At 62.4% G+C, this 57,671-nt stretch carries 18 protein-coding genes and 2 riboswitches (1 of these 20 running past the window's edge); of the genes, 12 read left to right on the top strand and 6 right to left on the bottom strand.

Annotated elements, in window-relative coordinates; translation table 11 throughout:
- Positions 1-3,499, bottom strand: partial view of a DUF6543 domain-containing protein gene (locus K0H48_RS02760; protein ID WP_219266314.1) — the 5' portion only. It extends 1,340 nt beyond the left edge of the window; only the first 3,499 of its 4,839 coding nucleotides appear in the window; its start codon is at positions 3,497-3,499; its stop codon lies off the left edge, out of view.
- A 180-nt stretch (positions 3,500-3,679) separates the two neighbouring features.
- On the opposite strand from K0H48_RS02760, the gene K0H48_RS02755 reads away from it, so the two are divergent.
- Entirely contained in the window at positions 3,680-11,002 is a 7,323-nt protein-coding gene (locus tag K0H48_RS02755) for an NEL-type E3 ubiquitin ligase domain-containing protein (RefSeq protein ID WP_219266313.1), read from the top strand.
- A 44-nt stretch (positions 11,003-11,046) separates the two neighbouring features.
- Here K0H48_RS02755 and metH read toward each other — a convergent pair whose 3' ends face one another.
- On the bottom strand, positions 11,047-14,757 hold the full coding sequence (gene metH / locus K0H48_RS02750; protein WP_219266312.1) for a methionine synthase: 3,711 nt from the start codon (positions 14,755-14,757) through the stop codon (positions 11,047-11,049).
- A gap of 164 nt (positions 14,758-14,921) precedes the next feature.
- On the opposite strand from metH, the gene K0H48_RS02745 reads away from it, so the two are divergent.
- Positions 14,922-17,213, top strand: a complete 2,292-nt coding sequence (locus K0H48_RS02745) for a fatty acid cis/trans isomerase (RefSeq protein ID WP_219266311.1) — start codon at positions 14,922-14,924, stop codon at positions 17,211-17,213.
- A gap of 466 nt (positions 17,214-17,679) precedes the next feature.
- Complete coding sequence (gene nfuA / locus K0H48_RS02740; protein WP_017136914.1) at positions 17,680-18,264, top strand: Fe-S biogenesis protein NfuA; 585 nt, start codon at positions 17,680-17,682, stop codon at positions 18,262-18,264.
- Positions 18,265-18,470: 206 nt separating this feature from the next.
- On the opposite strand, the gene cobM is transcribed toward nfuA, so the two are convergent.
- The 4 genes from cobM to K0H48_RS02720 all read right to left on the bottom strand — a co-directional run bounded on the left by cobM (position 18,471) and on the right by K0H48_RS02720 (position 20,577).
- Complete coding sequence (cobM, locus tag K0H48_RS02735; protein WP_219266310.1) at positions 18,471-19,217, bottom strand: precorrin-4 C(11)-methyltransferase; 747 nt, start codon at positions 19,215-19,217, stop codon at positions 18,471-18,473.
- Positions 19,218-19,286: 69 nt separating this feature from the next.
- Positions 19,287-19,679 carry a cobalamin biosynthesis protein gene (locus K0H48_RS02730; protein WP_219266360.1) on the bottom strand — a complete coding sequence of 131 codons (393 nt, stop codon included), beginning with the start codon at positions 19,677-19,679 and terminating at the stop codon, positions 19,287-19,289.
- Positions 19,676-20,377, bottom strand: a complete 702-nt coding sequence (locus tag K0H48_RS02725; RefSeq protein WP_219266309.1) for a CbtA family protein — start codon at positions 20,375-20,377, stop codon at positions 19,676-19,678. The genes K0H48_RS02730 and K0H48_RS02725 overlap by 4 nt, the downstream gene beginning before the upstream one ends.
- Before the next feature lie 11 nt (positions 20,378-20,388).
- A complete protein-coding gene (locus K0H48_RS02720) occupies positions 20,389-20,577 on the bottom strand; it encodes a CbtB-domain containing protein (RefSeq protein ID WP_138815786.1) in 189 nt (62 codons plus the stop codon).
- Positions 20,578-20,672: 95 nt separating this feature from the next.
- Positions 20,673-20,891, bottom strand: a riboswitch (cobalamin riboswitch).
- 230 nt (positions 20,892-21,121) lie between these two features.
- On the opposite strand from K0H48_RS02720, the gene K0H48_RS02715 reads away from it, so the two are divergent.
- The 9 genes from K0H48_RS02715 to K0H48_RS02675 all read left to right on the top strand — a co-directional run bounded on the left by K0H48_RS02715 (position 21,122) and on the right by K0H48_RS02675 (position 57,569).
- Positions 21,122-22,546 (top strand): M10 family metallopeptidase C-terminal domain-containing protein, encoded by a 1,425-nt coding sequence (locus tag K0H48_RS02715; RefSeq protein ID WP_219266308.1) that lies wholly within the window; start codon positions 21,122-21,124, stop codon positions 22,544-22,546.
- 108 nt (positions 22,547-22,654) lie between these two features.
- Positions 22,655-22,855, top strand: a riboswitch (cobalamin riboswitch).
- Between the two features lie 91 nt (positions 22,856-22,946).
- Positions 22,947-24,014, top strand: a complete 1,068-nt coding sequence (gene cobW / locus K0H48_RS02710) for a cobalamin biosynthesis protein CobW (RefSeq protein WP_257626819.1) — start codon at positions 22,947-22,949, stop codon at positions 24,012-24,014.
- Between the two features lie 3 nt (positions 24,015-24,017).
- Positions 24,018-27,779: a cobaltochelatase subunit CobN gene (gene cobN, locus K0H48_RS02705; RefSeq protein ID WP_219266307.1), complete on the top strand. Its 3,762-nt coding sequence runs from the start codon at positions 24,018-24,020 to the stop codon at positions 27,777-27,779.
- A gap of 154 nt (positions 27,780-27,933) precedes the next feature.
- The gene (locus K0H48_RS02700; RefSeq protein ID WP_219266306.1) at positions 27,934-28,932 is read left to right on the top strand and encodes an ATP-binding protein; all 999 of its coding nucleotides are present in this window, start codon (positions 27,934-27,936) and stop codon (positions 28,930-28,932) included.
- A 53-nt stretch (positions 28,933-28,985) separates the two neighbouring features.
- On the top strand, positions 28,986-29,588 hold the full coding sequence (locus K0H48_RS02695) for a VWA domain-containing protein (RefSeq protein WP_219266358.1): 603 nt from the start codon (positions 28,986-28,988) through the stop codon (positions 29,586-29,588).
- A 215-nt stretch (positions 29,589-29,803) separates the two neighbouring features.
- Complete coding sequence (locus K0H48_RS02690; RefSeq protein WP_219266305.1) at positions 29,804-42,709, top strand: non-ribosomal peptide synthetase; 12,906 nt, start codon at positions 29,804-29,806, stop codon at positions 42,707-42,709.
- The gene (locus K0H48_RS02685; RefSeq protein ID WP_219266304.1) at positions 42,706-54,030 is read left to right on the top strand and encodes a non-ribosomal peptide synthetase; all 11,325 of its coding nucleotides are present in this window, start codon (positions 42,706-42,708) and stop codon (positions 54,028-54,030) included. The genes K0H48_RS02690 and K0H48_RS02685 overlap by 4 nt, the downstream gene beginning before the upstream one ends.
- A gap of 425 nt (positions 54,031-54,455) precedes the next feature.
- On the top strand, positions 54,456-55,607 hold the full coding sequence (gene macA, locus K0H48_RS02680) for a macrolide transporter subunit MacA (RefSeq protein WP_219266303.1): 1,152 nt from the start codon (positions 54,456-54,458) through the stop codon (positions 55,605-55,607).
- Between the two features lie 3 nt (positions 55,608-55,610).
- Entirely contained in the window at positions 55,611-57,569 is a 1,959-nt protein-coding gene (locus K0H48_RS02675) for a MacB family efflux pump subunit (protein WP_138815794.1), read from the top strand.
- Positions 57,570-57,671: the final 102 nt, after the last annotated feature.

The raw sequence follows: 57,671 nt of genomic DNA, 5'->3' as shown, positions 1-57,671 counted from the left end.
TTTCCCTCAATGTCTCACCGGCTTGTTCCAGAGTGGCTTCAGTCTTTTCTGCGATTGTGAATAAGTCTTTGAGCAGTTCCAGTCGCTGCGTGGCAGCGCTGATGAGCTCATCGTAGGCGTCCGTGATGTTCTCAGGCAGTTCTCTGCCGGCACGGAGCTGCAACTCAGAATGTCTTTCACCGCGCCCGCTTTCAAGGGTGTTCGAGATTTTTCTATGCAAACTTGAATAGGTGAATAACAAGTGATTGTAAAAATTCGTTGTTGCGATACCGCGTACTTCCTCGTATTGAACTTGTGTCCTGTCCAAGCGCATCAATTCTTTGGCCGCGTTCAGGGATTTTTCCTGTATGGACGTATACGTTTGCGTGTTTCTCTGATAGTTGTCGACTGCGATGTTCCAGGCGTTTGTGGCGCGCAATGCCGAGCGTTGCCGTTGTTCATGACGTTCGGCCATTCTGGTGCGCACTGCGGGAAGTAATGCAGGGTTGGCGAGCAGTTCCCAGTCCGATCTCACGGTTTTCCTGTGGTCTTCCATTTGCTTCTTGGCGTCGTCGGCTGCATCTTTAAACTGTTGCCACAAGGGCGCCAATGCGTTCCCTTCGACACTGAGTATTTCTAATTCCGAGGCCAGCGCCTCCACTTGTTTCTTGCGGTCTGTGGCCCATTTAGTCCTCTGTTCGTTAGGCATCCCCCCCTCCAGCCGGGCACGCCGGTCCAGCCGCCACCCCCCCTGGCCATCGCTGGCCAGCTTGAAGCCGGGATGCGGGGGATGGTCCGGATGCACCAGATAGACCTCGTTGGAAACCGGTACCACGCTGACCTGAAACAACAACCCGGCGATGCTGGCGTGCCTCTTGCCGTCAACCCAGTACAGCCCTTTGAACACACCGTCTGGTATACGGGCCGGTAGCGGGGTGGGCCAGGGCACACTCACTTGACGCAATGCGTTGAGCAGCCGGGTGCCGGCCTGGGGGCTGGGAATCGAGTGGCTGAAGTCCAGGGCCGTGTGGCCGGTGGCGGGTGGCTCACCGGGCAACGCCACGGCGCCGAGATGCACCTGTGGCGTCGCTTGCGCAGGTGCCCGTCCCGCCAGGTGGCGCCAGGCTTCCAGTTGCAGGGCATGCTCCTGCGCGGAGGGCTCCGACAACGGCTGTGGCGACCGCTCGGCAGGCGCGGCGGCGTGCAGCAGCACCATGGCGGTATTGAGCAACAGATCGATCAGGGCCAGCTCACGGGTGGTGGGGTCATTGCTGTCCAGGCCGGCCAAATCCTGCTCCAGGCTGCTGACCAGCACCATGAACCAGCCCGCCAGCATGGCCGGGCCCTGCACCAGCGGTAACAGCAGGGTATTGAACAGCAGCCACGCGCCTTCCATCACGATGGCCCAGCGGCTTTCATGGTTGGACACCGACTCGCGGTCCGCCAGGTCGACCAGCGCCCGTGCCGTGCTGCCGAACAGATGATTGAGCAGTTGACCGTTGACTTGCGATTGCAGCCATTCGCCCGCGCCTTCATCGACGGCGATCGTCGCAGGTGCTGGCTCTTCAGGGCGGTTGAATTCATCCCCCGGCAGGAAGCGAACAATGTGCGGTTCCTTGATACCGCCATGGTCATAGATGGGGCGAGCCTTGTCGCTCAGCCACGCCAGTACACTGTCTTGCAGCGCGCCGGGTGCAGCCAGTGCGTCGAGCAAGGCCTGGCGGGTCGGGTATTCATGCAGGGCGTCGGCATACAGCGGCTGGTACAGCAGGTGTGGGCCGACACTCGTATCACGCGGCTCGATAATGAACGCGTTGTTGACTTCATCCGGCGCAGCCCCTGTTTTGCGGCACAGGGCCAATGGGCGCAGGACAATCTCCTGTTCGTCGACGATCCTGTCCGAGGGCATTTCACCCATCAATGCCTTCACATAGCGATAACCGGTGACGGTAACGCCATGCTGCCCGCGGATCTTGTATTCGAGCGCCTGCATCGGCAACTTGACCTTGAGTTCGCGGGTAAACAGGGTTTCCCGGCGGCGTGCGTCAACGGTGTCGGACAACAAGGTGTCTTTGATTTTTTGTGGATACGTGGTGCCGATGTCGACGCGCTGGATCAGCCCGCTACTGCCCAGCAGGTAGTCTTCGTTGAGCCAGCTTGGAAGGGGCGTTGCATTTTTGGAGAACAGCGTGAGTGTGCCTTTAGGCTTGCCGGCGAGGTTCTTCAGGGCCAGTTCCGTCAGTGACATGCGCACATGCTCGATAATACCGGCGCCGCCTGGGTAGCCGGCAGCCACGGCAAAGTCCAGCACCACTTCGTCAGGGTCGCAGTCGCCATGATCGGCTTGCATCTGCGTGCGTAGCGCGGTGCGGCTGAAACCGTAGATGTTTTCAATGCCCTCATTGAACGCACGGCCCTGGTTGTGTTGCAGCACCTGCGCCATGTCCTGCACGTGGCGATGGTAGGCAAAGCGGTCGGCGGCGCTGGCCTGGGCGAGCCATGGCGGCAGTTGTTCACTGACCTTCTGCAAGGTCGCTGCAGCGGCTGTCGGCACCTGGGTAAACAGCAGCGCCGGATCGGTGAGTTTTTCCAGGCGCCGCCCAAGGCTTACTTCCTCCTGGCCCTGAAACTTCAACGTCGCCAGGTCTTCCAGCTGTTGATTGAGGATCAGTCCGGCCTGTTGCTCGAACACATTGCCGCCCGGCTCGTTGCGCCGCCACGTAAGGCTGTCGAACTGGAAACGAGCCTGCATCCTCGCTCCCCAGGCAACACCGAAATCATCCAGGCCGCCAAACGCCTGGATATCCCCGGCCACGCTGTACAGCAGCACCTGCTTGTCGCGTACCAGCAGCAGGTCCGGCGTGAGCAAACTGACGGTCTCGGCGGCGTTGGTGAAGGTGCTCTCTATGAAGTAAACATAAGTGGCGGGCTTGGACTGTGGCAGGCGCTCGGCTTGCACCGGCCAGGTCGCGACGACCCTGAGCATGTCCCGCTGAGTCGGGTTCAAGCTGGATTGGCTGGCGGCCATCGCGGTCATCCGGCCGTTGAGAAACTCGCCCAGCCACTGCCAGCGACTGCTGCCATGGCTGTCGGTTTCGCTCCAGTAGTCGGCCAATGCCGTCTGGAAATACAGGTAAATCGATTCGGGCAGGGCATCGATGATCTTTGCGATTTCCAGCATGTCTATAAGCGGCGCGGTATCCGGCTTGAGGACCGTGGGGATCTGTTGAGTCAGGTAGTACGGCAGTTCGCGTTTGGGGCGCAGGTCGAGTAACTGCGGGTTGAGCACATGGGCGATGGCGACCTCCATCAATGACCGGTAGGTGTACACCCCGTCCGGGTGCGGGATGGCGAGCTTGACGGCCGACAAGTCCAACGTGAGCGATGGGTAGCGCTCCAGGATACGGCTGCGCAAGGCATTGAACACCACGGAGTACAAGGCCGGGCGCGTAGCGAAATGCGTATGGATGGCCTGGGCGGGTAACTGGCTCAGGGCGGTGGGGGAGCTCGGGGTGGGCATGATGAAATCCTTTTGCCTGTTTGATGGGAAGCGACAGGAAATCGAATGTGGTGACCGCGCAGGCGGTACTCGAATACCGCTGCCGGTGCCCCGCACCGACCGCGCACGAGGGCATATATGCACCGCCTGGCGCGGCCAGCGCCGTGATGTGCTGTCAGTCCATTTCAAAGGAGTGACACGATGGACGATTTATCCCAGCCTTCCTCGCCGGCCGTGCCGGCAAACGACGCACCCAAACCGATAAAAAAGCTCATCGCCACCCAAAGCCTGCACGGCGACTTCCTGGAGCGCAGCAGCCCGCAGTGGCTGGTCGACACGACGCCGGTGCGCAAGCAGGCGCTCAAGGACGCCGGCACGGTCATGCCGGCGTGGTTCGCGAACGCTACACCTGAACAGCGCAACGAGGTGACCGGGCGTTTCCTCGCCAACCTCATCACCCAGACCCAACTGGACAACACGATGGCCGCCTTCCAGGACATCGATGACTTCGCCCGACCCTTGTTGCGCAAAGCCCTGAAGGATCAGTACCGACTGGACCTCGATGTCGATAAAAACCTGTTGTGCCTGCGCCGCCCACTGGCGGCGGGGACTGGCGAAGTCGAGCCGGGGGACTTCGAATTTTTGAAACTGTCCCTGCTGGAAGCCGCCTTGCACAACTTCGAGGCCTACGAGTGCAAGGAGGGCGCGTACCACAAGACCTCCGGGTTTATGCAAGCCACCGGCACCTCGGGCACCTACCACTCGGTGGCGATCAACCTGAAGGTCAGTCAGTTTTTGACGCTCTGTCGTGACCTCGATATCGGTGCCAAATACCAGGCCTATCTGCAAGGGTTTTTCTACCCCGAGGACGCCAGCGCCCAAGCCACCCTGCGCGAGCAGTTCATCGCCAATCAGAAGGCCGCTGTGAGGGCCGCCGCCGAGCAGGCACTGTTGAGCGGCGATATCGAAGCGGCCGATCACCGCATGCTGCTGGCGGTGATCGACGGTGAAATTCATCCGTGGATGGGCGATAAGCAGGTGTGGTTCAGGACCCTGGGCCTGATGCATATGCGGATGACCGGCTGCATGGTGTTCTCGATCTGCAAAAAATACAGTTACCCTGACGAGGTGATCGTCTATGTGCCCCAGGACCCGGAGCACCCACTCAAACGCTACCGCTGGCGGCAAATGGAGGCCGAGTTCAAGCGCCTGCTCACCGCCCGCGACCCGGCCAGGCCGAATGACCCGGCGCCGACGCCGTACCAGCAGTTCTTCAGTCGCTTCGTGCCCTACGACAAGCGGCCCTATTACTTCAGCCAGTTCACCCGGAAGGCCGCCGACTCACCCTCAGACTCACCCTCCGACATCGGGCGCTCGCCCTGGAAGAAACTGGTGGATTTCTTCAACACGCCGATCTTCAACGCAGGCATCAAGGAAGTGCCGCCCGAGGCGCCTGCCAGGCTTGAGCCCAACCCCGACCCTATCCTTTACCTCTCGACGCGCACACGGCGCGGCAAAGCGATCTGGGCGGAGAACATCGACCCGTGGAAGTACTTCTACGAACAACACCGCGAGCAGGTGATCGCCGATGCCCGCGCCCATGCCGTGCCGACCGCGGATGTGGATGCCAAGGCGCGTGACGCCAAGTTGGCGCACCTGCTGGAGAGCGGCATGCCGGGCTTGAACATGATGTTGATGTTTGTGCCGGTGCTGGGTGAGGCGATGATGGTGGTGATGGCCGGGCAATTACTCTACGAAACCCTGGAAGGCGTGATCGAATGGAGCGAGGGCGACCGCCAGGCCGCCAAGGCCCACTTGATTGATGTGGCCGAGAACCTGGCGCAGATCGCCGTGATGGCCGGCGTGATGGCCGGCGTCAGCCGTTGGCAAGCGGCCAAGGCGGAGCCGGTGATTGAAGCGTTGGGTGAGGTTAAGCGGCCCGATGGCCAGGTGCGTTTGTGGAAGCCGAGCCTGAGCCGCTATGAGAGCCCGGTGGTCCTGCCGCGCGACCTGCATCCCAATGCCCTGGGTCAGTACGTGCAAGATGGCAGAACCTATATCCGCCAGGGCAGCCAGGTCTACGAGCAATACTTAGATGCGCAGGCGAACACATGGCGGATCAAGCATCCGACTGACACCGAGGCTTACCAGCCGCTGCTTGAACACAACGGTCACGGCGCCTGGCGGCATACCCTGGAGCGCCCGCTGGAGTGGGACCGTCTGATGCTGTTGCGGCGTATGGGGCACGACGTTGAGGCCTTTTCCGATACCGAGCTGCTCAAGGTCGCGGATGTCAGCGGGGTCAGCGACAACACGCTGCGCAAGATGCACATGGATCACACGGCTGCGCCGCCTGAACTGGCCGATGCGATACGCCTGTTCAAGGCGGATGCGGATGCGGCACGGGTGATCGAGCAACTGGAGGGCACCCGTACGATTGATGACCTGTATTTGTATGCGCTGCCCTTGATCGTGGAAATGCCGAGATGGCCTGCAGGACGTGTACTTGAAGTGTTCGATGGGGTCGTGCTGACCGGCAAGTCGGTTAAATATGGTATTGAACGGTCGGTCAACGGTGTCGCGGCGAAGCCGGCGATCCAGGTGAGCCGATACGACGTGCTGGGCGGTGAAGTGCCCGCGCGTATTCTGGCGGCTCTGGATGAAGCAGAAATCACTCAGCTGCTTGGCGCTGAGGCTGCGAGGGTCAATGAGAACAGGGTGCTGGAATTCAACAAGCAGTTGGCCGATTACGCCCGTCGCCGAAAACCGGCGATTTTCGACAGCATCTACACGGGCACCGAAGCAGTGAATGAGCGTGCCCAACTGTTGAAAAGTGCGTGTCCAGGCCTCAGCGATGCAGCGGCGCTGACCGTGCTCAAACATGCCCGTGCCGATGACCTTCAACGGCTGGAGACGACTCGTCGTGTGCCTTTGAATCTGCTCGAAGAAGCGCGTTGGTATGCGCGAGGCGGGCGTTTGACCCGCGCTTATGCAGGGCTGCGCAGTGAGTCGATGGCCTCGGCGGACAGTCGGCGCCTGGCCCTGCATGCGTTGGCCGCACTGCCGGGCTGGCCCGAGACGCTGCGTCTTGAAGTGCGTGATGGCAGCCCCGGCGGTGCACTGCTCGACAGCATCGGCGCAGAAGCGGCGAATGAGAAAAAGTATCTGGTCAAGCGCGGGCCCAGCTACCAGGCGTTCAATGAGCGGGGTGAGGAACTCAACAGCGTGCCGCCTTACGGTGACAACTTTTTTGCCTCGCTGATGCATGCCATGCCTGACGATGCCCGTCAGGCACTGGGGGTGCCGCACGTCAGTCAGCACGCGATGCTGCAACGCAAAATCATCGAGCTGGCCGACGCACATCGAGCCCAGGCAGCCGGTTGGCTGGCGCCGCCAGCGCGCAGGTTCAAGCCGCCAGCTCGGATAAACGAAACACTCATGGGCTATTACGCCAGCGGCCGAGGGCACAGCGCTGCGCCGGCACTCATCAGCCTTGTGCGGGACGTCTACCCGGCCTTGGAAACCGGCCCACAGGTCCAAGAGTTCCTGCTCAGGCACTACCGTGCAGGAAAAAGTGACAGAGATATCAAAAACCTGTTGCAGGCGCGTCTTCAAGAAGTTACGCACCTGAACACGACCCTCGATAAATGGGTCAGCGATTCATCATCGGCCAACGTTGAGTACAACACCCAGGTCGCGCAGGCACTCAAACGCAGTTGGAGGCGTTCTGTGCTGGTTGGGGTAGAACAGGATGCCGATGTGTTGTCGTTGGACCTGCATGACCCGTTGCCGCCACTGACCGCAGATTTTTCACATGTGCGTGATCTGACGGTGACAGGGAAGGCTCTGAATGACGCTAATGCCGATGAATTTCTGCAGCTTTTTCCCAATGTTGAACAGTTATGGATCTATTCCTCCGTTATCCCGCCCGCAGCGCCAGCCGTGCATCTGACGTTGGCGAACGTGCCCCAGGCGCTGAGTCAGATGAAACGGCTCCGGCAGCTATCGATCAGCATGAATGCTCCTCGATTGGCAGAGCAATTCCCGTCGAGGCTGGCGGAGTTGACCACCCTTGAAGCGCTTGAGGTTACTTACTACGGGCAGCATGGTGGCGTCTTTGATACGTTGGACCTGAAGCCTCTTGAGCAGTTGAAAACGTTGAAAATCGTGGCGCCCAACGTTTCGTTCAAATGGCCGGCCTATGTGAATGCGCTTGCCTCGCTTGAGCGACTGGACCTGGTACATACGTCAATCAATAAAATCCCCGATGAGCTGTATTCCGGCCATGAGCAGCTATGGAGCGGGTTGTCGCTGAATTGGTCAACATTCAGCTATGCAGCGTTCAAGCCTGCCTTCGAGTACGTCAGCAATTACTCCGGGCCTTTCGGGCCGCATTTGGCGGATGTGGACGAGATGTTCAAGGACTATGCCAAAGGAGCATTGAGGCCGCTGGTGGGAGAGATTGCGAGTTGGGTGTTGACTGATGCCATCAGGGCCCAATCCCAAACCCCGCAGGCAAGCCTTGCCGCCGTTGAGTCATTGCGTGTCGAATACGCTGCGATCTTCGACCAGTTCTATCAACCGGCCGCCCTGGTAGGCGCGGCAGGCCGGCCTTTGAGGGGGAACTGGGCGACGATGGCCAACGAGAATGTAGTGCAGACCCTTGAGAGAAGCTGGAAAGAAGCGGTGTTCCAACGCTATGGTCATGGCGACGATGCAGAGCCGCCGACGCTCATGCTCTCGAGGTTTAGCTTGAGGGAAACGCAACGATTCACCGAGTTACCCGAATTGCCGGCCGGCAGTTTTTCCCATGTGAAAATACTGTTGCTGAGTCGGTTGGAGGATGTGCCTGCTGCTCAAGTCCGTGGTTTTCTCCAGGCGTTCAGTGGCGTAGAAGAGTTGGAACTGTTTGGTGGGCTGACCGAAATACCTTTTGCAGGTGGGGAGCTGCCCCCGTTGACGAAGCTCGATTTATCCAACAATCGCATCGTTGTGACACCCGAGGTACAGGCTCAACTTGATCAGTTGAACACCCTGCAAGTTCTGAAGCTGAAGGGTAATCGACTGCGCGTACTGGACGTCAGTGCATTTACTCACCTGAGGGAGCTGAATTTGCAGGGCTCCCAACTGCAAGAATGGCCAACGGGAGCCGAGAGGCTGGCACACTTGAGCTACCTGGATATGCGTAACAACCTTTTGACGACACTGCCGGCCACTGTGCTCAACCACCCGGATATGTTGATGCGTACAGAGCTTGGAGGTAACCCGCTGAGCCTTGAGGGGGATGCGGCACTGCAAGACGCACGGCGCCGGATCGAGCGGGTCAGAGGGTTGCCTGAGGGGGTATTGAGTCGGTTTCCTCCACCGGAGACTGAGTTCAGAACTGACGTGGGCACGATCAAGACGGCTGCCTGGGTCGCAACGTATTTGCTGGCGCTGGTTGAACGTACCGAAGGTCTCGCAGGCCCCATGGGCTTTGCTGCGCGCGTGCGACGTCTAGACCTGACAATGACCGAAGAACAGGCCGAGGCCAGAATAGAGCAATTGCGTAACGTCGGACTGGATGATCAGGCGATAGAAACACAGCTCGGCCAATGGTACGAAGCCGATGATGCGCTGACGCGAGAACTCAATGGCTGGATCTTTACCCAGAGCGGGCAGGACCCTGTCCATGCGCGAGTTTCCCCGCAAGCGCGCGGGCAGGCCGCCGGGTACATTCGCTCATCGTGGCGCCAGGGCGTGGTGGCAGCCCGCACGGACGTTGGGGTTGACACGCTGAGGTTCCAACGTCTGGATATAGGTGATCTGCCTGCGCTTACGCTGGAGTTTCCCCATGTTCGCACCCTGGAACTGTCAGGCATCGGGATCTCCGCACAGGGCAGCAATGGGTTCCTGACGGCCTTCAGCCAAGTGCATCATTTGATACTCAATGGTAATTACCTGAGGGCGCTGCCAGAGGCCCTTCAGCATATGGCGCAGCTTGAGCGGCTGGACCTGACTGGCAATCTGATCGACGATGCGGCCTCCCTGTCTGCGCAACTGGGCGGCGGCGAGCGTCTGCGCGTACTGGACCTGAGCAATAATAGCCTGCAGTTTTTTGACGTCCGCCCTTTCAGTCGCCTGGAGACACTGAACCTCAGCCACAACCGGATTTCGCATTGGCCGGACGGCGCCCTGGAGGCGCGGCAGTTGAAGACGCTGAACCTTCGTCACAATCGCTTGAGCCGTTTCCCGAATGAGCTGCTCGATGGAGAACATGATGACATCCTTGCTGCTACGGACCTGCGTGATAATTTCACGCTGGGTTTCGGCTATTACCTGAAAATAGACGATTACATGCTTGCACACGGGCATGCGCAGGTCATGGGGTTTTCGCGCGGCTATCTGAATCAACTTATGGATCGTGGACAGGGTGCGAGCTTTGGTGCTGGTCGGGATCCGGACACTGATTCCAGCTCCGACTCCCTTCACGACTCCGACTCCGATTCCGACTTTGATCCCGGTGCTAACCCCGTTCCAGGCGACGTCAATTCTGACAGCGACGGCGATCTGGAGGTCATTGGTGATTCAGCGCAGTATGTCGCACAAGCAGCGCTGCAGCCTTGGTTGAGCGCGGCCAGCCCGGAGCAGGCAGCGCAACGCAGAACGCTGTGGAATCAGTTGGCGCAAACCGAAGGGCACGCAGGCTTTTTCCATCTGCTTACGCGATTGCGCGATACCTCTGAATACGCGCTGCGCCCTGCAGCCCTTACGGAGCGGCTATGGGACGTGATCGCGGCAGCCACGGAAAACGCCGATCTGCGCGCCCAAATCTTTGCGGACGCTGAAACCCATCAGACGTGTATCGACGGGCGCATTCTAGTGTTCAGCGAGATGAGTGTGCGGGCTTACCAATACCGTGCTTTGCAGGACGTTCCCTTGGGCGATGCCGACCTCAGAGGCCAGGCATTGCTGAACCTGTCGCGGCAGTTGTTTCGACTTGAAAGGACCGAACAATTGGCAGAGGCCGCTGCGGCGACAGGTGCCACGATAACGGACAGGGCCGAGGTACGTTTGCAATATCGAATCGGTTTGACTGCCGGTTGGCCCGACGGGCTGGAGTTGCCAGGGCAGCCCTCTACCATGTTCTTTTTTCGGCCGATAGCGGGAGAGCAATTGGTGCAGTCGCGGGCGCAAATCCTGGCCGCGGAAAACTCCGACGCGTTTATCGAATACCTGGTTGACCAAGGCCACTGGGTTGAATACTTGAAAGAGCGCTACAGCGAACCGCTCGCAGCCCTCGAGACTGAACTCGACCGGCAATACGACGCGCTGGAAACGGCACACATCCATCGCTCGGACCCCGAGAGTTACCGGGTGTACAACGAGGCGATCGGGCAGTTCGAGGTCGAAAAGCTGACGGCCCGCAAACAGAAACTGATGGAGGTATGCCGAGCGGAGATTCAGCGCTTGGCAAACGCCCTGCCAGAGGGCGTGGTGCAACGTCCGTCTTCGCCTCAACCCGGCCCGTCATCAGCGCCGTAAGCTGACCACGCCCGCGCATCGAACGCTATGCCAGCTGATTGACCTCAGTTGTCATACCCAAGGTTTGGCGCCAGCCAGCGCTCGGTCACGCTGAGGTCCTGGCCTTTGCGTGCGGTGTAGCTGGCGACCTGGTCCTTGTCGACCTTGCCCACGGCAAAGTACTGCGCCTGTGGGTGGGCGAAATACCAACCGCTGACTGCGGCGGCCGGGAACATCGCGTAGTGCTCGGTGAGGAACACACCGCTGCGCCCGGCCTGCATTTCGCGGGCCTCGGGGTCCAGCAGTTGGAACAGCTGGGCTTTCTCGGTGTGGTCCGGGCACGCCGGGTAGCCGGGGGCCGGGCGGATGCCGCTGTACTGCTCTTTGATCAGGGCCTCGTTGTCCAGCTGTTCGTCCTGGGCGTAACCCCAATGCTCTTTACGCACTTGCTGGTGCAACCATTCGGCGCAGGCTTCGGCCAGGCGGTCGGCGAGGGCCTTGACCATGATCGAGTTGTAGTCGTCACCGGCGTCCTGATACGCCTTGGCGACTGCTTCGGCGCCGATGCCGGCGGTGGTGATAAAACCACCGATGTAGTCGGTCACGCCGCTGTCTTTAGGTGCTACGAAGTCGGCCAGGGAGAAGTTCGGTTTGCCGTCGGTCTTGATGATTTGCTGGCGCAGGTGGTGCAGCTTGGCAATTGGCTGGCCGTCGTCACCGTAGACTTCCAGGTCATCGTCCTGCACCTGGTTGGTCGGCCAGAAACCAAACACGGCGCGGGCGCTGATGAGTTTTTCGTCGATCAGCCTGTTGAGCATTTCCTGGGCGTCGGCGTACAGCGCAGTAGCGGCTTCACCGACCACTTCGTCGTCGAGGATGCGCGGGAACTTGCCGGCCAGGTCCCAAGAGATAAAGAACGGCGTCCAGTCGATGTATTCGGCCAGCACCTTGAGGTCGATATTGTCCAGCACCCTGGAACCGGTAAACGTCGGCTTGACCGGCGCATAGCTGCTCCAGTCGAACTGCGGCTTCTTGGCGATGGCGGCCGGGTAACTCAGGCGCTCGGTGCGCGCACTGCGGTTGGCGGTGCGCTCACGCACATCGATGTATTCCAGGCGGGTTTTTTCGACAAAACCCGCTTTCAGCTCTTTAGACAGCAACTGCGTGGCCACACCCACGGCACGCGAGGCGTCGGTGACGTAGATCACCGCGTCGTTGCTGTACTTGGGCTCGATCTTCACCGCCGTGTGCGCTTTGGAAGTGGTCGCGCCGCCGATCATCAAGGGCAGGTGGAAGTCCTGGCGCTGCATCTCACGGGCCACATGCACCATTTCATCCAGGGACGGCGTGATCAGACCGGACAAGCCAATGATGTCGCACTTCTGCTCCTTGGCCACCTGCAGGATCTTCTCCGCCGGCACCATCACGCCCAGGTCGACAATGTCATAGCCGTTGCAACCGAGTACCACGCCGACAATGTTCTTGCCGATGTCATGCACGTCGCCTTTGACCGTGGCCATCAGGATCTTGCCTTTGGCTTCCGGTTTATCGCCTTTTTCCAGCTCGATAAACGGAATCAAGTGCGCCACGGCCTGCTTCATCACGCGGGCGGACTTTACCACCTGGGGCAGGAACATCTTACCGGCGCCGAACAGGTCGCCGACGATGTTCATGCCGGACATCAACGGGCCTTCGATCACTTCGATCGGGCGCGCGAACGACTGGCGCGATTCTTCGGTGTCTTCGACGATATGCGTGGTGATGCCTTTGACCAGCGCGTGCTCCAGACGCTTGTTGACGTCCCAGCCGCGCCATTCCTCGGTCTCGGCTTCTTTGACACTGCCGTCGCCCTTGTACTTGTCGGCAATCGCCAGCAGGGCGTCGGTGCCTTCCGGCGTGCGGTTAAGCACCACGTCTTCCACCGCGTCGCGCAGCTCGGCCGGGATCTGGTCGTAGATCTCCAGCTGGCCGGCGTTGACGATGCCCATGGTCAGGCCGTTGCGGATCGCATACAGCAGGAACACCGAGTGGATCGCCTCACGCACCGGGTTGTTGCCGCGGAACGAGAACGACACGTTGGACACGCCACCGGAGGTCAGCGCATACGGCAGCTCGTCGCGGATATAAGCACAGGCGTTGATGAAATCGACGGCGTAGTTGTTGTGCTCCTCGATACCGGTGGCGACCGCGAAGATGTTCGGGTCGAAAATGATGTCTTCCGGCGGGAAGCCAACTTCATTCACCAGGATGTCGTAGGAGCGTTTGCAGATCTCTTTTTTACGCGCTTCGGTGTCGGCCTGGCCGGCTTCGTCGAAGGCCATCACCACCACCGCCGCGCCGTAACGCTTGCACAGCTTGGCGTGGTGAATGAACTGCTCGACGCCTTCCTTCATGCTGATGGAGTTGACGATGCCCTTGCCCTGGATGCACTTGAGGCCGGCTTCGATCACTTCCCACTTGGAGGAGTCGATCATGATCGGCACACGGGAGATGTCCGGTTCGCCGGCAATCAGATTGAGGAAGGTCACCATGGCCTTCTTCGAATCGAGCATGCCCTCGTCCATGTTGATGTCGATCACCTGCGCGCCGGCTTCCACCTGCTGCAGGGCGACTTCGAGGGCTTCGGTGTAGTTGTCTTCACGGATCAGCCGGGCGAACTTGGCGGAACCGGTGATATTGGTACGCTCGCCGACGTTGACGAACAACGAGCTGCGATCAATGGTGAACGGCTCGAGGCCCGACAAGCGGCAGGCCTTGGGAATGTCAGGGATAACACGTGGCGCATAACCGGCCACGGCCTTGGCGATGGCCTCAATGTGGCCTGGCGTGGTGCCGCAGCAACCGCCGACAATGTTGAGGAAACCGCTCTGGGCGAACTCTTCGATGACCTTGGCGGTTTCCGATGGCAGTTCGTCGTACTCGCCGAATTCGTTGGGCAGGCCGGCGTTCGGGTGCGCCGACACATGGGTGTTGGCCTTGTTCGACAGCTCTTCCAGATAGGGGCGCAGTTCGCTGGCGCCCAAGGCGCAGTTGAGGCCGACCGAAATCGGCTTGGCATGCGCCACCGAGTTCCAGAACGCCTCGGTGGTCTGGCCTGACAGGGTACGGCCGGAGGCGTCGGTGATGGTGCCGGAGATCATGATCGGCAGTTCGACGTTCAATTCTTCAAACACACCTTGTACGGCGAAGATCGCGGCCTTGGCGTTGAGCGTGTCGAAGATGGTCTCGATCAGGATCAGGTCGGCGCCGCCTTCGATCAGGCCTTTGGTGGCCTCGGTGTAGTTTTCCACCAGTTCATCGAAGGTCACGTTGCGGTAGCCGGGGTTGTTCACGTCCGGCGACAGCGAGCAGGTGCGGCTGGTCGGGCCAAGCACGCCGGCAACAAAACGCGGCTTGGCCGGGTTCTCGGCTGTTTTGGCATCGGCGACCTTGCGCGCCAGGCGGGCGCCTTCTACGTTCAGTTCATAGGCCAGTTCTTCCATGCCGTAATCGGCCATGGAGATGCGTGTGGCGTTGAAGGTGTTGGTTTCCAGAATATCGGCGCCGGCATCCAGGTAAGCCTTTTCGATACCGCCAATTACGTCCGGGCGGGTGAGTACCAGCAGGTCGTTGTTGCCCTTGACGTCACTCGGCCAGTCAGCAAAGCGTTTGCCGCGATAATCCTGCTCTTCGAGCTTGTAGCTCTGGATCATCGTGCCCATACCGCCATCGAGGATCAGGATACGGTCCTTGAGGGCTTGATGAAGGGCTTGCAGACGAACGCTACGGTCGGACATGGGGCTACTCTGGTCAGGCATTTCGGAGGGCGTGAATCATAGCAAACCTGTGCCGATTTAGAGCATGTACTGGTTTTGCATGAATATCGTTCATGTTGGTGCAGGTCGTGGCCCGGTAGACTTGCCGGCACTTATAGCGCACGCATTGAATCGGGACCGGATACATGTCACTTCGTCTACTCACCAGCGCCGTCCTGGCACTGGTCGCCTGCGTTGCACAGGCCAACGGACCCGCCCCGGCGATTTCCTATACCCGCGACATTCAACCGATTTTCACCGAAAAGTGCGTGGCCTGCCATGCCTGCTACGACTCTGCGTGCCAGTTGAACCTGGGCAGCGCCGAAGGCGCGGCCCGTGGCGCGAGCAAAACCCCGGTGTATGACGGCGAGCGCAGCCAGGCCACGCCGACCACGCGTTTGTTCTACGACGCCTTCGGCAAGCAGGCCTGGCAGCAAAAAGGCTTCTATTCGGTGCTCGACGCCCAAGGCAGCCAGGCCGCATTGATGGCGCGCATGCTGGAACTGGGGCATAACGCGCCGCTGCAACCGAATGCCAAGCTGCCCGACGAGATCGTGTTGGGCCTCAACCGCCAGAACATGTGCGCTATGCCCGGCGAGTTTAATGCTTACGCTGGCAGCCATCCCAAGGAAGGCATGCCGCTGGCGGTCACCGGTTTGACTGACCAGCAATACCAGACTCTACAGCGCTGGCTCGCCTCCGGTGCGCCGATTGATGAGCAAGGCCTGGCACCGAGTGCCAAGGAAGCCTTGCAAGTGCAGCAGTGGGAAAACTTGTTCAACCAGCCCGGCGCCCGCGAAAGCCTGGTGGCGCGCTGGCTGTATGAACATTTGTTCCTGGCACACATTTACTTCGAAAACGGCGAACCGGGGCATTTCTTCCAGTGGGTGCGTTCGCGCACGCCAAGTGGCCAGCCCATCGACCTGATCGCCACCCGTCGCCCCAACGATGACCCAGGCACCCAGGTGTATTACCGCCTGTGGCCGGTGCAGGGCGTGATCGTGCATAAAACCCACATCACTTATCCGTTCAGCGCGGCGAAAATGGCGCGGATCAAAGACCTTTTCTACTCCGGCGGCTGGCAGGTCAGCGCCTTGCCGGGCTACGGCCCTGGTCGCCGCGCCAACCCGTTCGAGACCTTCGAAGCCATTCCGGCCAAGGCCCGCTACCAGTTCATGCTGGATAACGCCGAATACTTCGTGCGCACCTTTATTCGCGGGCCGGTGTGCCGTGGGCAGATTGCTACGGATGTGATTCGCGACAACTTCTGGACTTTGTTCCAGGACCCGGACCACGACCTGTACATCACCGATGCACGTTATCGCGGCCAGGCCACACCGTTGCTGGCGATGCCAGGGCAGAACGATGACGTGGGCAGCGTGCTGGGCCTGTGGCTGGCGTATCGCGACAAGCGCAACCAATACGAAGCGTTGCGCCGTGACAGTTATGCGGATCTGCCGCCGCCGAGTTGGTCGACCTTGTGGGCGGGGAATGACAATGCCTTGCTCTCGATTTTCCGGCATTTCGACAGTGCTTCGGTGACCAAGGGCCTGATCGGCGAGGTGCCGCAGACGATGTGGCTGTTTGACTATCCGCTGCTGGAGCGCACTTATTACCAGTTGGCGGTGAATTTCGATGTGTTCGGCAATGTGTCGCATCAGGCGCAGACGCGGTTGTATTTCGACTTGATCCGTAATGGCGCTGAGCAGAATTTCCTGCGTTTGATGCCGGCTAATACCCGCGATGACTTTATGGATGATTGGTATCAGAACAGCGGCAAGCTCAAGTTGTGGCTGGACTATGAAGCCATTGATGATGACAAGCCGAGCGGGCTGAACCTGGATGAAAAACACCCGAAACGTGATTTTGCCAACCAGTTGCTGACGCGTTACGGCGCTTTGAACGCCAGCCCGGATCCGATCAACCGCTGTATCGGCGCTTATTGCTCGCGCGATGGGATTGATCCGGCGTTGCAGGATGCGGAGCAGGTGTTGAGCCGGCTGACGTCACGCCCGGCGGCGGGGCTCAAGGTGATTGACCAGTTGCCTGAGGCGACCATGCTGCGTATCGAGACCGCCAGCGGCAAGCGCGTGGTTTACAGCATGCTGCGTAACCGGGCGCACAGTAATGTGGCGTTCCTGCTGGGTGAGGCTTATCGCTATCAGCCGGGTTTGGATACCGTGACTATTTATCCGGGAGTGCTTAGCAGCTATCCGAATTTCATCTTCAATATCCCTGCGCAGGAAGTGCCCGAGTTTGTGGCGGCGATGGAGAAAGCCAGGGATGCCAAGCGGTTTGAGAAGATAGTTGATCGGTGGGGTGTGCGGCGTAGTCATCCGTTGTTCTGGCAGTATTTCCATGATTTGTCGCAGTACATTCGTGAGACTACGCCGGTGGAAGAGGGTGTGCTGGATATGAATCGGTATGAGAATTTGTGAGGGGGGTTGGTGGGGGTACATATCCGTTGCTGCGGTAACGGCGGCTTAGGGTTCCGCTCTTACAGCGGGTCACTTTTGCAAGGCGGTGTGCCCTCACTCCGGCCATCGTTGTTGACGGGGCGCCTCAGATCAAGATCAAGATCTACAGCACGGCGGCCTGAAAGCCGACCTGAGTGGTTGAAGCAAGAGCCAGATCAAGTGCAAAGCAAAAGCCTATGTACCTGATGTGACGCGGTCTAAATGTGGGAGCGGGCTTGCTCGCGAATGCGGTGGGTCAGTGACAGATGAATTGACTGGCCCACCGCATTCGCGAGCAAGCCCGCTCCCACCTTTGACCGAGTATGGCTCTGCTGTTGCTGTTGCCCTTACATCCTTCAAACAAAAAACTATCCCGACAAAAACACTAGGACTTTGTACCTGCGTAACAATTTGGCGTAAACTCCGAGCAAGCCTGTGAGGAGTTTCCATGACTGCCATAACCATTACCGACGCCGCCCACGATTACCTGGCTGACCTGCTGTCCAAGCAGAACACCCCAGGCATCGGTATCCGCGTCTTTATCACCCAGCCCGGCACTCAATACGCCGAGACTTGCATCGCCTACTGCAAGCCTGGGGAAGAGAAACCTGAAGACACCGCCCTGGGGCTTAAAAGCTTCACCGCGTACATCGACAACTTCAGCGAAGCCTTCCTCGATGACGCCGTGGTCGACTACGCCACCGACCGCATGGGCGGCCAGTTGACCATCAAGGCGCCCAACGCCAAGGTGCCGAACGTCAACGCCGACAGCCCGGTCAACGAGCGCATCAACTATTACCTGCAAACCGAGATCAACCCGGGGCTGGCCAGTCACGGCGGTCAGGTCAGCTTGATCGACGTGGTTGAAGACGGCATCGCCGTCCTCAAGTTCGGTGGCGGCTGCCAAGGCTGCGGCCAGGCGGACGTGACCTTGCGTGAAGGCATCGAGCGCACCTTGCTCGAGCGTATCCCGGAGCTCAAGGGCGTGCGTGACGTGACCGACCATACGCAGAAAGAAAACGCCTACTACTGAGTAAGGTGTTCACTGCGAAGAAAAAACGGCGTCCCGTGAGCGCCGTTTTTTATGCTTAAAATTCAATGTTTTACGCGGTATACCTAACAAAGCAGATCAACTGTGGGAGCGGGCTTGCTCGCGAATGCGGTGGGTCAGTCAGCATAACTGTAACTGACCCACCGCATTCGCGAGCAAGCCCGCTCCCACCGTTTGACCGCGTTTCTTCAGGGGCGATATAGGTGCGCATGCCCCGCCCGATATAGCGACGACTCGCTGAAACCGTCACTGGCCAACACCCGGCCCACCACAATCAACGCCGTGCGCCGAAACCCTTTGGCCGCCACTTTCGCGGCAATATCCGCCAGCGTGCCCACCACCCAATCCTGATCCGGCCACGTCGCGCGGTGCACCACGGCAATCGGGCAGTCCGCCCCATAATGCGGCAGTAGTTCGGCGACGATCTTCTGCAGATGGTTGACCCCCAAGTGAATCGCCATCGTCGTGCCATGTTGCGCCAAACTGTCGAATGCCTCACCCGCCGGCATGCTGGTTTTATCGGCATAACGGGTCAGGATCACACTTTGGGCGATGTCCGGCAGCGTCAACTCCGTCTCCAGCAACGCTGCGCAAGCCGACACCGCCGTCACACCCGGGATGATCTGGAACGGTATGCCCAACTCACGCAAATAACGGATCTGCTCGCCAATCGCGCCATACAGGCTCGGGTCGCCGGAGTGTACGCGGGCCACATCCTGGCCGTTGGCGTGGGCTGTCTTGATCAACTCAATGATCTGTTCCAGGTGTAATTCGGCGCTGTTGACCACCTGTTCGGCCTGATGACCTTGCAATACCGCCGCCGGCACCAGGGAACCGGCATAGATGATTACCGGGCAACTGCGGATCAGCCGCTGGCCCTTGACGGTGATCAATTCCGGGTCGCCGGGGCCTGCGCCGATAAAGTAGACGGTCATGGGAGTTCCTGTTGAAAAGCGGGCGAGCATGAAAGTTGCTCATGATCGAGGAGGGCAATTATCGGGATTTTAGTCGGCGCACGCCAATGCAAAGGTGGCCTGGGCGGTTTTTTTGCGCGTGATCATCAGGCGGGCAGGGCGTTGGGATAGCTGTTCAGCCAGGGCCAGGGCGGCGCTTTCGGCGATGCCGTAGCAACCGGTATGTGCAAAAGCGACGGCTGACTTGTGGCTCAAGCGCTCCTCATAACCGGCCAATTGTTCTGCACTGAAACACTGCAAGGGCAGTTCCAGCAGTCGGGCCAAGGCCAGCAAACCGGGTTCAGCCTGTTTGTGCTCAATGCTCGCCAACGCGGTGATGCGTTGGCGTTCAATGCCGGCGTCGGCGAGGGCTGCGTCAAACAGGCCGAGCAGGGTGTGAACATCACAGCCGCGCTGGCAACCCAGGCCGACCACCAGCGTCATGCCGAGTATTGGCCGTCGCGGTTGCGGCGAAACAGCCACGCGCTGATCCAGCCCAAGGCCAGCCAGAAGGCGACGTTGGTCAGTTGCGAGGCGATCTTGAACTGCGCTTCCAGGGCTTCGGGTGCCAGCATCGAATGCACTTGTGGTTGCGGCGCACCGATCACGTGGGGCACGGCCAGGATCGCCACGCCCAGTATTTTGAGCAGCCAGCTACGACCAAACACCAGCAGAGCGATACCCGCAGCGGTGGAGGCTGCGGTGCCGATCCACCAGATCTGCCGTTGCGCCAGGTCGGCAGCTGCGGTGCCCGGCAATTCCGGCGGCAGGCCCAGAGTGGGTGCCAGTACAAACGTCGCGTAACCGGCCAGGCCCCACAACAACCCTTGAGCCGTGCGGGTCGGCGCACGCAAGGTGTAGAGGCCGGCCAGCATCAGCGCGAAACCCACCGCTACCACCAGGTTGCCCCCGGTGGTCGACAGCACACGCTGCCAGCCATTTTCCGGCTCCCAGGCTTGGGCGTCGTGGGTGTGGGCTGCGGCCCCGGCGGCGTGTTCGTGCGCGACTTCGGCAACCGGGGCCTTTTCAAAGGTTTCCGCCTGCAAAATCAGCGGGGCGACCCAAAAGCTTTGCAGCAGGGTCAGCAACAGGGCAGCCAGCAGGCCGGTGAAACCTGCGGTTTGGGCAATACGCTTGATCATGTCGGCAGGCCTCAGTGGCACGGGAACGCGGCGCTGTGGCGGGTATCGTGGGCGGCGTTGTGCACCGCCTCGATATGTGAGAACCCGGCGAAGTACACCAGGCACGCGCCGAGGATCGACGCGCCGATGGCGGCGCTCAGGCGTTGGCTCAAGGTGGCGGTGCTGCTGGCGGTGTGCGAGGTGCTGCTGATGATCGACATGGCGCGTCCCTTCAGGGTTTCAGGGTGACACGAGCGCATGAAAACCCCGCGAGCCAGGCACGCAGGGTTCCGAACAGCGCCCGCCCACCGCGGGTATGTTATCTGATTTTTCGGGCCGGTCTCCGGGCTTGCGAGGGGCGCTCTTGAGAAAAGAGGTGGGCCGTATCAAGCATCGCCTTCCCATGCACAGGCACAGTGGATTTGACGCTTCGCTCGCTTACCGTTGCGGGGGCAGCACCGGACTCGTCATAACGCGATGACTCACCGGTTTCCCGTTTCACCCTGTGAAGGGCACCCGAAACAAGATGTGTAGGAAAACATGAGCGAGCGCTGGCCGTCAATTGGAGCGAGGAGAACGAGTGGTGATAAGCGAGCGGGCGCGTAGTTGATCTATAGGGCGATGTGCTTTTTATGGAAACCATGCACAAATGAAATTTCCTACGGGCTTGCCGTCGCGCAGCTGATTTATTTTTGTTCTCGCTTATTAGAAGGTGCCCGTCCTTAACGCCTTGCGTGATTTATTTGTTCAATGGGATATTTAATTATGTCGTCAATATCGCATAGCCGTTCTAACGGGCCTGTTTTTTTTGAAAGCATTAATCAGACACACGCTAACCAGCAACACTCTCCAGACGCCAATGCTTCCGAGCCTGCCGCTACCGTATTACGTGCAGACGATCCGTACGTTCGAGCAGGTTCCGGCAAACGCTCATTGTCGAGTGGCGAGGTCGCCGACCAAATTGATCGAAAACAGCGCAAGTTAAACAGTACCAACGACGGTAAGTCGTTACGCGTTGCTTATTATTTTAGTGATGTAAGGGCGGGTGAAAGTGGTTTTAACGAGGTGCAAAAACAGCAAGCCAGGCGCTCGCTGCAATCGTGGTCGGATGTTGCAAATATTACCTTTGAGGAAGAGGCAAGCCAGGCTGATGCTCACCTGAGCATGGTTAATAGCAAGGTGCCGGCGGTGGCCGATGCCGCTTTTTCAAAGTCTTGGGGGCTTGTGCGCGTGAACCCCCATTACTCCGATAGCCGCACACCGAAAGTCAATGGCTTTGGGCGTCAAACACTCACCCATGAGATTGGGCATGCGTTGGGTGCTGCGCATACCGGCAACTATAACAACGATGGCAAAAGTGGCCCCTTCACTTATAAGGAGCATGCAACCTATGCCCAAGACAGCCGGGCCTATTCTGTAATGAGCTACTTCGACCCCAGTAATACGCATCAGGATTTTAAAGGTAAATATGCCTCGTCCCCGTTGATGGCAGACATCGCTTGGGCTCAGAAAGTCTACGGCGCCAACCACAAGACCCGTAACACCGACACGACTTATGGGTTTAACTCCAATACTCATCGAGATGACCTTTCTTTGAATTCATCGCGTGATGACGCTGTGTTTTGTGTTTGGGATGGCGGTGGTAACGATACGTTGGACTTCTCCGGTTATGATCAGAACCAAGTGATCAATTTACGCGCAGAATCGTTCTCGGATGTCGGCACAATGAAGGGCAATGTCTCCATTGCCAAAGGCGTTACCCTGGAAAATGCGATTGGCGGTTCGGGCAGTGATGTATTGATCGGTAACCATGTTGATAACCGCCTTACGGGCGGCGGCGGGGCAGATCAAATGACAGGTGGCGCAGGTAATGACACATTTGAATACGCCAATGCCAGCGATTCAACCTTATATGCCCCCGATCAGTTGGTTGATTTTGTCAGCGGTGAAGACAAAATCGATGTCTCCAGTTTGCTGCGCAAACATCAAATCAACGCGCTGACGTTTGGCAATAAACTCACGGGTAAGGCGGGGGAGGCGGGAGTAGGGTATGACCCAAAAAAGAACGAGTCTTGGCTGGTTATGGATCTGACGGGCGACGGCCAGATTGATTTTTACCTTGAAAGCCTTGGTCAGATCAGGGTTTCCGATATCGTTGGGAATGTACCTGTCAATTACCGCTACGTTTAAGTGGCTTGTCCCAAGCACCTCCTGGGGCGCCAACCTGCAAGGCGTTGCGATCGCGCAACCCGCGAGTAAATCTGGGGTGTTGAACATTGACCGCTCGCCATGCACTGCGTAGCCTTGTTCGTTCGAGGTTCTTCGGCCCACGCCGAAGCTAAGAAGGGAACGCGGTCCAAGCCGCGGCTGCCCCCGCAACTGTGAAGGGTTTATCTGCCTGCCACGCCACTGCCATAACGGCGGGAAGGCGCAGCCAGCGCGGGTCGCAAGGCCTGCAAACCCCAAGCCAGGAGACCTGCCTCGTAACCGATTTTCTACTTAACCGGGCGGGGTGATCCGGTGACGAAATCCGCTGCTGCGCGCCGTCGCAGGGTCTATCGTCCCGTATGCCCGCCCCCAAGGGCATCCGATGAAAACACTGGCCAAACTCCCCGTCACCATCGTTACCGGCTTCCTCGGTTCGGGTAAAACCACTTTGTTGCGCCATATGCTCGACAACGCCCAAGGCCGTCGCATCGCCGTGATCGTCAACGAATTCGGCGAACTGGGCATTGACGGTGAGATCCTCAAGCAGTGCTCCATCGGTTGCACCGAAGAAGAAGCCAACGGCCGCGTTTACGAATTGGCCAACGGTTGCCTGTGCTGCACCGTGCAGGAAGAGTTCTTCCCGGTCATGCGCGAGCTGGTGGCGCGTCGCGGCGACCTCGACCATATCCTTATCGAAACCTCGGGCCTGGCCCTGCCAAAACCCTTGGTGCAAGCCTTCCAGTGGCCGGAAATCCGCAGCGCCTGTACGGTTGACGCAGTAATCACCGTGGTCGACAGCCCGGCCGTGGCCGCCGGCACCTTCGCCGCGTTCCCGGACCAGGTTGACGCCCAGCGCAAACTCGACCCGAACCTGGACCACGAATCGCCCTTGCACGAGCTGTTTGCCGACCAACTGGCCAGCGCCGACCTGGTAATCCTCAACAAATCCGACCTGATCAGCTCCGAAGACCTGGCCCGCGTGCGCCTGGAAGTCGCCGAGGAACTGCCGCCGGCCGTGAAGATCATCGAAGCCAGCAGCGGTCGCTTGCCGCTGGACGTGCTGATCGGCCTGGGCGCGGGTTCCGAAGAACACATCGACGGCCGCCACAGCCATCACGATCATCACCACGACGGTGAGGACGACCACGATCACGACCACGATGCGTTCGACTCCATCTCCATCGACCTGCCGCAGGCCGACGAAGCACTGCTGCTCGACGCACTGACCCAATTGGTGGTGCAGCACGGCATCCTGCGCGTCAAAGGCTTCGCGGCGATCCCGAACAAACCGATGCGCCTGCTGATCCAGGGTGTGGGCACGCGTTTCGACAAGCACTTCGACCGCGCCTGGGGCGCCGACGAAGCGCGCATCACACGCCTGGTGCTGATCGGTCAAGAGTTGGACGCGGCGGGCCTCGAAGCGCAACTGCGCGCAGCGCTCAGCGTTTAACCCATGCACCTGCTCAGGACTCAGCCGGGTGGTTTCGTCTCGGACGACAATATTGCCGACCTTGGCCAAACCCCTGCCGAGCTGGTGATCCTGTGCAGCGGTGATTCCAGCCTTGCACTGTTGGCCGAGGCCGGCCAGCAGTTGCCCGACGACTACCCCAGTTTTCGCCTGGCCAACCCCATGCAGGTGCAGAACCACGCCTCGGTCGACCTTTACGTCGACGAGGTGCTGCGCCACGCCAAGGTCATCCTGATTTCGCTGCACGGCGGCATCGGTTACTGGCGCTACGGCATTGAGCGGCTGGTGGAGTTGGCCGAGCGCGGCGTGCAGCTGATCCTGGTGCCGGGAGATGATCGCCCCGACCCGGAGCTCAGCGGCTTAAGCACCGTTGGCATGGCCGAGCGCGACCGCCTCTGGCACTTCCTGCGCCAGGGCGGCTTGGGCAATGCGCTGGATTTTTATCGTTGCCTGGCCAGCAGCCATCTGGGCCGCGACTACGCCTGGGACGAGCCGCAAACCCTGGCGCGTACGGCCATTTATCACCCGCATAAACCCCACCCACGGCTGAACGACTGGCAGGCCGATTGGCACGCCGACTGGCCGGTGGCGGCGGTGTTGTTCTACCGCTCGCACTTGCAGGCGGCCAATACCGGGTTTATCGATGTGTTCTGCCAACGCCTGCAGGCAGCGGGTCTTAACCCGTTGCCGATAGCGGTGGCCAGTTTGAAAGAGCCCGGCTGCCTGACGGTGGTCGAGGACTGGCTCGATGAAGTGCAGGCGGCGGTGATCTTGAACACCACCGGCTTTGCCCAATCCAGCCCCGAGGCCCCGCACCTGCGTCCGTTTCGGCGCAATATCCCGGTGATCCAGGCGATTTGCGCCCAGGACAACCAGCCCGGCTGGGAGGCCAGTGAACAAGGGCTTGGCCCGCGCGACCTGGCCATGCACATCGCCTTGCCGGAGCTGGACGGGCGCATTATCAGCCGGCCCATCAGCTTTAAAGATTTGGCCTGGCGCAGCGAGCGCAGCCAATCCGACGTGGTGTGCTACCGCGCAGCGCCAGAGCGCATGGATTTTGTCGCAGAACTGGCGCGGCGCTGGGTCGAACTGGCGCAGGTACCGAATGCCGACAAACGCATCGCACTGATCCTCGCCAATTACCCGACCCGCGACGGCCGCATCGGCAATGGCGTAGGCCTGGATACCCCGGCAGCGGCGCTGAATATCCTGCGTGCGCTGCAAGCCGAAGGGTACCCGGTGCCCAGTGAGTTGCCCGCCAGCGGCACTGCGCTGATCCATGAACTGCTCGGCGGCGTCACCAACGACCTCGACAGCCTCGACCTGCGCCCGTGCCATCAAAGCCTGAGCCTGGACGACTACGAGGCGATGTTCCAGCGCTTGCCCGACGCCAATCGCCAGGCCGTTCTGGAACGCTGGGGCGCGCCGCACAACGACCCGATGTGCCGCGACGGGCGCATGATGATCGCCGGCCTGCGCCTGGGCCTGACCTTCGTCGGCATTCAGCCGGCACGCGGTTATCAGGTGGACCACAGCGCGGTGTACCACGACCCCGACCTGGTGCCGCCCCACGGCTACCTCGCGTTCTACTTCTGGTTGCGCCACACCTACGGCGCCCATGGCGTGATCCACGTAGGCAAGCACGGCAACCTAGAATGGCTGCCGGGCAAGGGTGTCGGGCTATCGCAACATTGCTGGCCGGATGCGCTGCTCGGGCCATTGCCGAATATCTACCCGTTTATCGTCAATGACCCAGGCGAGGGCGCCCAGGCCAAGCGGCGCACCCAGGCGGTGATCATCGACCACTTGATGCCGCCGCTGACTCGCGCCGAAACCTACGGCCCGCTGCGTAACCTGGAGTTGTTGGCAGACGAATATTACGAAGCGCAACTGCTCGACCCACGCCGTGCCCTCGAGCTGCAAAAAGACATTCTCAAGCTGGTGCGCGAAACCCGCATCGACCAGGAGCTTGAGCTGGATAACGACGCCGACGCGGCTGTTTGGCTGCCGCGCCTGGACACCTACCTGTGTGACTTGAAGGAGTCGCAGATCCGCGACGGCCTGCATATTTTTGGCGAGTCGCCCGAGGGCCGCCTGCGGATCGACACCTTGCTGGCCCTGCTGCGCATTCCCCGTGGCGATGGCCGTGGCCCGCAATCGAGCCTGCTGCGGGTGCTGGCCAAAGCCTTTGACCTGGGTTTCGACCCGTTGGACTGCGCCCTGGCCGAACCCTGGACCGGGCGCCGGCCCGAGGTGTTGCAGAAGATCGACGCGCAGCTGTGGCGCACCGCCGGCGACACCCGTGAACGCCTGGAGCTGTATGCCGCGCGACTGATCGAGCAGGCACTGGAAGGCCCGCTCGAACAGCTAGAAGAACCCGGCTGGGAAGACGTGAAGTCGGTCATCGAGAGCCTGCGCATTGTCGTCGCGCCACGCCTCGACGCCTGCGGCCCCGCCGAAATGCGCGGCCTGCTGGATGCCCTGAGTGGTCGCTTCGTACCGGCAGGCCCCAGCGGTGCGCCAAGTCGTGGCCGCCTGGATGTGCTGCCCACCGGGCGTAATTTTTTTACTGTGGACGTGCGCAACCTGCCCACCACCACGGCCTGGCGCATCGGCTTTCAGTCCGCCAACCTGATCCTCGAGCGGCACCTGCAAGACCACGGCGACCACCTGCGCCAGCTCGGCCTGTCTGTATGGGGCACCGCCACCATGCGCACCGGCGGCGACGATATCGCCCAGGCCATGGCGCTGATGGGCGTGCGTCCGGTGTGGGCCACCGGCAGCCAGCGCGTGGATGACTTTGAAATCCTGCCGATCAGCCTGCTGGATCGCCCACGGGTGGATGTGACGCTGCGCGTGTCCGGGTTCTTCCGCGATGCCTTCGCGAACCTGATCCGCCTGTTCGATGCGGCGGTGCAGGCGGTGGCGGCGCTGGATGAGCCGGACGACATGAACCCGCTGGCCGCCAAGGTGCGCAGTGAGCGTGAAGCGTTGCTCGAGTCTGGCCTGGATGAAGCGGCGGCTGCGAAGCAGGCCGGCTGGCGCATCTTTGGCGCCAAACCTGGCGCCTATGGCGCAGGCGTGCAGGGCGCGATTGACGGTCGCTTATGGCAAAGCCGTGAAGATTTGGCCCAGGTCTATCTGAACTGGGGCGGCTACGCCTATGGCGGCTCCGACGAGGGCACTGCCGCCCGCGACCAATTTGCCCAGCGCCTGAGCCAGGTGCAGGCGGTATTGCAAAACCAGGACAACCGCGAACACGACCTGCTCGATTCCAACGATTACTACCAATTCCAGGGCGGCATGCTCGCCGCCGTGGAAACCCTGAGCGGCGACAAGGCCGCCAGCTACCATGGCGACCACAGCCAGCCGGACCTGCCGAAGATCCGCACCTTGAAGGAAGAGCTCAACCGGGTGATCCGCTCCCGCGCCGCCAACCCCAAGTGGATCGACGGCGTGAAACGTCACGGCTACAAAGGCGCATTCGAGATGGCGGCCACGGTGGACAACCTGTTCGCATTCGACGCCACCACGGCGCTGATCGACGATCACCAATACGCTTTGCTTGCCGACGCTTACCTGCTCGACACCGACACCCGCGCCTTTGTGCAACAGCACAACCCCGCGGCGCTGCGCGACATGACCGAGCGCATGCTCGAAGCCCAGCAGCGCGGCCTGTGGCAGGAGCCTGGCGCGTACCGCGAGGCGTTGGAAAACCTGTTGCTGGACATAGAAGAAGACAGCTGATGACCGATATTCCCACACTGTGACCGATCGTTCCCACGCTCCGCGTGGGAATGCAGCCAGTGACGCTTCGCGTCACAAAAGCGGACGCAGAGCGTCCAGTGAGGCGTTCCCACGCGGGAGCGTGGGAACGATCCAGAATTTAAAGAGAGCAGGTATGACCGATATTCCCCATTTCCCGCTGTCCGCCGTGGTCGGCGCCGATGACCTGAAACTCGCGCTGTGCCTGACCGCCATCGACCCTAAAATCGGCGGCGTGCTGATCGAAGGCCCGCGCGGCATGGCCAAGTCGACCCTGGCGCGTGGCCTGGCGGACCTGCTCGCCAGCGGCCAATTCGTCACTTTGCCGCTGGGCGCCACCGAAGAGCGCCTGGTCGGCACCCTGGACCTGGACGCCGCGCTGGGCGAGGGCCGGGCGCAGTTTTCCCCTGGTGTATTGGCCAAGGCCGATGGTGGTGTGTTGTATGTCGATGAGGTCAATTTACTGCCCGATCACCTGGTGGACCTGCTGTTGGATGTGGCCGCCAGCGGCACCAACCTGATCGAGCGCGATGGTATCTCCCATCGCCATTCGGCGCGTTTTGTGCTGATCGGTACCATGAACCCGGAGGAGGGCGAGTTGCGCCCGCAACTGCTCGACCGCTTCGGCTTCAATGTGGCGCTCGGCGGGCAGACCTTGCCCAGCGAGCGCGGGCAGATCATCCGGCGCCGCCTGGATTTCGACAGCGACCCGGCTGCGTTCTGCCGCCAGTGGAACGAACCGCAGGCGGCGCTGCGTGAGCGTTGCACCCAGGCGCGCCAGCGGCTCGACAGCATTGAACTGGACGACCAGGCCCTGGCGCAGATCACCGAGCGGTGCTTTGCCGCCGGCGTCGATGGCTTGCGCGCCGACCTGGTCTGGTTGCGCGGTGCCCGTGCCCATGCTGCCTGGCGCGGCGCGGCTGCGATCGCCGAAGAAGATATCGAAGCGGTGGCCGAGTTCGCCTTGCGTCATCGCCGCCAACCGCAGTCAGCGTCGACAAGCCCGCCCGATCAAGGCCAGGCCGCAAAACCGTCTGACCCGTCACCCGGCCAGGGCCAGTGGGGCGATATGCCCGCGCCCGCATTGCCCACGGGCGCCCGCCGGGAAGTACCCACCTGGCCAAAAAAGCCCTAGGCATTCGCCCTCGCCCTGACGCGGGGGCGGATGCCCGGCCCAAGGCGGGGCGACTGGAACACGGCAGGCACGGCAAGGCACGCAGCGCCCAGCGTGGCGCGATCAATTGGCCGGGCACCTTGCTCGGTGGTCGCCCGCAATCGCGTGAGGAGCTGCTCTATCACCTGCGCAGCCGCGCGGCCCATGAGCTGTGGCTGGTGATTGTCGACGCCTCGGCGTCCACCCGCCGCCATGGCGCACTGAGCGACGCCAAAGGCCTGCTTGCCCAGCTGTTTGACGACGCCTACCGGCAACGCGCGCGCATGGCGTTACTGACCGCCAGCGGCCAATCGCCTAAATGGCAGGTGCAGGGGCTCAAGGCCGCCAAAAGCTTGACCGGCTGGTTGGCGCAGTTGGGCGCCGGTGGCGGCACACCCTTGCTGGCGGCGTTGTCCGAAGCTGGCCAATGGCTGCGCGCGCGCCGCCAGCGTTACCCGGCCGAGCAGCAACGGTTGCTGGTGATCACCGATGGGCGGCTCAAGGCTATCGCTGGGTTGCCCGTGCTCGATTGCCCTGGATTACTGGTGGATATCGAGCGCGGCCCGATCAGGCTGGGCCGCGCGAAACAGCTGGCGCTTGAGCTGCAACTGGACTATCGGCCTATCGATAGTTTGTAGGCTCAATAAAACTGAACCTTGCCTGATTCCCGCTTGTCCCCGCTTCCCATGTCACCCCCTGCCTGCCAAATCCCTTAATTTTCCAAGCCTGTCGGAAGCCTCTCCAGGCCCCCGGCTGCGCCCGCGATTTTTTCTGGCGCCCAGCACACCCGATTCAAACGGCAGCTGAATACGGACGTTCTCCTCAACCGTGACTTACCAGGCAGGTTACCCCCATGCAGTTCAGTGAATTATTGGCAGCGATTTCCACCCATGCGATCCGTCTGCAACTGGAAGAAGGCGACCTGATTATCCTCGGCGACGACGACGCCCTGGACGATGTGCTGTGGGATCAACTGATCGCGCACAAACCCCAACTGCTTGCCTTTGTGGCTGAACACGGGGGTGACTGGCTCAGCCCGGCCTACCGCATTACCCCGGACATGCTGGCACTGGTCACGCTCGACCAGCCCGCCATCGACCGCATTGTCGCCGCCATCCCCGGTGGCGCGGCGAATGTGCAGGATATCTACCCGCTGGCGCCGCTGCAGGAAGGCATGCTGTACCACCACCTTTCGGCGCAACAGGGCGACCCCTATGTGCTGCACGCGCAGTTTGTGTTCGACAGCCGCGTGCGCCTCGATGCATTTGCCCAGGCGCTGCAATGGGTGATCGACCGTCACGATATCCTGCGTACGTCCATGGCCTGGGAACGTCTGGACGAACCGCTGCAAGTGGTGTGGCGCAAAGCGACCCTGGCCTGCGAAGAAGCGCATTTTGCCGACGGCGACCGCCTGGCACAGTTGCTCGCCCGCTACGACGCCCGCGCTTATCGCATGGACCTGGGCCAGGCGCCGCTGCTGCGCCTGGTGTTCGCCAATGACCCGGCCAACCAGCGCGTGGTGGCGATGCTGTTGTTCCACCACACCATCCTCGACCACACCGCGTTGGATGTGGTGCGCCATGAGATCCAACTGTATCTGGCCGGTGAGCAAGCCCACGCGGCCGAGCCGGTGGCGTTTCGCAGCTATATCGCCCAAGTGCGCCATGGCGTCAGCGAACAGGCGCATGAAGCGTTCTTTCGCGACATGCTGGCGGATATCGATGCGCCGACGTTGCCTTTCGGCTTGCAGGACGTGCAGGGCGACGGGCACGGCATTGATGAAGTGCGTGTGCCGGTCGACAGCAGCCTGAGCCGCCGGCTGCGCAGCCTGGCACGGCCGTTGGGCGTCAGCGTGGCGAGCATCATGCACCTGGCCCTGGCGCGCGTGCTGGGCGTGGTGTCCGGGCGCGATGCCGTGGTGTTCGGCACGGTGATGCTCGGCCGCATGGGCGCCGGCGATGGCGGTGAACGCGCGCTGGGTATGTTTATCAACACCTTGCCGTTGCGCGTGGACGTGGGCGAGCAGGGCGTGCGCGCCGGGGTCAAGGCCACCCACGAACGCCTCACCACCTTGCTCAATCACGAGCATGCATCCCTGGCGCTGGCTCAGCGTTGCAGCGGTGTGGCAGCGCCGACGCCGCTGTTCAGTGCGATGCTCAACTACCGTCACAGTGCCGCTACCGATATGGCGGCGGTGATCGAGGTGGCCGAAGGCATTCAGGTATTGGGCGCCGAAGAGCGCACCAACTACCCGCTGACGGTCAACGTCGACGACTTGGGTGAAGACTTTGCGCTGACGGTGATGGTCGATGCGTCCATCGGTGCGCAACGGGTCGCCGGTTACCTGCACACGGCCCTGCACAGCCTGGCCGAGGCCCTGGAACAGCGACCGGATATGCCGCTCTGCGGCCTGAACATCCTGCCTGATACCGAACGTCACCATCTGCTGCACCGCCTCAATCAAAGCCCCGCACACTACAGCGACACGGCCCTGATCCACGCGCAAGTCGAAGCCCATGCCGCCGCTCAACCCAATGCTATCGCGTTGCGCTTCGACACTCAGCGCATCACCTACCGCCAACTCAACGAACGCGCCAACCAGGTCGCCCACCGCCTGCTGGCCCAAGGCATTCGCGCCGATGACCGCGTGGCCATCTGCGTCGAGCGTGGCCCGCAGATGATTATTGGCCTGCTGGGTATCCTCAAGGCCGGCGCCGGTTATGTGCCCATCGACCCGGCTTACCCGCTGGAGCGCATCGCCTATACCCTGGCCGATAGCGCGCCATTGGCGGTGTTGGTGCAAGCCAACACCCAGCATCTGGTCGGTGATTTGACTCGCATAGACCTCAACAGCCTGCGCGCCGAGTCCATCGTCAACCCGCGCGTTGCGCTCAGCCCGGCCAACCTCGCCTATGTGATCTACACCTCCGGCTCCACCGGACTGCCCAAAGGCGTGATGATCGAACACCGCCACGTGGCGCGGCTGTTCACCGCCACCGAGCATTGGTTTGGCTTCAACGCCAACGATGTGTGGGCGCTGTTCCATTCCTTCGCGTTCGACTTCTCGGTCTGGGAAATCTGGGGCGCGCTGATGCACGGCGGCCAGTTGCTGATCGTGCCGCAACTGGTCAGCCGCTCGCCGGATGAGTGCTACGCGCTGATTTGCGATGCCGGTGTGAGCATCCTCAACCAGACGCCCAGTGCGTTTCGCCAGTTGATCGCGGCCCAGAGCGCCCAGGCGCACTCGCTGCGCCAGGTGATTTTCGGCGGTGAAGCCCTGGAACCGGGCATGCTCAAACCCTGGTACGGCCGCGCCATCAACGCTGGCACCCAATTGGTCAACATGTACGGCATCACCGAAACCACCGTGCACGTGACCTATCGCGCCCTGGAAGCGGCGGATGCGCAATTGGTCGGCGTCAGTCCGATTGGTGTGCGCATCCCCGACTTGCAGCTGTATGTGCTGGATGCGCGTCGCGAGCCGCTGCCGATGGGCGTGGTCGGCGAGTTGTATGTCGGCGGCGCCGGTGTGGCGCGCGGTTACCTCAACCGTGATCAGCTGAATGCCGAACGTTTCCTGGCCGACCCGGCCACCGGCCTGCGCATGTACAAGACCGGTGACCTCGGCCGCCTGCTGGCCGATGGCAGCGTTGAATACCTGGGCCGTAACGACGACCAGGTGAAGATCCGCGGTTTCCGCATTGAACTGGGCGAAATCGAAGCCACGCTGGCCAGCGCCGACGGCGTGCGTGACGCGGTGGTCATCGCCCGCGAAGACGAACCAGGTGACAAACGCCTGGTGGCCTATGTGATCGCCGAGCGCGAACTCGGTGCTGCCGAGCTGCGCGACCATCTGCTGCTGAGCCTGGCCGAATACATGGTGCCCAGCGCCTTCGTGCTGCTGGACCAGTTCCCGCTGACCACCAATGGCAAACTCGACCGCAAAGCCTTGCCCGCGCCGGATGCCGACGCCCTGGCGCGGCGTGACTATGCCGCCCCGCAAGGCGCTGTAGAAAGCACCCTGGCCGGTATCTGGCAGTCGCTGTTGAAACTCGACAAAGTCGGGCGAGACGACAACTTCTTCGAGCTGGGCGGCCATTCGCTGCTGGCGGTCAAGCTGATCGAGCGCATGCGCCAGGTGGAGTTGAGCTGCGACGTGCGCGTGCTGTTCGGCCAACCCACCTTGCGCGCACTCGCCGCTGCGGTGGGCGGGCAGCAGGAAGTCCAGGTGCCGGTCAATCGGATCACGGCGACCAGCGAGCACATCAGCCCCGACATGCTGCCGCTGGTGGCGCTGGACCAGGCCGCGATCGACCATATCCTCAAGCACGTGCCCGGTGGCATCGCCAACGTGCAGGACATTTACGGCCTGGCGCCGTTGCAGGCCGGCATTCTGTATCACCACCTGGCAACCACCGAGGGCGACCCTTACGTGTTGCAGGTGCAGTTCAGGTTTGCTGACCAAACTGCGGTGGGCGCGTTTACCCACGCCTTGCACAGCGTGATTGAACGCAACGACATTCTGCGCACCGGTATTCTGTGGGAAGGCCTGGATGAGCCGGTGCAAGTGGTATTGCGCAAGGCGCAGCTGCAGGTCGAGCGCCTCGACGTGGCGGCCGATGATGCGTTGGCGCAGCTGCAACAGCGCTTTGACCCACGCCATTTCCGCCTCGACCTGAGCCGCGCGTCGCTGATGCATTTCGGTTATGCGCAACAACAGGAGGGTTTCGCAGGCATTCTGCTGCTGCACCATATCCTGCTCGACCACACCGCCCTGCAGGTGTTGGTGGAGGAGATGAGCGCCAGCCTGGCCGGCCACAGCGCGCAACTGCCGCCGGCGGTGCAATACCGCAATTACGTGGCCCAGGCGCGTTTGGGCGTGACCCAGGCGCAACACGAAGCCTTCTTCAGCGACATGCTCGGCGATATCGACGAGCCCACGCTGGCGTTCGGTTTGCAGGATGTGAACGGCGACGGCAGCGGCATCGTCGAGGCGCATTTGCCGCTGGCCCCGGCACTGGGCCAAGGCCTGCGCGAGCAAGCGCGGCAACTGGGCATCAGCAGCGCCAGCCTGGTGCACCTGGCCTGGGCGCAGGTGCTGGCCCAAGTCTGGGGCCAGCAGGAGGTGGTGTTCGGCACCGTACTGCTGGGGCGTATGCAAGGCGGCGAGGGCGCCGACCGGGCGCTGGGCATGTTCATCAATACCTTGCCGCTGCGCGTCAGCCTGGGCGCCACCAGCGTGCAGGCCGGTGTGCGTGCGACCCATGCGCGCCTGGCGCAGTTGCTTGGGCACGAACACGCCTCGCTGTCCCTGGCTCAGCGTTGCAGCGGCGTACCGGGTTCGTTGCCGCTGTTCAGTACCTTACTCAACTATCGCCATAGCGCCCCGGACCAGGCACCGGGAGACAGCCCGTTTGCCGCTCACGGTATCGAGATTCTCAGCTCCCAGGAGCGCAGCAACTACCCGTTGGTGCTCAACGTCGATGATCTCGGCACGGGCTTTGCGCTGACCGTACAAGGCGTAGCCAGCCTGGATGTGCAGCGCGTGGGCGACTACATGCTCACCGCGCTCAGCCATCTGGTGAGCGCGCTGCAACAAGCGCCGACCACCGCGTTGCAGGCGGTGTCGATTTTGCCGGCGGCCGAGCGTCACCAGCTGTTGGTCGAGTTCAACGCCACCGCGCGCCAATACCCGTCGCAGCTCACCGTACACCAGCTGTTCGAAGCTCAGGCCCTGGCGCGTCCCGAAGCCGTGGCGGCGGTGCAGGGTGCGTTGTCCTTGAGCTACCGCGACCTCAACCGCCGCGCCAACCGCCTGGCCCATCACCTGATCAACCAGGGCGTGCAACCGGGTGACAGCGTGGCGATTGCGTTGCCACGCTCGCTGGATTTGCTGGTGTGCCAATTGGCGATCCTCAAGTGCGCGGCGGTGTATGTGCCGCTCGACGTCAACGCGCCGCGCGAACGCCAGGCCTTTATGGTGCAGGACAGCGGTGCGCGCCTGGTGCTCACGACCCTGGCCGACCTCAACCTGGACAGCCTGTCGCCGCGCAACCCGGAGCTTGCGCAGTCTGCGGACGACGTGGCGTACATCATGTACACCTCCGGCTCCACCGGCGCGCCCAAAGGCGTACAAGTGCCGCACCGGGCAATCTCGCGGCTGGTGCTCAATAACGGGTATGCCGACTTCAACGAGCGCGACCGCGTGGCCTTCGCCTCCAACCCGGCGTTCGATGCCAGTACTCTCGATGTGTGGGCGCCGTTGCTCAATGGCGGTTGCGTGGTGGTGGTCGAGCACGCGGTGCTGCTTTCCCAGGCCGCATTTGCCGGGCTGTTGCAGGAGCAGGCCGTTAGCGTACTGTGGATGACCGCAGGCTTGTTCCATCAATACGCCGACGCGTTGCTGCCGGTGCTGCGCCAGTTGCGCTACCTGATCGTCGGCGGCGATGTACTCGACCCGCTGGTGATTAGCCGCGTGCTTAAGCACGGCAAGCCGCAACACCTGTTGAACGGCTACGGGCCGACCGAAGCCACCACCTTCTCGACCACCTTTGAAATCACCACACCGGGCGCGGGCGCCGTGCCGATTGGCCGGCCCATCGCGAATGCCCAGGCCTACGTGCTGGATGCGCGCCAGCATCCGCTGCCGTTGGGCGTGGTCGGCGAGCTGTACATCGGCGGTGCAGGCGTGGCCAAGGGTTACTTGAACCAGCTGCAACTGACCGCCGAAAAGTTCATCCCCAACCCGTTCGGCGAAGGCCTGCTGTACCGCACCGGCGACCTCGCCAGCTGGCAGGCCGACGGTACCTTGCTGTACCAGGGGCGTAATGACTTGCAGGTGAAGATTCGCGGTTTCCGTATCGAACCCGGCGAAATCGAAACCTGCCTGGCGGCCTTCCAAGGCGTGCGCGACGCAGTGGTACTGGCCCGCGAGGACGAGCCCGGCGACAAACGCCTGGTGGCGTACTACACCGCCCAGGCTCCGTTGGAAATCGAAGCCCTGCGCGCCCATCTGCAAGGCCAACTGCCGGATTACATGGTGCCGTCGGCCTATGTGTGGCTTGAGCTATTGCCGCTGACGGCCAACGGCAAACTCGACCGCAAAGGCCTGCCGGTGCCGGATCAAAGTGCGCTGCTCAGCCGTGGCTACGCAGCCCCGGAAGGTGAAGTGGAAACCGTGCTGGCGCAGATCTGGCAGGACGTGCTCAAACTCGAACGCGTTGGGCGCCATGATCATTTCTTCGAGTTGGGCGGGCATTCGTTGCTGGCGGTCAGCCTGATCGAGCGCATGCGCCAGGTCGGCCTGAGCGCGGATGTGCGCGTGCTGTTCAGCCAGCCAAGCCTGGCGGCACTCGCGGCGGCAGTCGGCAGCGGGCGTGAAATTGTGGTACCGGCCAATGGCATTGCGCCGGGCTGCACACAGATCACGCCGTCGATGCTGACCCTGGTGCAGCTTGACCAAACGGCCATCGAGCGCATCGTCGCCAATGTGCCCGGCGGTGCGGGCAATGTGCAGGATATCTACCCGCTGGCGCCGTTGCAGGAAGGCATTCTTTATCACCATATCAGCGCCGAACAGGGCGACCCGTACCTGCTGCAATCGCGTATGGCGTTCGACAGCCTGGAGCGTTTGCACGGCTTTATGGGCGCGCTGCAACAGGTGGTGGCGCGTCACGACATCCTGCGCACCGGTGTGGTCTGGGAAGGGTTGGACAGCCCGGTGCAAGTGGTCTGGCGCGACGCACAACTGAGCGTGCAGGAGGTGATCCTTGACCCGGCCGAAGGCGGCATCATCGAGCAGTTGCATGCGCGTTTCGATGCCCGTCACTACCGCCTGGACATTACCCAGGCGCCGCTGCTGCGCATGGTTTACGCCCAGGACCCGGCGAATAACCGGGTCGCGGCTATCCTGCTGTTCCACCACCTGGCGCTGGACCACACGGCCATGGAAGTGGTGGGCCAGGAGATGCGCGCGTTCCTGTTCAACCAGGCGGACGCGCTGCCCGTGGCGGCGCCGTTTCGCAACTACGTGGCCCAGGCACGCCTGGGCGTGAGCGTGGCCGAACATGAGCAGTTCTTCAGCGCCATGCTCGCCGATGTTGCCGAACCGACTTTGCCGTTCGGCGTGCAGGATGTGCAGGGCGATGGCCGCGATATCGAAGAGGCCGAGCAGCACCTGGACGCGGCGCTGGCCGTGCGTGTGCGTGAGCAGGCGCGTCTGTTGGGCGTGAGTGCGGCGAGCCTGATGCACTTGGCCTGGGCACAAGTGCTGGGCCTGGTGTCCGGGCGTGATGACGTGGTGTTCGGCACCGTATTGATGGGCCGCATGCAGGCGGGTGAGGGGGCCGATCGGGCACTGGGCATGTTCATCAACACCTTGCCGCTACGGGTGAATGTTGCGGCGGGCGCCGCCGTGGCGGTCAAGGCTACCCATTCACGCTTGAGCGCCTTGCTGGGGCACGAACACGCGTCCCTGGCGCTGGCCCAGCGTTGCAGCGGCGTGCCCACCAGCGTGCCGCTGTTCAGCGCCTTGCTCAATTTCCGCCACAGCAGCCCCGGCGAAATGGCTCGCGACGGCCACGGCATCTGGGAAGGCGTGCAACTGCTGGGCGGTGAAGAACGCAGCAACTACCCGCTGACCTTGAGCGTGGATGATTTTGGCGCAGGCTTTGGCCTCAGCGTGCTGGCGCTGCCGCAGATTGGCGCCCAGCGCCTGTGCGGCTATATGCATAATGCCGTGGAGCAATTGGTCGAGGCCTTGGAAAACGCCGCCGATACCGCGCTCAACCGCCTGCCGGTGCTGCCGTCGGCCGAACGCGACACCCTGTTGCGCGAATTCAACGCAACGGCTGCGGATTTCCCCGTCGGGCACACCCTGCACGGTGCCTTCGAAGCCCAGGTCGAGCGCCAACCCCACGCGATTGCGGTGCAGCAGGGCGAGCTGTCGCTGACTTACCAGCAACTCAACCAACGCGCCAACCAACTGGCCCATCACCTGCTCGCGCTCGGCGTGCAGCCGGACGACCGCGTGGCGATCTGCTGCCGTCGTGGCCCGCAGATGCTGATCGGGCTGCTGGGCATACTCAAGGCCGGCGCCGGTTATGTGCCGGTCGACCCGGCTTACCCGGCCGAGCGCATCGCCTATCTGTTGCAGGACAGTGCGCCGGTGGCCGTGCTGGCTGAGTCCAGTACCCAAGCGCTGCTGGGAGCATTTGCCACCGTCGACCTGCTGGGCGAAAGCTGGCAGCACCACGCGGTCAGTAATCCCCAGCTCGCAGCGCTGACCCCGGCGCACCTGGCCTACGTGATCTACACCTCCGGCTCCACCGGCCAGCCCAAAGGCGTGATGGTGGAACACCGCAACGTGGAAAACCTGGTGCACTGGCACTGCGAAGCCTTCGGCCTGGACGCGCGCAGCCATACCAGCAGCGTCGCCGGTTTTGGCTTCGACGCCATGGCCTGGGAAGTCTGGCCGGCGTTGTGTGCCGGCGCGACCCTGCATTTGCCACCTGCCAGCGTCGGCAATGAAAACATCGACGAACTGCTGGCCTGGTGGCTGGCGCAGCCGCTGGACGTCAGCTTCCTGCCCACGCCAGTCGCCGAATACGCCTTCAGCCAGCACCTGCAACACCCGACCTTGCGCATCCTGCTGATTGGCGGCGACCGCCTGCGCCAGTTCACCCAGGAGCGACGTTTTGCGCTGATCAACAACTACGGGCCGACCGAGGCCACGGTGGTCGCCACCTCCGGTCGCGTGCGCGCCGGGCAGGCGCTGCATATCGGCCGGCCGGTGGCGAATGCCAGCACCTACTTGCTCGATGCACAGCTACGCCCGGTGCCGGTGGGTGTGGCCGGTGAGCTGTATGTGGGCGGCAGCGGCGTGGCGCGCGGTTACCTGAACCGTGCGGACCTGACCGCCGAACGCTTCCTGCAAGACCCGTTCAACCCTGGGCGCATGTACCGCACCGGCGACCTGGCGCGCTGGTTGCCCGACGGCAATATCGAATACCTGGGCCGTAACGATGATCAGGTCAAAGTGCGTGGTATCCGGGTCGAACTGGGCGAGATCGAAAGCCGACTCGCTGCACTCGAAGGCGTGGCTGAAGCGGTGGTGCTGGTGCGCGAAGGGCGCCTGATTGCCTGGTTCACTGAACACCAGCCGCTGGCGATCGAAACCCTGCGCGCGCAACTGCAGGCGCAACTGCCCGACGCGCTGGTGCCCGCCGCTTATGTGAGGCTCGACGCACTGCCCCTGACCGCCAACGGCAAGCTGGACCGCAAGGCGTTGCCGGAACCTGATCAAGCAGCGTTGCTCTCGCGCGACTATGAAGCGCCCCACGGCGAGGTTGAAACCACCCTGGCAGGCATCTGGGCCGAGGTGTTGCAGGTGGAGAAAGTCGGTCGCCACGACCATTTCTTCGAACTTGGCGGCCATTCGTTGCTGGCCGTGAGCCTGATCGAACGCATGCGTCAAGTGGGCCTTAGCGCGGATGTGCGCGTGCTGTTCAGCCAGCCAACCCTGGCCGCGCTGGCGGCTGCTGTGGGCAGTGGCCGCGAAGTGCAGGTGCCGGCCAACCGGATTGCAGCCGATTGCCTGCGCATCACGGCTGATATGCTGCCCTTAGTTGATATCGACCAGTCGACCCTCGATCAAGTCGTCAGCCGCATCCCCGGCGGCGCCGCCAACGTGCAGGATATTTATCCGCTGGCGCCGTTGCAGGAGGGCATTCTTTACCACTACCTCACTGCCGAACAAGGCGACCCGTACCTGCTGCAATCGCACCTGGCCTTCGACAGCCTCGAGCGCCTGCAAGCCTTCGCCCAGGCGCTGCAACAGGTGATCAACCGTCACGACATCCTGCGCACCGGCGTGGTCTGGGAAGGCCTCGCGCAACCGCTGCAAGTGGTGTGGCGCCAGGCCCGATTGCCGCTGGAAGAGCTGCAGCTGCACGGTGATGTCCTCGCCGGCCTGCACGAACGTTTTGATGCGCGGCGTTATCGCCTGGATATCAGCCAGGCGCCGCTGATCTGCCTCAAGTACGCCAAGGACCCGGCCAACCAGCGCGTGGTGGTGGTGTTGCTCTATCACCATATTGCGCTGGACCACACCGCGTTTGACGTGGTGTTGCGTGAGATGCAAGGGCACTTGTTGGGGCACGCCGCCCCGACGGCGGCGCCGATGCCGTATCGCAACTATGTGGCCCAGGCGCGATTGGGTGTCAGTGAGCAGGAGCACGAGGCGTTCTTTCGCGAGATGCTCGCCGATGTTGATGAGCCAACCTTGCCGTTCGGCTTGCAGGATGTGCGCGGCGACGGCAGCGCGATTGAGGAATACAGCCTGCACCTGGACAGCGACCTCAACCGCCGCCTGCGTGCCCAGGCGCGGTTGCTTGGCGTGAGTACGGCGAGCCTGTTCCACCTGGCCTGGGGCCAAGTGCTGGCGGCCACGTCGGGGCGTCACAGCGTGGTGTTTGGCACCGTGCTGGTCGGCCGTCTGCAAGGCGGCGAGGGCGCTGATCGCGCGCTCGGGGTGTTTATCAATACCTTGCCGCTGCGCCTGGATATCGACGCGCAAGGCGCACGTGATGCGGTGCGGGCTACCCACACGCGGCTTACCGCATTGCTCGGCCATGAGCACGCGTCCCTGGCCCTGGCCCAGCGTTGCAGTGGGGTGGCGGCCCCGGCGCCGTTGTTCAGCTCGATGCTCAACTATCGCCATCGCGGCGCCGCGACGCGTTCTGCCCAAGCGCAACACGCCTGGGAAGGCATGCAGACGCTGGTCAACGATGGCCGCACCAACTACCCGCTGACCCTCAACGTGGATGACTTGGGCGATGGTTATGATGTCACCGCCCTGGCGCAGATTGACGCGCAACGGGTGTGTGGTTACCTGCAGAACGCCTTGGCCGGGCTGGTCGAAGCTTTGGAACAGGCGCCGCACCAGGCGCTCAATCGCCTGCCGATCCTGGGCGCCGAGGAACGCCAGAAACTGCTGGTGACGTTCAACGCCACCGAGGTCGATTACAACCTCGACCAGACCCTGCACGGCCTGTTCGAGGCCCAGGTCGAACGCACGCCGGAAGCGGTGGCGGTCAAGGCCGGTGACCAGCAGTTGACCTACCGCGCACTTAACGAACGCGCCAACCGCCTGGCCCATCACCTGCGCGAATTCGGTGTGCAGCCGGATACGCGCGTGGGTATCTGCGTCGAGCGTGGGCTGGACATGGTGGTCGGCCTGTTTGCCATCCTCAAGGCCGGTGGCGGTTATGTGCCGCTGGACCCGGCGTATCCACTCGAACGCATCGCTTACATGCTGCAAGACAGCGCACCGGTGGTGGTGCTGGCGCAAGGCACCACCCGCCAGTTGTTGGGTGACGTGCCAGTGCTGGACCTGGATCACGTCACCTGGCAACACCAGAGCCCGAGCAACCCACAGGTGCCGGGCCTTACCGCCCGGCATCAGGCCTATGTGATCTACACCTCCGGCTCCACCGGCCAGCCCAAAGGCGTGATCAACGAACACGCCGGCGTGGTCAACCGCTTGCTGTGGATGCAGGATGCCTATGGCCTCAAGGCCCATGACGCGGTGCTGCAGAAAACCCCATTCAGCTTCGACGTGTCGGTATGGGAATTCTTCTGGCCGCTGTTTACCGGCGCAAGGTTGGTGATGGCGCGCCCAGGTGGGCACAAAGAACCGGAGTATCTGTGCCAGGTGATCGAGGCTGAGCAGATCACCACCTTGCACTTTGTGCCGTCGATGCTTGATGTGTTCCTGGCCCATGGCGATGTCAGCCAGGCCATAGGGCTGGCGCGGGTGATGTGCAGCGGCGAGGCTTTGCCGGGCAGCCTGGTACGGCGCTTCAAAGCGCAACTGCCGGGAGTGGGTCTGTACAACTTGTACGGCCCGACGGAAGCGGCGGTCGACGTCACCGCGTGGAACTGCGCGCGGCCTGACGTGCCGGACAACACACCGATCGGCAAGCCGATTGCCAATACACGCCTGTACGTGCTGGACGCCCAGTTGCAGCCGGTGCCGTTGGGGGTGGTGGGTGAATTGTTTATCGGCGGCGTGCAAGTGGCGCGCGGGTATCTGAACCGCCCGGAACTGACCGCTGAACGCTTCCTCAAGGACCCGTTCACCGGCGGGCGCATGTACCGCACCGGTGACGTCGGCCGTTACCTGCCCGACGGCAATATCGAATACCTGGGCCGCAACGATGACCAGGTGAAGATCCGTGGCCTGCGCATCGAGCTGGGCGAAATCCAGGCGCGCTTGCTGGAACACCCGCAGGTCAAAGAGGCCGCCGTGGTGGCCCGCGAAGAGCGCCTGGTGGCGTACTACACCGGCGCGCACACCGACATCGACAGCTTGCGTGCCCACCTGTTGCAGCACTTGCCGGACTTTATGGTGCCCGCGGTATTTGTGCACCTCGACGCATTGCCACTGAGCCCCAACGGCAAGCTCGACCGCAAGGCGCTGCCGGTGCCGGGCATGGACGCGCTGAGTGTGCGCGAATACGCAGCGCCCGAAGGCGATACCGAAATCCTTATGGCAGCACTGTGGGCCGAGCTGCTTAACGTTGAGCGCGTTGGGCGGCATGACAACTTCTTTGAGCTGGGCGGGCACTCGCTGCTGGCCGTGAGCTTGATCGGACGCCTGCGCCAGGAAGGCCTGGAAGCCGATGTGCGGGCGCTGTTCGAACAGCCGAGCCTGGCCGGCTACGCCGCCATTACCGAACGAATGGAGATCGTCCTGTGAGCATTTTTGAGTTATTGACCACGCTGAAAACCAAGGACGTACAACTGGCGCTCAAGGGCGAGCAGTTGTCGGTGCAAGGCAACAAACAAGCGCTGAGCGACCCGGCAATCCTGGCGGCGTTGCGCGAGCACAAAGCGGCGTTGATCGAGCTGATCAAGGCCGGTGAATACTCGGCCTCCAAGGCCGGTGAAGTGCAGGTGCCGGCCAATGGCATCCCGGCGGGTGCCGAGCACATCACCCCGGCCATGTTGACCCTGTCGACGTTGAGCCAGGACGAGATCGAGCGCATCGTGGCCACGGTCGACGGCGGTGTGGCGAATATTCAGGACATTTACCCGCTGGCGCCGTTGCAGGAAGGCATTCTGTTCCACCACGTCAGCGCCGAGCAGGGCGACCCGTACGTGATGCAGTCGCAGTTCGCGTTCGACAGCCTGGAGCGTTTCGAGGCCTTCGCCCAGGCGTTGCAAAGCGTGATTGACCGCCACGATATCCTGCGCACGGGCGTGGTCTGGGATGGTTTGCAGCAACCTTCGCAAGTGGTATGGCGCCGGGCACGCCTGCCGGTGCAGGCGCTGCAATTGAACCCGGCCGACGGCGATATTGCCGCTCAACTGCACGGGCTGTTCGATGCCCGCCACTATCGCCTCGACGTGACCCAGGCGCCGCTGCTGCGCCTGGTACGGGCCGACGACCTGCTGAACCAGCGCATTGTCGCCACCTTGCTGTTCCACCATATGGCCCTCGACCACAGCGCTCTCGAAGTGGTGTGCCATGAAATGCAGGCGTGCCTGCTGGGGCAGGGCGCGGCGCTTGGCCAGGCCGTGCCGTTTCGCAATTATGTAGCGCAGGCACGCCTGGGTATCAGTGAGCCGGAACACGAAAACTTCTTCCGCCAGATGCTCGGCGACATCAGCGAGCCGACCTTGCCATACGGCTTGCAGGACGTGCAGGGCGATGCCCGTGGCATCAGCGAAGTCAGCCTGCCTGTGCCCGCAGCGCTCAGCCAGCGGTTGCGCGCGCAAGCCCGGCAATTGGGCGTGAGTGCCGCCAGCCTGTTCCATATGGGCTGGGCGCAGGTGTTGGGGGTGCTGGCCGGTAAAGAGCAGGTGGTGTTCGGCACCGTATTGATGGGCCGCATGCAAGGCAGCCATGACACGGATCGGGCGCTGGGTATCTTCATCAACACCTTGCCGTTTCGCGTCGACGTGGGCGCCCAGGACGTGCGCGCCGGGGTCAAGGCCACTCACGCGCGGCTCACCACCTTGTTGCGCCATGAACACGCGCCGCTGGCCCTGGCCCAGCGCTGCAGTGGCGTGGTGGCGCCAACGCCGCTGTTCAGCGCCTTGCTCAACTATCGCCACAGCGCCCCGGCCGCCAGCGCCGAAGCCGTGTCGGCCTGGCACGGGATCGTCGCGCTCAGCGCCGAAGAACGCACCAACTACCCGTTGACCCTGAGCGTGGATGACTTGGGTGACGGCTTTGGCCTGAGCCTGCTGGCCAGCCATCGCGTCGACCCGCAGCGCGTGTGCGGCTACCTGCAAACCGCCCTGGAAAACCTGGTGACGGCGCTGGAGCAAGCGCCGCATACCGCGCTCAATCAGCTGTCGGTGCTGCCCGCCGCCGAGCAGCAACTGTTGCTGGAACAGTTCAACGCCACCCAGGCCGATTTCCCCCAAGGCAACACCTTGCACGGGCGCGTCGAAGCCCAGGCCGCGCTCACGCCGGACGCGATCGCCGCCGTGCAGCAGGGCCGCCAACTGACCTACGCCGAACTCAACCAGCAAGCCAACCTGCTGGCCCATCACCTGTTGGCGTTGGGGGTCAAACCCGATGACTGCGTGGCCATCGTCGCGCGCCGTGGCCTGGACACCCTGGCCGGATTGCTGGCCATTCTCAAGGCCGGTGCCTGCTACGTGCCGGTGGACCCATCGCACCCGGCCGAGCGCCTGAGCTACCTGCTGGCCGACAGCGCCCCGGTGGCGGTGCTGACCCAACAGGCATTGCTCGAGCGTCTGCCGGCGCTGGAGGTTCCGATCATCCAGCTGGACCGCTACACCTGGCAGCACCATTCAGCCAGCAATCCCAACGCCGCCGTCAGCCCTTCGAACCTCGCCTATGTGATCTACACCTCCGGCTCCACCGGCTTGCCCAAAGGCGTGATGGTCGAGCACCACACGGTGGCCAACCTGGTGGACTGGCATTGCCGCGCCTTTGACCTGTGCGCCGGGCGCCACACCGCCAGCGTGGCCGGCTTTGGTTTTGATGCGATGGCCTGGGAAGTGTGGCCGGCGCTGTGTGTCGGCGCGACCCTGCACCTGCCGCCCGCCACGGACGGCGCCGAAGATATCGACGCGCTGCTGAGCTGGTGGTGCGCGCAGCCGCTGGACGTGTGCTTTTTGCCGACGCCGGTGGCCGAGTACGCGTTCAGCCAGCAGATCGAACACCCTGTATTGCGCACCTTGCTCATCGGCGGTGACCGCCTGCGCCAGTTTGCGCGGGCACAGCGGTTTGAACTGATCAACAACTACGGCCCCACCGAAGCCACGGTGGTGGCTACTTCCGGCAAGGTCGAGGCGGGCCAGCCGTTGCATATCGGCAAACCGGTGGCCAATGCCACGGTGTATCTGCTCGATGAACAACAACGGCCGGTGCCATTGGGTGTCGCCGGTGAGCTGTATGTGGGCGGCAAGGGTGTGGCGCGGGGTTACCTCAACCGCCCGGAGTTGACCGCCGAGCGCTTCCTGCAAGACCCGTTCAACCCGGGGCGCATGTACCGCACCGGCGATCTGGCGCGTTGGTTGCCGGAGGGCAATGTCGAGTACTTGGGGCGCAACGATGATCAGGTAAAAATCCGTGGCGTGCGCATCGAGCTGGGCGAGATTGAAACCCGGCTTGGCCAACTGCCCGGAATTCAGGAAGCGGTGGTGCTGGTGCGTGAGGACCGCTTGGTCGCTTATTTCACCCAGAACCCGCAACTCGACCCGCTGGCCGTGGGTGATATCCGTGCCCACCTGGTCGCGCATCTGCCGGACTACATGGTCCCGGTCGCCTATGTGAAGCTCGAGGCGTTGCCACTCACCGCCAACGGCAAGCTCGACCGCAAGGCGTTGCCGGCGCCGGACATGGCCGCGGTGTTTACCCGCGAATACGCAGCGCCCGAGGGCGAGATCGAAAGCGCGCTCGCGCAGATCTGGGCCGATGTGCTGCAGGTGCAGCGTGTCGGGCGGCACGACCATTTCTTCGAGCTGGGCGGGCACTCGTTGCTGGCGATGCGCATGGTGTCGCAAGTGCGCCAGCGCCTGGGGGTGGAACTGGTCCTCGGCGACTTGTTTGCCAATGCGGAGCTGGCGGCGGTCGCCGAAGTACTTGCGCAGTCGGGGCGCAGCACCTTGCCGGATATCCTGCCGGCCAATCGTGATGAAGACGTGCCGCTGTCGTTCGCCCAGCAGCGCCTGTGGTTCCTGGCACTGATGGAAGGCGCCAACACCGCCTACAATATTCCCATCGGCCTGCGCCTGCGTGGCCAGTTGCATGTCGAGGCGCTGCAGCGCGCGCTGGCGCGTATCGTCGCGCGCCACGAAACCCTGCGCAGCCGCTTTGCCCAGCAGGGCGACCAAGCCCAGGTACTCATCGTACCCGCCGAAGAGATGCTGCCCCTGCAAATACAGGATTTGCGCCGCCACCCGCAGCCGCAGCAGGCGCTGGATGCCTTGATTCATGGCGAAGCCTCGGCGCCGTTCGATCTGGAGCGCGGCCCCTTGCTGCGCGGGCGCCTGGTGGTGATGGCCGACGATCACCATGTGCTGCTGTTGACCCTGCACCATATCGTTTCCGATGGTTGGTCGATGGGCGTACTCACCCGCGAGCTGATGGCGCTTTATCAAGCCTTCAGCCACGGCATGCCTGACCCGTTGCCAAGCCTGCCGATCCAGTACGGCGACTTTGCCGTGTGGCAGCGTTTATGGCTGAGCGGCGAAGTGTTGCAGCGCCAAAGTACCTATTGGCAACAGGCACTGGCCGGTGCGCCGGCCTTGCTCACGCTGCCTACCGACCGCCCACGCCCCGTGCAGCAGGACTACGCCGGCAACAGTGTTGAAGTACGCCTGGACGAACGCCTGACCGCCGGGCTCAAGGCCTTGAGCCAACGCCATGGCACCACGCTGTACATGACCTTGATGACGGCCTGGGCCGCGCTGCTGGCGCGGCTCTCGGGGCAAGCGGATGTGGTGATCGGCTCGCCGGTGGCCAACCGTACCCGCAGTGAGGTGGAAGGGCTGATCGGCCTGTTCGTCAACACCCTGGCGGTGCGCATCGACACCTCGGGCGAGCTGAGCACCGAAGCCTTGCTGGCACGGGTCAAGAGCCTGACGCTGGCAGCCCAGGCGCACCAGGACTTGCCGTTCGAGCAGGTGGTGGAAATCACCCGGCCGGTGCGCAGCCTGGCCCACAGCCCAGTGTTCCAGACCCTGCTGAGCTGGCAGGACAGCAGCGCGCCGACCCTGGCCTTGGGCGACCTAGCCCTGGAAGGCATTGTCGAGAACAGCCACTTTGCCAAGTTCGACCTGTCGCTGAACCTCGGTGAAGTGCAGGGCAGCATTCTCGGCGCGCTGGAATTTGCCGTGGCGCTGTTTGATGAGTCGACTGTGCAGCGTTATGCCGATTACTTCATCCGCACCTTGCAGGCCATGGTCGATAACGACCAGGCGGTGCTGGAACACGCGCCGTTGGTGGATGAGCGTGAGCGTCAGCACCTGCTGGTCGACTTCAACGCCACCGCAGTGGACTACAACCTCGACCAAACCCTGCACGGGATGTTCGAAGCGCAGGTGACGCGCACGCCGAACGCGATTGCAGTGAAGGCGGGCGAGCAGCAACTGACCTACGCCGAACTGAATGCCCAGGCTAATCAGCTGGCCCATCATCTGCTGGCGCTGGGCGTACAGCCGGGTTCGCGGGTGGCGATCTGCGTGGAGCGCGGCCTTTCAATGGTCGTTGGCCTGTATGCGATTCTCAAGGCTGGCGCTGCGTATGTGCCGTTGGATCCGGCCTATCCGCAGGAGCGCCTGGTGTACATGCTGCAAGACAGCGCGCCGTTGGTGGTGCTGGCCCAAGGTGCGACCCGTGGCTTGCTTGGCGAGGTGGCGGTGGTCGATCTGGACCAGCCAGGCTGGCAGCACCTGCCCGCAGGCAACCCGCAGGTACAGGGCGTGAGCGCCTATGTGATCTACACCTCCGGCTCCACCGGCCAGCCCAAAGGCGTGATCAACGACCACGCCGGGGTGGTCAACCGCCTGCTGTGGATGCAGGACGAATACGGCCTGAACGCGCAGGATTCAGTGCTGCAGAAAACCCCGTTCAGCTTCGACGTCTCGGTGTGGGAATTCTTCTGGCCGTTGTTTACCGGTGCGCGTCTGGTGATGGCGCGCCCAGGCGGGCACAAAGAGCCCGAATACCTGTGCGCAGTGATCGAGGCCGAACAGATCACCACCTTGCACTTTGTGCCGTCGATGCTTGATGTGTTCCTGGCCCACGGCGATATCCGCCAGGCGGCCGGGCTGGTGCGGGTGATGTGCAGCGGCGAAGCCTTGCCGGGCAGCCTGGTGCGGCGCTTCAAGCAGCAGTTGCCGGGCAGCGAGTTGCATAACCTGTATGGCCCGACCGAAGCGGCCGTCGACGTCACCGCCTGGAACTGTGCCGGTCCGGTAACGCCGGACAACACGCCGATCGGCAAACCCATCGCCAATACGCGCATGTACCTGCTCGACAGCCAATTGCAACCGGTGCCGCTGGGCGTGGTGGGCGAATTGTTTATCGCGGGCGTACAAGTCGCGCGCGGGTATCTGAACCGGCCGGAACTGACCGCCGAGCGTTTCCTTGACGACCCTTTCATGCCGGGGCGCATGTACCGCACCGGTGACGTCGGGCGTTACTTGCCGGACGGCAATATCGAGTACCTGGGGCGCAATGATGACCAGGTGAAGATCCGTGGTTTGCGCATCGAACTGGGTGAAATCCAGGCGCGGCTGATCGAGCATCCGCAGGTTAACGAAGCCGCCGTGGTCGCCCGTGAAGAGCGGCTGGTGGCGTACTATACCGGCACGCCGAGCGACATCGACGCACTGCGCAGCCATCTGCTGCGGCACCTGCCGGAGTTCATGGTGCCGTCGATTTTCGTGCATTTGCAGGCGTTGCCGCTCAGCCCCAACGGCAAACTCGACCGCAAGGCGCTGCCGGCGCCGGGCCTGGATTCAGTGGTGGTGCACGCGTATGAAGCGCCTCAGGGCGATAGCGAAATTGCTTTGGCCAGCCTGTGGGCCGAACTGCTCAATGTTGAGCGCGTGGGCCGTCACGATAACTTCTTCGAACTGGGCGGGCATTCACTGCTGGCCGTCAGTTTGATGGGGCGCATGCGCCGCCTGGGCTTGTCGGCGGACGTGAAGGTGCTGTTCGGCCAGCCGACGCTCTCGGCCTTGGCGGCGGCGCTGGGCAGTGGGCGCGAAGTGGCGGTGCCGGCTATTGGCATTGCCGAAGGTTGCACCCACATCACCCCTACGATGTTGCCCTTGATCCAGATGGACCAGGCCGCCATCGACCGCATCGTCGTGTGCATTCCCGGCGGTGCTGCGAATGTGCAGGATATCTACCCGTTGGCGCCGTTGCAGGCCGGCATTTTGTATCACCATCGGGCGGTGCTTGAAGGCGATGCCTACCTGTTGCGGGCGCAATTTGCCTTCGACAACCGTCTGCGCCTGGACGCCTTTGCCCATGCATTGCAGGCGGTGATCCAGCGGCATGACATCCTGCGTTCCTCCTTCCATTGGGACGGCCTGGAGGAACCGGTGCAAGTGGTGTGGCGTGAGGCCTCGCTAAGCGTTGAAACCGGTGCCTTGCCACAGCGCCTGAATCTTTCGCAAGCGCCGTTGATGCGGCTGATCTATACCGAGGAGCCGCAGCGCGTGGTTGCCACGTTGCTGTTCCATCATTTGGTCATGGACCACATCGCGCTGGACATCCTGCAGCATGAAATGCAGGTGTTCCTGCTCGGTACTCAGCACACGCTGGGCGCAGCGGTACCTTACCGCAACTATGTGGCCCAGAGCCGCCTGGGCGTTAACGAGCACGAGCTTTTCTTCCGCGAGATGCTCGGTGAAGTCGATGAGCCAACCGACGTCGAATATCTGGGCGTCGATGAAAAGGCGCACCTGGCCGTCGACCCTCAGTTGAGCCAGCGCCTGCGCACCCAGGCCCGCCAGGCGGGTGTGAGTGCCGCCAGCCTGATGCACCTGGCCTGGGCGCAGGTGCTGGGCAAGGTCAGCGGCCGCGAGCAGGTGGTGTTCGGCACCGTAATGCTCGGCCGCCTGCAAGGCGGCGAAGGTGCGGAGCGGGCCATGGGCGTGTTTATCAACACCTTGCCGCTGCGCGTCGACCTGGGCGAATACTCGGTGCGCACCGCGCTGCGGGCCACCCATGCGCGCCTGACCCAATTGCTCAGCCACGAGCACGCGCCGCTGGCCTTGGCCCAGCGTTGCAGCGGCGTGCCAGTGGGTACGCCGTTGTTCAGCGTGTTGTTCAACTACCGCCACAGTGCGCCGCACAGCGGTGGTGTGGCACAGGCGTGGCAGGGCATTGAGCTGCTCAGTGCCGAGGAACAGACCAATTACGGGCTGTCGGTGAGTGTCGATGACCTGGGTGAGGGTTTCAGCCTGACCGCCATGGGGCAGGGCGCCCAGCGTTTGTGTGATTACCTGAATATTGCCCTTGAGCAACTGGTAGAGGCGCTGGAGCAGCACAGTGATAGGGGCATCAGCCGCTTGCCCATCCTGCCGGCGGCCGAGCGCCAACAGCTGGCAGGTTTGAATGCCACCACCCGTGTGTTTCCCCGCGAGCACACGGTGCAGCGCTTGTTCGAAGCCCAGGCCCAGGCACGGCCAGACGCGGTGGCTGCATTGCACGCTGAGGCGGTACTGAGCTATGGCGAACTCAACACCCGCGCCAACTGCTTGGCCCATCACCTGATGAGCCTGGGTGTGCGCCCGGCCGATAACGTCGCGATCCTGCTGCCACGTTCCCTGGACCTGCTGGTCAGCCAACTGGCGATCCTCAAATGCGCGGCGGCCTATGTGCCGTTGGATATCAACGCGCCCGCCGAACGCCAGGGTTTTATGCTGCAGGACAGCGGCGCGAGCTGGCTGTTGACCCACAGTGACGCGGCGCTGGAGCACTCGGCGCGGCGTCTGGACCTGGATACGTTGGTCATGGACCCGCAACCGAGTCACAACCCCGACTTGTCGCAGTCCTCGGACAGTGTGGCGTACATCATGTACACCTCCGGCTCCACGGGTACGCCCAAGGGCGTATTGGTGCCCCATCGCGGCATCACGCGGCTGGTGCTCAACAACGGTTACGCCGACTTCAACGCCGCCGACCGCGTGGTGTTTGCCTCCAACCCGGCATTCGACGCGAGCACCATGGACGTGTGGGGTGCACTGCTCAACGGCGGCCAGGTGCAGGTGATCGACCATTGCACCTTGCTCGACCCGGCTGCATTCGGCCGTGCGCTGCACGGTGCGAGCGTGTTGTTCGTGACCACCGCGCTGTTCAACCAGTATGTGCAGATGATCCCCGAGGCCCTGGCCGGCTTGCGCATTTTGCTCTGCGGCGGCGAGCGTGCCGACCCGGCGGCGTTCCGCAGCCTGCTGGCGCAGGCGCCGGGCTTACGCCTGGTGCATTGCTACGGGCCGACCGAAACCACCACCTATGCCACCACTTACGAGGTGCAGGCGATTGCCGCCATTGCTGACAGCGTGCCGGTCGGTCGGCCGATTTCCAATACGCAAATCCACGTGCTGGACGCGTACTTGCAACCGCTGCCGGTGGGTGTGACGGGAGAAATCTGCATCGGCGGTGACGGCGTAGCCAAGGGCTATTTGAACCGGCCGGAGCTGACTGCCGAGAAGTTTGTCGACGACCCGTTCAACCCGGGCGCCTTGATGTACCGCACCGGCGACCTCGGCCGCTGGACGGCGGACGGCTTGCTGGAGTGCATCGGGCGTAACGACGACCAAGTCAAGATCCGCGGTTTCCGTATTGAATTGGGCGAGATCGAAGCACGCCTGGCGACCTTCGCCGCGATCCAGGACGTGGTCGTGTTGGCCCGTGAAGATGTGCCGGGTGACAAGCGCCTGGTGGCGTATTTCACCTGGGCTGGCGAGCCTGTCGACGTCGATAGTGTGCGTGCGCACCTGCACGGCCAGTTGCCGGACTACATGCTGCCGTCGGCCTATGTGGCGCTGGCGCAGTTGCCGCTGACGGCCAATGGCAAGATCGATCGCAAAGCCTTGCCGGTTCCGGCGTTGGAGGCCTTGCTCAGCCGCGACTTCGAGGCGCCGGCCGATGCGCTGGAGCAGTCGCTCGCCAGCCTGTGGGGCGAGGTGTTGAAGCTTGAGCAGGTGGGGCGTCACGACAGCTTCTTTGAGCTGGGCGGGCATTCCTTGCTGGCGATTCGACTGGTCAATCTGATGGAAGCAGCGGGTTTGCAGGTGTCGCTGGCCGAGCTGTTCCAGCACGTCAGCGTGGCCTCGGTGGCGGCGATGTTGCGCCAGCGTACCGGCGAGCCGGTGCGCGACACCTCACTGATTACCGTGCGCAGCAGTGGCTCGCAGCCGCCATTGTTCCTGGTGCATGAGTTCAGCGGCATGGACGTATATTTCCCGGCGCTGGGCCAGCACTTGCCCGGCGACTATCCGATCTACGGCCTGCCGGGCGCGGCACTGGGCGAGGCGCACCTGAACACCATGGAAGGCTTGGCGGCGCGCATGGTCGGCCTGATCCGTCAGGTTCAGCCACACGGGCCTTACCGCGTGGCGGGCTGGTCGTTTGGCGGCGTGCTGGCTTATGAAGTGGCGATGCAACTGCTGGGGCTGGATGAGCCGGTGGCGTTCCTCGGTCTGATCGACAGCTACGTGCCGCGCATGACCGATCAGGGCAAGGCGCGCTGGAGTGGGCCGGATGCACTCAAGCGGCATTTGCTGTTGCAGTGCACGGCGTATTGGAAAGCACAGGGAGGTGTGGATGAACTGGCGAGCCTTGAACAGCTTGAGGCGGGCATTGGACAGCTGGACTTTGCGGGTCTGCTGCAACGCTGTCGCGATCAAGGTCTGCTATACGCGCAAATGGCAGCGGCTGCGGACGCGGACCTCTTGAGTTTTATCGAGCGTGAAGTCGGCCACGGGCATGCGCTGGCGCACTACAGCCTGTTCCCGCTGCCGGTGCCGGTGCATCTGTTCAGTGCCCGCGAACGCCCGACCGAGCTGTCGCGGCGTAGTGAATCGCTGGGCTGGGAAGACGCCTTGGCGCCTGGGCAATTGCGCCGGGTCGAGGTGCCGGGTGATCACCAGAGCATGATGCAGGCGCCGCATATTCAAGGCTTGGGCGCGGCGATGGCTGAGGCCCTGGCCGTAAGTGCGCCGGTGATAGCAGCGGTGCATCAACCGTTGCTGCGCATTCAGAGTGGGCGTGCGGGCCATGCGCCGGTGTTCTGTGTGCCGGGAGCGGGGGACAGCGTCACCGGGTTTGTGGGGTTGAGCGAGGCCCTCGGGCGCGACTGGCCGCTGTTCGGTTTGCAGCCGCGCGGGCTGGATGGCGAGGCGGTGCCCCATAGCCAGGTGGAAGCGGCGGCGCAGTGTTACCTGGCGGCGCTGGCGCAGGAGTGCCCGCGTGGGCCGGTGCATCTGGTCGGGCATTCATTTGGTGGCTGGGTTGCGCTGGAGATGGCGCTGCGCTTGCAGGCGATGGGCCGCGAGGTGGCGTCGTTGACGGTGATCGACAGTGAGTCGCCGGGCGGTGCGGGCAAGCCGTATTCGACCACGGCAACGTTGTTGCGCTTGATCGAGGCCATGCAGTTGTCGGCGGGCAGGTCACTGGGCATTGACCGGGTGGACTTTGCCGGGCGCGATGAGGTGGCGCAGCAGCAATGGCTGCATGCCGGGATGGTAAGCGTGGGGTTGTTGCCGGGGCGTGCCAGTGTGGATGCGATGGCGGGGCCGTCGCGCACTTATGCGGCGGCGTTGCGTACGGTGTATCGGCCGGCGCAGCGGTTCAACGGGGTGGTGCGCTTGGTGCTGGCGCAGGATCCGGCGTTGGATGCGGCGGGTAATCAGCGTGAGCAGGGGTTGATGGAAGAGGGGTGGCGGCGCCAGGGGAGTGGGTTGCAGGTTTGGTATGGCGCTGGGAACCACTTTACGTTGCTTAAGGCGCCGAATGTTTTGGGGTTGGCGCAGTGGTGGCTTGAAGGGGTGGTGGTTGGGGAGGTGGTTTCGTGAGGGGGGGATGCCGGGTACATATCCGTTGTTTTTGTGATGACGACTTAAGGTTCCGCCCTGACGGCGGGTCACTTTTGGCAAACGCCCCAAAAGTAACCAAAAGGTCTTCGCCCCACCACTTGGTGCCTCGCCTAGGCTCGGCATGCCCTCACTCCGGCCATCGTGGTTAACGGGGCGCCTCAGATCAAAAGCAGATCAAGATCAAAAGCAGAGCACGGCGGCCTGAAAGCCGACCTGAGTGGTTAGATCAAAAGCGAAAAGCGGATTTGCATGCACCTGGGATCTGCTTTTCTGTGGGAGCTGGCTTGCCTGCGATGCAGACACCTCGGTGTGTCAGGTACACCAAGTTGATGCTATCGCAGGCAAGCCAGCTCCCACACTGGACCGTGCCGTTGTAGGCCCTCTTCATCTTTTTATGGTCATTTATGGAAAAGTCAAAGTTTCGCAAAATTGGAATGCTCGCGGTGTTGGCGGTTGCCATTGGCCTGGTGGTGTACACGGTGCAGGCACCCGCCGACGCGCCGCAGTACCTCACTGCCACGGCTGAACGCGGTGATATCGAGAATGCGGTGTTGGCCACCGGTTTGCTCGAGGGCATCAAGCAAGTCGATGTCGGCGCGCAGGTGTCGGGGCAGTTGAAGTCGCTCAAGGTCAAGGTCGGCGACAAGGTGAAGAAGGGCCAGTGGCTGGCTGAAATTGACCCGCTGATCCTGCAGAACACCTTGCGCAAGGCCCAGGTGGATGAGGAAAACCTGCAAGCCCAGCGCCGCGCCACGGCGGCGCAGCTCAGGCAGGCCAAGTCGGTATATGAGCGCTACAAGGGCTTGCAGGTTGACGAGTCGGTGTCGCGTCAGGATTTTGAAGATGCCGAGTCCACGTTCCAGGTGCAGCAGGCCAACCTGTTGTCCCTGGATGCGCAGATCAAAAGCGCGCATATCCAGATCGACACCGCCAAGGTCAACCTGGCGTATACGCGCATCGTCGCGCCCATCGACGGCGATGTGGTCGGCATCGTCACGCAGGAAGGCCAGACGGTGATCGCCAGCCAGTTGGCGCCGGTGCTGCTCAAGCTGGCCGACCTGGACACCATGACCGTCAAGGCCCAGGTGTCGGAGGCCGATGTGATTCATATCAGCCCCGGCCAGCAGGTGTATTTCACCATCCTGGGTGAAGCCGACAAGCGCTACTACGCCAAGTTGCGTGGCACGGAGCCGGCGCCGCAGAACTTCCTCGAAACCCAGACTGCCGGTACGCCCAAGCAGAACACCGCGGTGTTTTACAACGCACTGTTCGATGTCCCCAACCCGGACCATCGCCTGCGCATCGCCATGACCGCACAGGTGCGTATTGTGCTCGACACCGCCCAGGCGGCGTTGATGGTGCCGGTGGCGGCACTCGGCGCGCGCAATAACGACGGCACTTACCCGTTGCGGGTGCTGGACGCCAAGGGCAAGGCAGTGTCGCGGGATGTGAAGACTGGCATCAATAACAACGTCAAGGTGCAGATCCTGGAGGGCCTGGCCGAGGGCGACAAAGTGGTGATCGGCGATGCTACCCCAGCCGTGGCGGGGAACTGAACCATGACCCAACCCCTGTTGGAGCTCAAGGGCATTACCCGCAGTTTCATGGCCGGCGAGCGCGAGTTCATTGCGCTCAAGGGCATCGACCTGACGATTCATGCCGGCGAAATGGTCGCGATCATCGGCGCTTCGGGTTCGGGCAAATCCACCCTGATGAACATCCTCGGCGGCCTGGATTACGCTACCGCCGGCAGCTACAAGATCAACGGTATCGAGACCCGCTCGCTGGGCGATGAACAGTTGGCGGAACTGCGCCGTGATTACTTCGGGTTTATCTTCCAGCGCTACCATTTGCTCGCGCACTTGAGCGCCTTGCACAACGTGGAAATGCCGGCCATCTACGCCGGTACGCCGGAGAGCCAACGGCACAGCCGCGCACGCGATCTGCTCACGCGCCTGGGCCTGGCGGGGCACACCACTCACCGCCCGAGCCAGCTCTCCGGTGGCCAGCAACAGCGCGTGAGTATCGCCCGGGCCTTGATGAACGGCGGTGAAGTGATCCTCGCCGACGAGCCCACCGGCGCCCTCGACACCCACAGCGGCAAGGAGGTGATGCGCATCCTCGCCGAGCTGCACGCGGCCGGGCACACGGTGATCATCGTCACCCACGACCCCAAGGTGGCGGCCAATGCTCAGCGCATTGTCGAGGTGTGCGATGGCGAGATTGTCAGCGACAAAGCTAACGACAGTGTGGGGTTGGACCTACCCACCGAGGCGCCGATCGAACCCAAACGCAGCGGCGCTCGGCGTTTGGTGGCGAGCCTGGGGCTGTTCAAGGAGGCCTTCAACATGGCCTGGGTCGCGCTGATTTCCCATCGCATGCGCACTTTGCTGACCATGCTCGGTATCGTCATCGGCATTACCTCGGTGGTGTCGATCTCGGCGATCGGCGAGGGCGCCAAGCGGTATGTGCTCAAGGACATCCAGGCCATTGGCAGCAACACCATCGATATCTTTTCCGGCACCAGTTTCGGCGACAGCCGTGCGTCGGCCATCGAGACATTGATGCCGTCGGATGTGGAGGCGCTGAACCAGCTGTATTACGTCGACAGCGCCACGCCGGTGGTGGGGCGCAACCTGTTGCTGCGGTTCGGCAATATCGACCTGGATGCGCAGGTGAATGGCGTAAGCGATCGTTATTTCAAAGTGAAGGGGCTCAAGCTCGAAGCCGGGATTGCCTTCAGCGAAAGTGATGCGCGGCGTCAGGCGCAGGTGGTGGTGATTGACCACAACACTCGGCATCGCCTGTTCGGGCCGAATGTGGACCCGCTGGGGCAGGTGATCCTGGTCGGCAATCTGCCGTGTACGGTGATCGGGGTGACGGCTGACAATAAAAACATGTTTGCTGCCAGCAAGGCGTTAAACGTGTGGGTGCCTTATGAAACGGCGGCGGGGCGGCTGTTGGGGCAGCGGCATCTGGACAGTATTACCGTGCGTATCAAGGATGGGCAGCCGAGTAAGGTGGTTGAAGACAACGTCAACAAGCTGATGCTGCAGCGGCATGGGACCAAGGATTTTTTCACCAATAACCTTGATAGCATCATGCAGACGGTGCAGAAAACCAGCCGGTCCCTGGCGTTGCTGTTGTCGCTGATTGCGGTGATTTCGTTGTTGGTGGGCGGGATTGGGGTGATGAATATCATGCTGGTGTCGGTGACTGAGCGTACCCGTGAGATTGGCATTCGCATGGCGGTGGGGGCACGGCAGTCGGATATTCGCCAGCAGTTTTTGGTGGAAGCGGTGATGGTGTGTTTGATCGGCGGGGTGATTGGGATTTCGTTGTCTTACGCCATTGGTTATCTGTTTTCGCTGTTTGTGAAGGAGTGGGAGATGGTGTTTTCCGTGGGGTCGATTGTGACTGCTTTTGCGTGTTCGACGTTGATCGGGATTGTGTTTGGGTTTGTGCCGGCACGTAATGCGGCGCGGTTGGACCCGATTGAGGCGTTGGCGCGGGATTGACTGGCTTTGGTGGCGGTTTGTCGGTGTGTGTATCCGTTATTTGGGTGATGGCGGCTTAGGGTTCCGCCCTGACGGCGGGTCACTTTTTGAAGGACCAAAAAG

It is taken from the genome of Pseudomonas sp. Xaverov 259, assembly GCF_019352915.1.
GTDB lineage: Bacteria > Pseudomonadota > Gammaproteobacteria > Pseudomonadales > Pseudomonadaceae > Aquipseudomonas.
This window is presented reverse-complemented; position numbering and strand designations above follow the sequence as displayed.

Coding starts and splice junctions, on each gene's coding strand:
- K0H48_RS02755 (WP_219266313.1), top strand. CDS start 3,680: ATGGACGATTTATCCCAGCCTTCCTCGCCGGCCGTGCCGGCAAACGAC.
- metH (WP_219266312.1), bottom strand. CDS start 14,757: ATGTCCGACCGTAGCGTTCGTCTGCAAGCCCTTCATCAAGCCCTCAAG.
- K0H48_RS02745 (WP_219266311.1), top strand. CDS start 14,922: ATGTCACTTCGTCTACTCACCAGCGCCGTCCTGGCACTGGTCGCCTGC.
- nfuA (WP_017136914.1), top strand. CDS start 17,680: ATGACTGCCATAACCATTACCGACGCCGCCCACGATTACCTGGCTGAC.
- cobM (WP_219266310.1), bottom strand. CDS start 19,217: ATGACCGTCTACTTTATCGGCGCAGGCCCCGGCGACCCGGAATTGATC.
- K0H48_RS02730 (WP_219266360.1), bottom strand. CDS start 19,679: ATGACGCTGGTGGTCGGCCTGGGTTGCCAGCGCGGCTGTGATGTTCAC.
- K0H48_RS02725 (WP_219266309.1), bottom strand. CDS start 20,377: ATGATCAAGCGTATTGCCCAAACCGCAGGTTTCACCGGCCTGCTGGCT.
- K0H48_RS02720 (WP_138815786.1), bottom strand. CDS start 20,577: ATGTCGATCATCAGCAGCACCTCGCACACCGCCAGCAGCACCGCCACC.
- K0H48_RS02715 (WP_219266308.1), top strand. CDS start 21,122: ATGTCGTCAATATCGCATAGCCGTTCTAACGGGCCTGTTTTTTTTGAA.
- cobW (WP_257626819.1), top strand. CDS start 22,947: ATGAAAACACTGGCCAAACTCCCCGTCACCATCGTTACCGGCTTCCTC.
- cobN (WP_219266307.1), top strand. CDS start 24,018: ATGCACCTGCTCAGGACTCAGCCGGGTGGTTTCGTCTCGGACGACAAT.
- K0H48_RS02700 (WP_219266306.1), top strand. CDS start 27,934: ATGACCGATATTCCCCATTTCCCGCTGTCCGCCGTGGTCGGCGCCGAT.
- K0H48_RS02690 (WP_219266305.1), top strand. CDS start 29,804: ATGCAGTTCAGTGAATTATTGGCAGCGATTTCCACCCATGCGATCCGT.
- macA (WP_219266303.1), top strand. CDS start 54,456: ATGGAAAAGTCAAAGTTTCGCAAAATTGGAATGCTCGCGGTGTTGGCG.
- K0H48_RS02675 (WP_138815794.1), top strand. CDS start 55,611: ATGACCCAACCCCTGTTGGAGCTCAAGGGCATTACCCGCAGTTTCATG.